This is a genomic window from Alteromonas portus, from assembly GCF_005117025.1.
GTDB classification, from domain to species: Bacteria; Pseudomonadota; Gammaproteobacteria; order Enterobacterales; family Alteromonadaceae; genus Alteromonas; species Alteromonas portus.
Genome location: NZ_SWCO01000011.1, coordinates 1 through 57671 on the forward strand (window position 1 = coordinate 1; position 57671 = coordinate 57671).

At 43.6% G+C, this 57671-nt stretch carries 60 protein-coding genes and 1 tRNA gene (1 of these 61 running past the window's edge); 32 read left to right on the top strand and 29 right to left on the bottom strand.

The genetic code is table 11. The features are described 5' to 3' along the window. The first annotated feature begins 82 nt into the window (after window positions 1-82). Window positions 83-661: a flavodoxin family protein gene (locus tag E5672_RS17705; RefSeq protein ID WP_136783441.1), complete on the top strand. Its 579-nt coding sequence runs from the start codon at window positions 83-85 to the stop codon at window positions 659-661. A gap of 18 nt (window positions 662-679) precedes the next feature. Here E5672_RS17705 and E5672_RS17710 read toward each other — a convergent pair whose 3' ends face one another. Both E5672_RS17710 and E5672_RS17715 read right to left on the bottom strand, forming a co-directional pair. Then, window positions 680-970: a type II toxin-antitoxin system RelE/ParE family toxin gene (locus tag E5672_RS17710; RefSeq protein ID WP_136783443.1), complete on the bottom strand. Its 291-nt coding sequence runs from the start codon at window positions 968-970 to the stop codon at window positions 680-682. Continuing rightward, a complete protein-coding gene (locus E5672_RS17715; RefSeq protein WP_012518669.1) occupies window positions 963-1184 on the bottom strand; it encodes a TA system antitoxin ParD family protein in 222 nt (73 codons plus the stop codon). The genes E5672_RS17710 and E5672_RS17715 overlap by 8 nt, the downstream gene beginning before the upstream one ends. A gap of 752 nt (window positions 1185-1936) precedes the next feature. Here E5672_RS17715 and E5672_RS17720 point away from each other — a divergent pair. Then, window positions 1937-2578, top strand: coding sequence for an NAD(P)H-dependent oxidoreductase (locus tag E5672_RS17720; protein WP_136783445.1), 642 nt, complete (start codon window positions 1937-1939; stop codon window positions 2576-2578). Window positions 2579-2665: 87 nt separating this feature from the next. Here E5672_RS17720 and E5672_RS17725 read toward each other — a convergent pair whose 3' ends face one another. Then, the gene (locus tag E5672_RS17725; protein WP_136783446.1) at window positions 2666-2968 is read right to left on the bottom strand and encodes a type II toxin-antitoxin system RelE/ParE family toxin; all 303 of its coding nucleotides are present in this window, start codon (window positions 2966-2968) and stop codon (window positions 2666-2668) included. Next, window positions 2965-3207: a type II toxin-antitoxin system ParD family antitoxin gene (locus E5672_RS17730; RefSeq protein ID WP_014978218.1), complete on the bottom strand. Its 243-nt coding sequence runs from the start codon at window positions 3205-3207 to the stop codon at window positions 2965-2967. The genes E5672_RS17725 and E5672_RS17730 overlap by 4 nt, the downstream gene beginning before the upstream one ends. Window positions 3208-3389: 182 nt before the next feature. Here E5672_RS17730 and E5672_RS17735 point away from each other — a divergent pair, with 182 nt between their 5' ends. The 14 genes from E5672_RS17735 to E5672_RS17805 all read left to right on the top strand — a co-directional run bounded on the left by E5672_RS17735 (window position 3390) and on the right by E5672_RS17805 (window position 12045). Next, a complete protein-coding gene (locus E5672_RS17735; protein ID WP_136783447.1) occupies window positions 3390-3731 on the top strand; it encodes a hypothetical protein in 342 nt (113 codons plus the stop codon). Window positions 3732-4046: 315 nt separating this feature from the next. Further along, window positions 4047-4610 (top strand): helix-turn-helix transcriptional regulator, encoded by a 564-nt coding sequence (locus E5672_RS17740; protein ID WP_136783449.1) that lies wholly within the window; start codon window positions 4047-4049, stop codon window positions 4608-4610. A 128-nt stretch (window positions 4611-4738) separates the two neighbouring features. After that, a complete protein-coding gene (locus E5672_RS17745; RefSeq protein ID WP_136783451.1) occupies window positions 4739-5104 on the top strand; it encodes a hypothetical protein in 366 nt (121 codons plus the stop codon). A gap of 508 nt (window positions 5105-5612) precedes the next feature. Then, window positions 5613-5849: a hypothetical protein gene (locus E5672_RS17750; protein ID WP_136783452.1), complete on the top strand. Its 237-nt coding sequence runs from the start codon at window positions 5613-5615 to the stop codon at window positions 5847-5849. Between the two features lie 94 nt (window positions 5850-5943). Then, a complete protein-coding gene (locus tag E5672_RS17755) occupies window positions 5944-6399 on the top strand; it encodes a hypothetical protein (RefSeq protein ID WP_136783454.1) in 456 nt (151 codons plus the stop codon). A gap of 522 nt (window positions 6400-6921) precedes the next feature. Further along, window positions 6922-7239: a hypothetical protein gene (locus tag E5672_RS17765; RefSeq protein WP_136783457.1), complete on the top strand. Its 318-nt coding sequence runs from the start codon at window positions 6922-6924 to the stop codon at window positions 7237-7239. A 520-nt stretch (window positions 7240-7759) separates the two neighbouring features. Then, the gene (locus tag E5672_RS17770; RefSeq protein ID WP_136783458.1) at window positions 7760-8104 is read left to right on the top strand and encodes a hypothetical protein; all 345 of its coding nucleotides are present in this window, start codon (window positions 7760-7762) and stop codon (window positions 8102-8104) included. Between the two features lie 556 nt (window positions 8105-8660). Next, entirely contained in the window at window positions 8661-8987 is a 327-nt protein-coding gene (locus E5672_RS17775) for an antibiotic biosynthesis monooxygenase family protein (protein ID WP_136783459.1), read from the top strand. A gap of 336 nt (window positions 8988-9323) precedes the next feature. Further along, window positions 9324-9863 carry a TlpA family protein disulfide reductase gene (locus E5672_RS17780; RefSeq protein WP_136783461.1) on the top strand — a complete coding sequence of 180 codons (540 nt, stop codon included), beginning with the start codon at window positions 9324-9326 and terminating at the stop codon, window positions 9861-9863. A gap of 38 nt (window positions 9864-9901) precedes the next feature. Then, the gene (locus E5672_RS17785) at window positions 9902-10159 is read left to right on the top strand and encodes a PspC domain-containing protein (RefSeq protein WP_136783463.1); all 258 of its coding nucleotides are present in this window, start codon (window positions 9902-9904) and stop codon (window positions 10157-10159) included. Window positions 10160-10230: 71 nt separating this feature from the next. Further along, on the top strand, window positions 10231-10665 hold the full coding sequence (locus E5672_RS17790) for an energy transducer TonB (protein WP_136783464.1): 435 nt from the start codon (window positions 10231-10233) through the stop codon (window positions 10663-10665). Between the two features lie 106 nt (window positions 10666-10771). Continuing rightward, window positions 10772-11203, top strand: coding sequence for a GNAT family N-acetyltransferase (locus E5672_RS17795; protein ID WP_136783466.1), 432 nt, complete (start codon window positions 10772-10774; stop codon window positions 11201-11203). 32 nt (window positions 11204-11235) lie between these two features. After that, the gene (locus E5672_RS17800) at window positions 11236-11691 is read left to right on the top strand and encodes a GNAT family N-acetyltransferase (protein ID WP_136783468.1); all 456 of its coding nucleotides are present in this window, start codon (window positions 11236-11238) and stop codon (window positions 11689-11691) included. A 24-nt stretch (window positions 11692-11715) separates the two neighbouring features. After that, the gene (locus tag E5672_RS17805; RefSeq protein WP_136783469.1) at window positions 11716-12045 is read left to right on the top strand and encodes a zinc ribbon domain-containing protein YjdM; all 330 of its coding nucleotides are present in this window, start codon (window positions 11716-11718) and stop codon (window positions 12043-12045) included. A gap of 88 nt (window positions 12046-12133) precedes the next feature. On the opposite strand, the gene E5672_RS17810 is transcribed toward E5672_RS17805, so the two are convergent. Beyond that, on the bottom strand, window positions 12134-12991 hold the full coding sequence (locus E5672_RS17810) for a LysR family transcriptional regulator (protein ID WP_136783471.1): 858 nt from the start codon (window positions 12989-12991) through the stop codon (window positions 12134-12136). Window positions 12992-13201: 210 nt separating this feature from the next. On the opposite strand from E5672_RS17810, the gene glyA reads away from it, so the two are divergent. After that, entirely contained in the window at window positions 13202-14458 is a 1257-nt protein-coding gene (glyA, locus tag E5672_RS17815) for a serine hydroxymethyltransferase (protein ID WP_136783473.1), read from the top strand. A gap of 11 nt (window positions 14459-14469) precedes the next feature. Here glyA and E5672_RS17820 read toward each other — a convergent pair whose 3' ends face one another. The 4 genes from E5672_RS17820 to E5672_RS17835 all read right to left on the bottom strand — a co-directional run bounded on the left by E5672_RS17820 (window position 14470) and on the right by E5672_RS17835 (window position 18551). Then, a complete protein-coding gene (locus E5672_RS17820; RefSeq protein WP_136783475.1) occupies window positions 14470-14937 on the bottom strand; it encodes a hypothetical protein in 468 nt (155 codons plus the stop codon). Between the two features lie 224 nt (window positions 14938-15161). Then, the gene (locus tag E5672_RS17825) at window positions 15162-16433 is read right to left on the bottom strand and encodes an NRAMP family divalent metal transporter (RefSeq protein ID WP_136783476.1); all 1272 of its coding nucleotides are present in this window, start codon (window positions 16431-16433) and stop codon (window positions 15162-15164) included. A gap of 182 nt (window positions 16434-16615) precedes the next feature. After that, window positions 16616-17413: a substrate-binding periplasmic protein gene (locus E5672_RS17830; RefSeq protein ID WP_136783478.1), complete on the bottom strand. Its 798-nt coding sequence runs from the start codon at window positions 17411-17413 to the stop codon at window positions 16616-16618. Between the two features lie 19 nt (window positions 17414-17432). Next, window positions 17433-18551, bottom strand: coding sequence for a porin family protein (locus E5672_RS17835; RefSeq protein WP_136783479.1), 1119 nt, complete (start codon window positions 18549-18551; stop codon window positions 17433-17435). Between the two features lie 356 nt (window positions 18552-18907). Here E5672_RS17835 and E5672_RS17840 point away from each other — a divergent pair, with 356 nt between their 5' ends. From E5672_RS17840 to E5672_RS17855, 4 genes are all read left to right on the top strand, one after another. After that, window positions 18908-19162: a Rho-binding antiterminator gene (locus E5672_RS17840; protein WP_136783481.1), complete on the top strand. Its 255-nt coding sequence runs from the start codon at window positions 18908-18910 to the stop codon at window positions 19160-19162. Window positions 19163-19211: 49 nt separating this feature from the next. Beyond that, the gene (locus E5672_RS17845) at window positions 19212-19598 is read left to right on the top strand and encodes a VOC family protein (RefSeq protein WP_136783483.1); all 387 of its coding nucleotides are present in this window, start codon (window positions 19212-19214) and stop codon (window positions 19596-19598) included. A 91-nt stretch (window positions 19599-19689) separates the two neighbouring features. After that, a complete protein-coding gene (locus tag E5672_RS17850) occupies window positions 19690-20001 on the top strand; it encodes a hypothetical protein (RefSeq protein WP_136783485.1) in 312 nt (103 codons plus the stop codon). Between the two features lie 222 nt (window positions 20002-20223). After that, window positions 20224-20970 (top strand): YitT family protein, encoded by a 747-nt coding sequence (locus tag E5672_RS17855; protein WP_136783487.1) that lies wholly within the window; start codon window positions 20224-20226, stop codon window positions 20968-20970. 428 nt (window positions 20971-21398) lie between these two features. Here E5672_RS17855 and alr read toward each other — a convergent pair whose 3' ends face one another. Next, the gene (gene alr, locus E5672_RS17860; protein WP_136783488.1) at window positions 21399-22475 is read right to left on the bottom strand and encodes an alanine racemase; all 1077 of its coding nucleotides are present in this window, start codon (window positions 22473-22475) and stop codon (window positions 21399-21401) included. 190 nt (window positions 22476-22665) lie between these two features. Here alr and murQ point away from each other — a divergent pair, with 190 nt between their 5' ends. Both murQ and E5672_RS17870 read left to right on the top strand, forming a co-directional pair. Beyond that, complete coding sequence (gene murQ / locus E5672_RS17865) at window positions 22666-23679, top strand: N-acetylmuramic acid 6-phosphate etherase (protein WP_136783490.1); 1014 nt, start codon at window positions 22666-22668, stop codon at window positions 23677-23679. A gap of 43 nt (window positions 23680-23722) precedes the next feature. Continuing rightward, window positions 23723-25264 (top strand): exo-beta-N-acetylmuramidase NamZ family protein, encoded by a 1542-nt coding sequence (locus tag E5672_RS17870; RefSeq protein ID WP_136783491.1) that lies wholly within the window; start codon window positions 23723-23725, stop codon window positions 25262-25264. Window positions 25265-25423: 159 nt separating this feature from the next. On the opposite strand, the gene E5672_RS17875 is transcribed toward E5672_RS17870, so the two are convergent. Next, on the bottom strand, window positions 25424-26494 hold the full coding sequence (locus tag E5672_RS17875) for a mechanosensitive ion channel family protein (protein ID WP_136783493.1): 1071 nt from the start codon (window positions 26492-26494) through the stop codon (window positions 25424-25426). A gap of 82 nt (window positions 26495-26576) precedes the next feature. Then, the gene (locus tag E5672_RS17880) at window positions 26577-28550 is read right to left on the bottom strand and encodes a glycoside hydrolase family 3 N-terminal domain-containing protein (protein WP_136783494.1); all 1974 of its coding nucleotides are present in this window, start codon (window positions 28548-28550) and stop codon (window positions 26577-26579) included. A 220-nt stretch (window positions 28551-28770) separates the two neighbouring features. Between E5672_RS17880 and E5672_RS17885 the strand changes: the two genes are divergently transcribed. Continuing rightward, window positions 28771-30147 carry a Na+/H+ antiporter NhaC family protein gene (locus E5672_RS17885; RefSeq protein ID WP_136783496.1) on the top strand — a complete coding sequence of 459 codons (1377 nt, stop codon included), beginning with the start codon at window positions 28771-28773 and terminating at the stop codon, window positions 30145-30147. A gap of 88 nt (window positions 30148-30235) precedes the next feature. Continuing rightward, on the top strand, window positions 30236-31954 hold the full coding sequence (gene ggt, locus E5672_RS17890; RefSeq protein ID WP_136783498.1) for a gamma-glutamyltransferase: 1719 nt from the start codon (window positions 30236-30238) through the stop codon (window positions 31952-31954). Window positions 31955-32096: 142 nt separating this feature from the next. On the opposite strand, the gene E5672_RS17895 is transcribed toward ggt, so the two are convergent. Further along, a complete protein-coding gene (locus E5672_RS17895; RefSeq protein WP_136783500.1) occupies window positions 32097-32567 on the bottom strand; it encodes a LabA-like NYN domain-containing protein in 471 nt (156 codons plus the stop codon). A gap of 89 nt (window positions 32568-32656) precedes the next feature. On the opposite strand from E5672_RS17895, the gene E5672_RS17900 reads away from it, so the two are divergent. Further along, a complete protein-coding gene (locus tag E5672_RS17900; RefSeq protein ID WP_240692276.1) occupies window positions 32657-33364 on the top strand; it encodes a PepSY domain-containing protein in 708 nt (235 codons plus the stop codon). A gap of 126 nt (window positions 33365-33490) precedes the next feature. Here the strand turns inward: E5672_RS17900 and E5672_RS17905 are convergent, their stop codons facing one another. The 5 genes from E5672_RS17905 to E5672_RS17925 all read right to left on the bottom strand — a co-directional run bounded on the left by E5672_RS17905 (window position 33491) and on the right by E5672_RS17925 (window position 38876). Continuing rightward, complete coding sequence (locus E5672_RS17905) at window positions 33491-33907, bottom strand: VOC family protein (RefSeq protein WP_136783501.1); 417 nt, start codon at window positions 33905-33907, stop codon at window positions 33491-33493. 11 nt (window positions 33908-33918) lie between these two features. Then, window positions 33919-35325, bottom strand: coding sequence for an aldehyde dehydrogenase family protein (locus E5672_RS17910; protein ID WP_136783503.1), 1407 nt, complete (start codon window positions 35323-35325; stop codon window positions 33919-33921). Between the two features lie 313 nt (window positions 35326-35638). Then, window positions 35639-36937, bottom strand: a complete 1299-nt coding sequence (locus E5672_RS17915) for an adenylosuccinate synthase (RefSeq protein WP_014997180.1) — start codon at window positions 36935-36937, stop codon at window positions 35639-35641. 521 nt (window positions 36938-37458) lie between these two features. After that, window positions 37459-37641: a DUF2065 domain-containing protein gene (locus E5672_RS17920; protein WP_136783505.1), complete on the bottom strand. Its 183-nt coding sequence runs from the start codon at window positions 37639-37641 to the stop codon at window positions 37459-37461. A gap of 56 nt (window positions 37642-37697) precedes the next feature. Beyond that, entirely contained in the window at window positions 37698-38876 is a 1179-nt protein-coding gene (locus E5672_RS17925) for an aminotransferase class V-fold PLP-dependent enzyme (protein ID WP_136783506.1), read from the bottom strand. A 263-nt stretch (window positions 38877-39139) separates the two neighbouring features. Between E5672_RS17925 and E5672_RS17930 the strand changes: the two genes are divergently transcribed. Continuing rightward, the gene (locus E5672_RS17930; protein WP_136783508.1) at window positions 39140-39565 is read left to right on the top strand and encodes a hypothetical protein; all 426 of its coding nucleotides are present in this window, start codon (window positions 39140-39142) and stop codon (window positions 39563-39565) included. Between the two features lie 144 nt (window positions 39566-39709). On the opposite strand, the gene trxA (E5672_RS17935) is transcribed toward E5672_RS17930, so the two are convergent. Beyond that, entirely contained in the window at window positions 39710-40579 is an 870-nt protein-coding gene (trxA, locus tag E5672_RS17935) for a thioredoxin (RefSeq protein WP_136783509.1), read from the bottom strand. 283 nt (window positions 40580-40862) lie between these two features. Between trxA (E5672_RS17935) and E5672_RS17940 the strand changes: the two genes are divergently transcribed. Together E5672_RS17940 and E5672_RS17945 are read left to right on the top strand one after the other, a co-directional pair. Further along, complete coding sequence (locus E5672_RS17940; RefSeq protein ID WP_136783511.1) at window positions 40863-41195, top strand: Mpo1-like protein; 333 nt, start codon at window positions 40863-40865, stop codon at window positions 41193-41195. 309 nt (window positions 41196-41504) lie between these two features. Next, window positions 41505-43613, top strand: a complete 2109-nt coding sequence (locus E5672_RS17945) for a S9 family peptidase (protein ID WP_136783513.1) — start codon at window positions 41505-41507, stop codon at window positions 43611-43613. Window positions 43614-43703: 90 nt separating this feature from the next. Here E5672_RS17945 and E5672_RS17950 read toward each other — a convergent pair whose 3' ends face one another. The 6 genes from E5672_RS17950 to purE all read right to left on the bottom strand — a co-directional run bounded on the left by E5672_RS17950 (window position 43704) and on the right by purE (window position 48106). Next, on the bottom strand, window positions 43704-44897 hold the full coding sequence (locus E5672_RS17950) for a PQQ-dependent sugar dehydrogenase (protein WP_136783515.1): 1194 nt from the start codon (window positions 44895-44897) through the stop codon (window positions 43704-43706). Between the two features lie 192 nt (window positions 44898-45089). Beyond that, a complete protein-coding gene (locus E5672_RS17955; protein WP_136783517.1) occupies window positions 45090-45563 on the bottom strand; it encodes a Dps family protein in 474 nt (157 codons plus the stop codon). Between the two features lie 185 nt (window positions 45564-45748). Beyond that, a complete protein-coding gene (locus E5672_RS17960) occupies window positions 45749-46276 on the bottom strand; it encodes a copper chaperone PCu(A)C (RefSeq protein WP_136783519.1) in 528 nt (175 codons plus the stop codon). Window positions 46277-46342: 66 nt separating this feature from the next. After that, window positions 46343-46418: transfer RNA gene (locus tag E5672_RS17965), tRNA-Thr, on the bottom strand. A 60-nt stretch (window positions 46419-46478) separates the two neighbouring features. Then, a complete protein-coding gene (locus E5672_RS17970) occupies window positions 46479-47615 on the bottom strand; it encodes a 5-(carboxyamino)imidazole ribonucleotide synthase (protein WP_136783521.1) in 1137 nt (378 codons plus the stop codon). Then, window positions 47612-48106, bottom strand: coding sequence for a 5-(carboxyamino)imidazole ribonucleotide mutase (gene purE, locus E5672_RS17975; protein ID WP_136783522.1), 495 nt, complete (start codon window positions 48104-48106; stop codon window positions 47612-47614). The genes E5672_RS17970 and purE overlap by 4 nt, the downstream gene beginning before the upstream one ends. Before the next feature lie 274 nt (window positions 48107-48380). Between purE and nhaA the strand changes: the two genes are divergently transcribed. Further along, on the top strand, window positions 48381-49655 hold the full coding sequence (gene nhaA / locus E5672_RS17980) for a Na+/H+ antiporter NhaA (RefSeq protein ID WP_136783524.1): 1275 nt from the start codon (window positions 48381-48383) through the stop codon (window positions 49653-49655). Here the strand turns inward: nhaA and E5672_RS17985 are convergent. The 4 genes from E5672_RS17985 to trxA (E5672_RS18000) all read right to left on the bottom strand — a co-directional run bounded on the left by E5672_RS17985 (window position 49617) and on the right by trxA (E5672_RS18000) (window position 55847). Continuing rightward, window positions 49617-52433 carry a hybrid sensor histidine kinase/response regulator gene (locus tag E5672_RS17985; protein WP_136783526.1) on the bottom strand — a complete coding sequence of 939 codons (2817 nt, stop codon included), beginning with the start codon at window positions 52431-52433 and terminating at the stop codon, window positions 49617-49619. The genes nhaA and E5672_RS17985 overlap by 39 nt on opposite strands. Window positions 52434-52455: 22 nt before the next feature. Then, on the bottom strand, window positions 52456-53754 hold the full coding sequence (locus E5672_RS17990; protein WP_136783528.1) for an amidohydrolase: 1299 nt from the start codon (window positions 53752-53754) through the stop codon (window positions 52456-52458). Between the two features lie 228 nt (window positions 53755-53982). Further along, window positions 53983-55248 (bottom strand): transcription termination factor Rho, encoded by a 1266-nt coding sequence (rho, locus tag E5672_RS17995; RefSeq protein ID WP_014948094.1) that lies wholly within the window; start codon window positions 55246-55248, stop codon window positions 53983-53985. Between the two features lie 272 nt (window positions 55249-55520). Next, window positions 55521-55847, bottom strand: coding sequence for a thioredoxin TrxA (trxA, locus tag E5672_RS18000; protein ID WP_012517074.1), 327 nt, complete (start codon window positions 55845-55847; stop codon window positions 55521-55523). Between the two features lie 100 nt (window positions 55848-55947). On the opposite strand from trxA (E5672_RS18000), the gene rhlB reads away from it, so the two are divergent. Both rhlB and E5672_RS18010 read left to right on the top strand, forming a co-directional pair. Next, complete coding sequence (gene rhlB / locus E5672_RS18005; protein ID WP_136783530.1) at window positions 55948-57237, top strand: ATP-dependent RNA helicase RhlB; 1290 nt, start codon at window positions 55948-55950, stop codon at window positions 57235-57237. Window positions 57238-57273: 36 nt separating this feature from the next. Further along, on the top strand, window positions 57274-57671 hold the 5' portion of the coding sequence (locus E5672_RS18010) for a Ppx/GppA phosphatase family protein (protein WP_136783531.1). The gene runs 1114 nt beyond the window's last position; 398 of the gene's 1512 nt are visible here — the first part of the coding sequence; its start codon is at window positions 57274-57276; its stop codon lies off the right edge, out of view.

Genomic DNA, 57671 nt, shown 5'->3' on the forward strand with positions numbered 1-57671 from the left:
TATAAAAGTTCATTGAGTTTTCTCCCTTGGTTTGGTCGCCTATTAGGATTAACTCAGTTTATGCTGATAGGGAGGAGGCTCAATGATTATCAACCCAATCAACACACTCACTACGTTCGCTGGTTTGAAGGCGTCGGGTGAAGTCAACGTAATCGAGCATATAATTCGAGGCCATGAAATTGTCGAGGGTCGATTTGTAAACCATGACATATTGTCAAAGCTAAACGACTGCGAAGCTATTGTATTTGGCACACCAACATACATGGGCGGAGTCTCGGCACAGTTCAAGTCATTCGCTGACGCAACAAGTGAATTATGGTGCCATCAGGAGTGGTCAGGAAAGTTTGCGGCAGGATTCACCTGCGGAAGTGCAATGAATGGCGACCAAACTAGTACGCTTCAATATCTTGTTACTTTGTCCAATCAACAAGGTATGCTTTGGGTTGGTTTAGATTCGGCACATGGCTACAAAGATCATGGTGTTAATCGCTTAGGTTGCCAGTTGGGAGTTGTTGCACATTCACCAAATGGTGACGCTCACGAAGCAGATCTTGCGTCAGCAAAATACCTAGGGCAGCGTGTTGCTAAGCAAGCCTTGCGCGTGAATTTGAAATCTAACAAGTCAAGCAAGAAGGACGCGCTAACGCGCCCCTCTTCTTGAAGCGTTATACGCAATTGGTCAGAATAAGTTTTTAACATCGCGGTAAAAGTTTTCATGAGAACCAAGAGCTATTAATTCAAGTATTACAGTGCCGTCCTCGTAGCTGTAACCTAATAAGGTTAACTGCTTAACCATCTTGAACTTGTACACGCGAAGAAAAGCAAGGTCGCCTTTTTTCTGTTCACCTAGAAGAGGATCAACCATCAGTTCCTTTACAGCTTTATCTAAGTCTTTTTTCTGATTCTTATGTAACTTCTTTACTGCTCTCTTAAAATTAGCTGTCTGTAAAACACTCGTAATCTTAGCCAAAATCGTAAGGCTCCAATTTTCCAGCCTCTTTTTCCGCTTTGGAAATAATTGCCTGTTTCACGAATTCGTATGGTAAATCAGGATTATCTTCCATCATTTCACCTATTTTTGCCCAGTGCTCAATCTGTTTTGGCATAGTTCGGTTAAGTGCTTTGCCCATAATGGTAGCTTTCTCAACTAGATCTTGGTCTAGTCTTACGCTCGCGGTTGCCATAATATGTCTCCTAATAGTTCATTACCACATTGTAGCAATGCGCTACAGGTGTGGCAAATTGCGTATAACAATCGCATCAACACTCGCTGCGCTCGCTAGGGACAAAAATACGTAGGCTCCCAGCGCTTCGCTTGGTATTGTAGCCTACATATTTTTGCCCGTTATGCGGGTGTTAGACACTTGTCATGGATATCACATTAACAGATCCCGCTATACCTCTCTTTCATTTTGAGGTCATCAGAAATGTCTCCATTGCAGCGGCATTTTTAAGTGTCGTTGTTGGCCTAATTTATAAGGTTAAATACGATACAGCTTTGAGCTTATATAAAATAATTTTGTTTTCTCCTGTGGTACCAATATTGTGTACATACTATGGTTACAAACAATATCTTGACGTTTTTTACGCCCTAGATAACAAAGGGAGTGGGACTATCGAATTACACTATGTATACCCTGCAAATAAGCACATAGTATTGAATAATCCAAAATCAACTTTCGACCCGGATGGCAGAAGCCAAAGCTGTAGGCTAGTTTTCAGAAAAAATGGAGAAAAATATAGTAGCGCTAGGGCTAGTGACGTATCTATATGCAAACAAATTTCGAGATCGCTTTAAGTACGTGTCTAACAAACAACTGTTGGCACTCACTGCGTTCGCTGGGACACAAACACATGGGCTTCCTCGCTTCGCTCGTTATTTTAGCCCATTCATTATCGCCCCTTAGTGGGATATTAGGTAGCCTAAGGAAGTACATTGGAAGTTCATCTTGTTGTAGCTCATCCAGAGCAGCACTCTTTTAATTTAGCGTTACATAAAGTCGCTCTAGATACGTTCAGAAAAGAAAAATTCAAAGTAAACGTTTCAGATTTATACGAGCAAAACTTTGATCCTGTTGCTGGCAAAGACGATACAACGTCATTCCCAAGCGATGAATATTTTCAATTAGCCAAAGCCCAACGGTTAGCATTAGCTAACAATACATTTATTAAAACTATCGCTGATGAACAGAACAAATTGCTTTCTTCTGATTTATTAATTTTTCAGTTCCCTTTATGGTGGTGGTCGTTTCCGAGCATGCTGAAAGGCTGGGTAGATAGGGTTTTATCTTCAGGCTTTGCTTATGGCAAAGATGCAAAACTAAAGCCTAAAAAAGTTATGTATTCAATCACAACGGGCGGCGCTAATTCAAAAGAAGAATCAGCTTATTATCAAAATAAAATTGATGGATTGTATCAAGATATATTTGGCTTCATGGGGTGGGAAATTTTGCCTGCTTTTATAGCTCATGGTGTACAACGAAAAACTAACGAAGAACGGCAGCAGGTACTTGCAAATTATCGTAAGCATTTGCTTGAAAAAGTTCTTGCGGATAGTTTAGAGCTGTCGAATACCTAACAAGCGCATTAACAGGGACAAAAACAGTTGGCTTTTGCCCCTTCGTCGCTGATTTTAGCCAACAATTTTTTGCCCATTATGGGGGCGTTATACGCCAAAGCGTACAGGATTTACATCCATACTTTTATGAAGGATTCTTATGATCAAAATTTCCTGACTGCCCGTTTGTTTGTAGAAAATAACATGGCTACCTTGAGGAAATTTTTTGTATCCATCTCTTATTTCATCGCAGCTTTTACCAATATCAGGATTTTCAGACAACATCCAAAATGAATCGTCGAATTGTTTAAGATATACATTTCGTTGTTCTCGACCCCATTTCCGTTGCGTAAACAATGCAATATCTTTTAGATCTGATTTTGCTAGTACGGTTAACTTAAATGGTTTCACTCTTTTAATTCACCGTCTAACTCTGATATCAGATGCTCAAGGTCGTATTCAGCCTCGCCGCTTTCTTCACCTGCTACAAGTAATTGACGCAGAGTGTTTAATTTGGTTTCCTGTGTTTCTAGCAAGCGAAGAGCTGAACGAATCACCTCACTTGCTGAACCATACCGACCAGTTTGAATTTGGCTAGCAATAAAGCCATCAAAATGGTCTCCAAGGGTAATGCTGGTGTTTTTAGCCATCTGGTTTCTCCAAATACCAATATATACCTAATTATGGTACTTGCGCGTTGTAAGTCAATAGCGCATAGCAATCACATCAAGCCCCTCGCAGGCTTGCTGAGACAGCAACACATGGGCTCTGTCGCTTCGCTCGGATTTTAGCCCATGTATTTGTGCCCCAAAGTTGGGCGTAAGGTACTTCAATGATTGTCAAAGGCTTACAATTTATCGGCTTACTATTTCCTATCTTTGTAGTCGCGCTAGGTAAGTACTTTTTTAGAGATATATCTGCCGATACGCCTCTTTATACTGGTGCTGCGGCAACTATGGGATTTTTCGGTATGCTTGTTATGGTTTTTGCGGTGTACTCCATTACCGTAATTCCTACTTCATTAATATTGCTAAAAAAGCAGAATAGAGAGCACTTTAGGTTTAAATCTGTCGGTTGGCGGGCAGTACTGTATTTTAATTGGGCCGTTATAGCTATTTGTGGTCTTTGTGTTTTTTTAGTTGCAGTGCTTAGTTTCATTAAAACTCTCATGTAGTTTTATTGATGGACTCTCAGTCTCCGATTTAGCCAAAACAAGTATGCCTCTTTTAGACACGTACCTCACAAAAAAATTATGTCGCCCGCAGGCGGGCTGGGACACCAAACAGGCAAAAACCAGTAGAAAGCCCAGTGAAAAAGGTGAACCAAAGGCCTAAGAAACAACTGTTGGCATTCACTACGTTCGCTGAGACACAAAGATGGGCGTTAGCTGCTTGGCGTACTACTGACGTCGCACTGGCGTGTGTTTGTCGTAACAAAAATGAGGACTATTCCCTTACGATAGAGCTTTGTTAAATAAAGGAATAGTAATATGGGAATGAAAATAAACTCAAAATTAATCGTTAAACTCAGAAAAGAGAAAGGGTGGAGCCAGCAGCATCTTTCTCTTGTTTCAGGTGTAAGTCTACGCACTATTCAGAGAGTAGAGAACGAAGGAAACACATCTATAGAAACGCTGAAATCTCTAGCATCAGCATTTGAAACTGACTTTAACAGTCTAATTTTTAGATCCCCACAACCAAACAAGGTGCTTAAGAAAACAATAACCTCTTTTGCTCTACTTTTCAGTTTAGCCACGAGTGTTTTTCTTACATCAACAACCACTGCTTCACCAGGCATAGAAGTTCAAGCGGAAAAAATGATTGTCTCTCAGGATAAAAGAGATACCACGTTCTTAGGCAATGTGATTATGGTTATTCCCGCTACAGTTCCGTTTGAGATTTCAACGATTGAAAATCACTCGAGCAAGGGCTATCAACTCACAATCACTTCGGATGGATCGTCATTTTTAGTTTCGGGCGCTCGAATTACGAGAGTAGATACTGGGTTAGAGGTTAGAGCAGCAGAAGTGCAAGCAAGCAACGCGACAGAATAGTGATTGCAGCTAACAACCCATCCAACATACTCACTACGTTCGCTGGGACGCATACACGCGGGGCGGCTGCGCCATTATGCCCCAAATGTCTGCGCTCCTTATTTAAAAGTTAGCTACCAGAGGAAATTATGGAAGAATCGTTCTCTTTTTTAATGCAAAATCTATCTTTAATTCTATTGATTGCATTAGCGTCCAATTTTTTTATTTTACACTTAAGGAATCAAAACAGAGAACTTTTTGAGATTATTGGAAACGAGGTACTGATTAATCGAACTCATAAGCTTCAGTTCATTCTAGCAAGCAAAAAAACTATTCCAATTGAGAGCGTTGTAAAAATTGAGGTTCACGGTAATAGATTAAGCCTCTTTCAAAACACCAACAACGCAACTGATGTTTGGGTGCATCCTAAGCATCTAGAGAGTGAGATTGATAAAGCAAAAAACGTATTTAGCCATGCAGTTTTTTTAACTGTGGTAGCTAATCTAGCCCGGTAATTCAATTAAAGAAGAACAAATAAAAAATGGAACTTTGGTGATGTATGAGTAAGTTTTTTAAAAAAGAGTATCTCCGTATAAAAGAAAGCAAGTTTATTTATCCGATTAGGTTATTTTTGCAATGTATCGGCTTGTTGCTAGTTTGCCAGTGGTTCTATTCTGCTGGAGATTCTGTTTATAAAACTGGTGAGTTAAACGTTGTTTGGCGAGCAAATTGGATATTTGAGATAGCTCCAATAGTGTGGATATTGTATTTGAGTTCTATAATTCTTATTAGCAAAATTCTTCCAAATATAAACAAGCACCCTTAATAAGTTTGCAATAGCACGGACTGCTTGTAAGCTGCTAACAAAGCCGTTATGCCCTGCGTTCCTGCGCCCCTTATTTTAGAGTTATGTTCTAGGAGGGCATATTGAGATTTTACCTCATTATATTTTATGTATCGATTGCTGCATTGTCCGTTTTTTCATGTGCAAATAATTATAAAAGGGTCACAGAGGATAGCCACTTGATATCAAGTATCGAACAGTTTTCAGTTCAAGCCAACACTTGCTTAGCCACCGAATTAAAAACATCAAATGCATGTGTAAATTTTTTTAAATTATATAGAACTGGCGGTGCAGATGCAGTAAAACAATTAAGTGCTAATGCTGCGAGTTATTTAGAAAAGGATCTAGATGCAGCTTTAAACACAACGGAACAGATAATTATAATTTCAAATGCAGTGCTATTTTTGGCGCAATGAACATAACAAGGCGCTTGAAACGCAATGCCGCTGCGCGCTCATAGCATTGTGTTTTTGCCCTTTAGCTAAAAGTTATGCACTTGATAGGAAATTTATGAAAAGTTTTTTTTGGTTTACTCTGGTTTTGCTTTGTTTACTGGCCAACGAATACCTCTCTAAATTTTTGCTTGCTGTTTTTGTCGGACACCTAGATTTTAATTCAGCTGTCGAGCGAACGTTTCAATATTCGACAATTGATAGTTATCTATTTTCTGCTGGCTTTAGAGCTATTCCATTTATCGTCTTAGGTCTTTTTGCTGCTATATCAAAGTTGAGCCTTACCGCATTTGGCCGAGTGGGCATTTGGATTATAATGCTACTCAACACTTCATTTATTCTGCACGGCTATTGGGGAATGCAGCACTCGTTATTCACTGATGCACATACTTCTTCAACATCTGCTTTAGCTCTGATTTGGATTCCAATCTGGGCATCTTTTCTCACTATTATCGGATGCATGGTTTTGGTTGTTATAAGTAAAATATCTAGGTCATTTCACACACGTGTCTAACAAAAAATAAGCCACTCCCTCCGTTCGCTTGCACGCATACACGCAAGGCGGCTTCGCCATTATGCCCCACGCAACTGCGCCGCTTAGCTTAATGTTATGTTCTTCTATGAAAAGTCATCTCTTAATCATTTTAACTAAATATCAGAATCTTATGGCACCTCATGAGAAAATATTGGCTAGGTGGTTAACGGAAGAGTGGGATGGAGAAGGTACAGAGTTACCAAGTTGGTTACTAAACAAGATCTGGAATAATTACCCTTCAAACTGCTTAAATGAGCCATCGGCTCTAGCAAGAAAACTGTTCCTCAAAATTATGGAGAACAACAGGGGTGAAATATCTCTTCGAGAAAAACGAACATAACAAACGCATTAACTCAGTCGCTGACGCTCCATAGAACAAAAACACGTAGTCTCCCTGTGCTATGCTTGGTATTGTAGCCTACGTATTTTTACCCCTTAACGGGGTGTTATGTGCCAAAATAAGTTAATCAAAACGTCCAAACATCAGTAAAAGGAATTATTATGAGTTTGATACCGTTCCCAAATATTAAGCCTAGAAACCTAGGCTTATTGTTATTCGTGGCTCGTATGCTCACTTATTTCGGGGTTGTATTAATTGGTATAGCAGTAGCATTAATTGCTGCCACGCTCTTCAATTATTTATTTCCCCCACCACCAATAAGCGGCAGTACAGAAACTTATAGTGTAGGCCTTAGTGGGATTAAAGGCGGTATTTTTATTATTGCTGCAGGCTTTTTTGTCATTGTGCTGTCAAACATCTTCGCAGCAATTGTGTCTTGGGAAAGTTCGCTTTCAAGCGCGGGGCATAATGGCACATAACAAAAAAATTAAGTCGAGCGCTGAAGCACACTTAGGCGCTAATACGCAGTGCCGCTTCGCTATTATGCCTACGTGCTATCGCTCCTTATTTGAAGTTTAGGGCTAAAGAGAATGCTTAGATGGATCTATTATTTGCAAATCTGGTAACAATTGTATTCTTCATTGCAGGGTATAAGCTCGTTGAAAGAGCAATTTTTCCAATGCCCTCCACTCTGTTGAAAATTGCACTCTTCTCCCTTTTGATCTTCTGCTGTTTAGGCATTACTTCGATTCTTTTTGCTATTGCTATCGGACTATGGTTACCAGACACATACCCAATAACTTTTTCATACAAAGCGCTGTTTATTTGTCCTATTATTACCATCTACTTTTTATTTAAAATGATGCAAAACAAAAGACTTCTTTCTGCACGAATATTATAAGCGCATTAACACTCGCTGGGACGCTAACACATGGGCGCGTCACTTCGTTCCTAATTTTAGCCCATGTGTTAGCGGGTGTTATATTTCAAGGAATGAATATGAGTCAAAAGTTTTTATGGGCATCCTTTGTACTCCTAGTAGTATTTTGTATTTTTTTCCTTTTAGCTCCATCAAAAATGGCAGATGCATTATCTTTAGGAACGCAACTAAAAATGATTGAGGAAAGATCACAAGCACTTGAACAGATGGTTGTAAAACCAAACTATCGTATGGATAGTCAAGTGGTTGCTGGTTTACTGAGGTTTGAATTAGAACAATCAAAACAATATTTTGAGGACACTAAATCCGTTCTTAGGATTCAATTCTGGCTTGGCTTAGTTTTAGGGGGCTTGCTATTGGTTCACCTTTCAGCACTTTTGCATACAAGGAAGTATAAGCAATGAAACATATCAAAACGCTTAAGCCACTCCCTTCGGTCACTGAGGTGCTAATACGCATGGTCGCTTCGCCCTTATGCCCACATGCCTACCCTCCTTATTTAAAAGTTAGGTAAACCGTGTTTTTGAAGCTAGAGCAGAAGAAAAAGAATATCGCCTGTTGCCTAACTTGCTACAACGAAGCTAGGTATGTGTATTCTTACGACATTCGAAATGTATTTCTTACTATTCTGTCTATAGCAAACATTCTGCTCTTTATATGTTTCGTAATGTTCGCACCTTCAACCATTTATGTTCTCGCCGCAGCAATGGCATCAACAGTTGTCTCGGTAATTATAAAGGGTTTTAAGCATATAGAGCTGCGATGCGCACAATGCCAAAAGTCATTAATTATTGGAAAGGAACATCAGTGGTAGTATCAGCTAGCCATTAACTCATTCACTACGAAAATTAAGTTCGCTCGCTGTGCGGGTCGCTGAGAAAAAACACAGGGCTGCTACGCGATTTTTACCCATATATATGCGCCCGTTATTTAAATGTTATACATCAAGGAGGATATTTTATGTTTATCGTCATGTTTGAATTTGTAGTCAAGGATGGCTGTAAAGACCAGTTTCTAGCCGCTTGGCCAAAAGTTACACAGGGCATTTACCTTTTTAAAGGCAGCTTGGGTTCACGCCTACATCGCGACAAAAATGGTGCTTTCATTGCTTATGCACAGTGGCCTAACGAAGATACGTACCGAAAAGCATCTGACATAAAAATGAGTGAAAACTACGAAAAACAACGACAGTTGATGCATGACAGTCTGAATTTAGAATCTACTAGAACAATTCATGAAATGGAGGTAGAGATAGATTACTTACACCGTAGAGGCTTTGATATATAACGGCTTATTTCGCTTGCTAATTAAAAAATAAGGGGCGGCTGCTATAACATGGAAGTATATAAAAATAATTTATCCGAGAACTACTGTAACTATTTGTTAACCCCCTAACAAACCGCTTATTCTTGGTTGTAGTGAAAGAAGTTTAGTTATTTTTCGGGCCTCTCTTTTGGTTCTTTATAGTAGTCATTAAAATCAACAGTACTAGAGTAGTTATTACTAAACAAGTTACTGAAAAAAGCGAAAAACGCTTAGCTTGCGTTCTTCGCTGTTAATATTAACCCACGTATTATCTCTCCCTAGTGGAGAGCTATATTCTTTGACAATTAGGAGGTCACTGTGAAGAAAGTTTCGATATTGCTATTTCTTATTTTCTCATGCGGTTCTTGGAGTCAAACATATGAAGAGAAAGTCGTAGCATCCAGGGCATTCATAGGAAAGCCTGTTCAAGAGCACATGTTTTACACTATAGATAAACAGCCCATCACCTTTCAAAGCCTTGAAGGTGAAAATGTTGTTGCTTACTTTTTCGCATCGTGGTGCTCGCCTTGTTATGAAGCATTAGAAAACTTAAACAAAGTAATCGAAACTGCTCCCCCATCCGTTCGTGTGGTTGCTATTTCTTTAGATGAAGACTGGACTGACCTTGAGGGAATGTTAGCAAGAACAGGTTTCAGTGGAGAGGTATGGAAATCGGCAGACGCAAAGTTAGCATTTCGAGAGCGCTTATTTGCTAATTTTAGCGGTTCTCTACCACACATCGCTCGTATAGATTCTCAGGGGATTCTAGTGGAAGGAGGCTCCAGAGTGAAAACTACTGAGCAATGGTCAGCGGTGATCAATAACAATGTTTCGTTAGCTGAGGCGAGCGAAATATAACACCGTATTTAGTTTTCAGTTAAATCAAAGGATCTGATATGAAAAATAGAACATATACTCTTACGCGCGGTAGTACAGGAGTCATTGCTGGCGTTTGCTCAGGCATCGCTGAATACTACAGTCTACGAAAAAATGGGCTTCGTTTAGCATTTCTAATTACCAGTTGTCTCTCTGGAATTCCAGTTCTCGTCTACATTATTCTGTGGATGATTTTACCGAGATACCCCACATCACAAGCTATGGCTCGCGAATTAAAACGTAAATCGGAACAACGGCGTGGCATACCGGCTAAGTGATGTCTACTTAACACATAAATCGTGATAGCGTAGAACTTAGGAAATACACTAAACAAAATAAGGAATGTTATATGCTCTATAGAGCCTCGCTTTTGTTAATTAGCTTACTATCTGCTGACTCCTTTGCCACTACCCTATATGGAACAGTAGAGCTTACGCACTTATCCCCCACTCAAGCAGAAAGCACGTGGCTAAGAGAAAAACAGGTTGTGCCTCGCTATCCAATGAAGCTTGCACAAAAAGGCATTGCTGGATGCGGGATTTTTAAAGTTAACGTCGATGCTAAAGGTACCACTAAGCGCATTACGCTAGTTAACTCGGTACCTAAAAAGGTTATAGAAAAACCTGCTGCTGAAGTCATAAAGGAATGGGACTGGACACTTGTAGAAGGAAAGTTGCCTGCAAATGAAGAAAAGCTGATTCGACTAGACTTTTGTTTGGGCGCAAGCTCTGAAGAAGAAGCTAATCAACGGTGCAAACAACAAGCTAGCATTGCGTGCGAGTAGCACTCTAGTGCCCCTTTCACGGGGCGTTTCCTGGTAAGGTGATAATTATGTGTGATCTAAGAGAGACCTAACTAAGCGTAATAATTTTAAAAACAACTAAAACATTATGAAAATTACTTTTGTACCGTGTTTAGACTTACAGCGTGCCGCTGAATTTACCTTTAATAACATGCGCGATTATTACGCTCAGTTTGCGCCTGATTGGAACACCGAAAAAGTGCTTGGGGTCACGGCTGAGCTCGTTAATTACGACATTCAATTCAATAGCGAAACCGTGGGGGTTATGCGCCTTCAATTTGAACAGGGCGACTGCATTTTGCGCGATCTCCAAGTTATACCAAGTGCACAAAATAAAGGCATAGGTAGCGCTGCTATTGAAGAAGCAGAAAAACTTGCACTTAAAGCTAACGCCAGCGCGCTCACATTGCGTGTTTTCAAAATTAGCCCTGCAGTTTCACTTTATAAAAAAGTAGGCTTTGTTATTAGAAGTGAAAACGACCGCTTTTATAACATGGCTAAATCCATAAGCTCTTTCTAGCCACCTATTTAAAAAACTAAGGGACAAAGCACATGAAGATTATAATTGATGATCTTACTGGGGGAGAGGTGCTAGCGCTTTTAGAGGAGCATTTGTCAGACATGTATGCTACGTCACCGCCAGAGTGCGTACACGCATTAGATGTTAATGCACTAAAAGCCCCTAACATAACTTTTTTTAGTGGATGGAAGCAGCACCAACTTGCAGGGTGTGTTGCTATTAAAGCCCTTGATAAACAACGCGCCGAGCTAAAATCTATGCGCACAGCTAAACCCTTTAGAGGATGTGGTGTGGCTTCTCAGTTGTTACTTTTTGCCTTGGAACATGCGAAAATGAAGGGGTTTAGTTCGGTAAGTTTAGAAACGGGAACGCAAGACTACTTTTTAGCGGCAAGAGCGCTTTATAAAAAATTTGGTTTTGTCGACTGCGGCCCTTTTGGCAGTTATTCACTCGATCCCAACAGCCACTTTATGACCCGAGCGCTTTAATTAAGTATTTTAAGAGAATTCCACATGTCGTTACCCCCTTGCCCGCACTGCCAATCAGAATATGTATACGAAGACCAGTCTTTACTCATTTGTCCTGAATGTGGTCACGAGTGGAATCCTAATGAAGTAGAAGAAGAAGTCTCTGCAAAAGATTTCAACGGTACACCGTTAGTGGCTGGCGACAAAATTACGCTGGCAAAAGATTTGAAAGTGAAAGGCAGCTCGCTAGTACTTAAAATTGGCACCAAAGCGGTTATCCGTCATGTGAAAGATGCCAAAGACCACCAGCTAGATTGTAAAGTAGATGGTGCTGGCGAAATGATGCTAACTGCACAATTTGTTAAAAAGGCATAAGCGGCTTTTTATTGAAAAGCCTCATTTCCTTTTAGCGCGCTTACTTTTTTATCAACTAGGCGCGCTAGCTATTCCAATCCATCCCTTCTTAAAAATTTGCGACTTCGTTAGTAATAGTTTCCGTAAGTAAGCTAATTGCCTTTGATGTCACCTTTTGAGGGTTAACTAGGCAAACGCCAACATGCCCGAGTTCGGGCAAACTCTCAGAATTAGACAAAACATGTAGCCCCGGCGGCACTGAACTTTTTGCAAGAACAGTTATGCCCAGCCCTTCATTAATGGCTGTTTGTATGCCGTTTAAGTCAGCGATGGTATACACCACCTGCCACGGTTTTTTGATAGCCGATAAAAGATTGGTTGCTCGCTTGCGATAAATACACGGCGACGGTGCGGCAATAATAGGAAGTTTTGCAGGTACGCTGTTTACAAAGCGTTGACTACCCACCCATACCAACTGATCTGAAATGATATAACCATCTTGCTGTGGATCAGGTGTTTCTTGCAGAGAAAGAATTAAATCGAACTGGCTTTTAAGCGGTTCGCTAAGCAGGTCTTTGCTTAGGGCGCAATGTACCTCTAGCGAAATTTCAGGGTAGGTTTGGGTAAACCGCCGAATGATTTTGGGCATAAGCGTGGTGCTAAATTCGCTGGGAATGCCTAACCGAATATTCCCTGTAACCTGCGGCTTTCCAAATTCGGCCATAGCCTGATCATTAAGCGCTACAATTTTCTCCCCATACGACAATAAACGGCTGCCAGCGCCAGTCAATGCCAAGCGATTTTTATCGCGAGAAAATAGTTTTTCACCAATCATTTCCTCTAGCTTTTTTATCTGCAAACTAATGGCTGGTTGCGTACGCTGAAGTTGCTCGGCGCATTGGGTGTAGCTTCCCGTTTGTGCAATAAGCACAAACGAGCGCAGAAAATCTATCGACAGGTTCTTCATTACTTTCTTTTACACCTTATTTTTAGCTACAACGAAACACAAGCCTTTCACTAGCACAACTCTAAGCCTTAACCTTTAATCGCGCCAAGCCATGCCAAAAGTACACACCTTTCATTTAATAAAATTATAGCGCTATATTTTTTATTAATTTTATTTATTCATTTTGCACTTCTAGTATCGAATACACAACAACGACAATTAGGAGCCAGCATGAATACGCTTAATCAACGCCTTGACCAACAAGACCCAGATATCGCCAAATTTATTGCGCAGGAAGATACGCGCCAAGAACACCACATTGAACTGATTGCATCGGAAAATTACACCAGCAAAGCCGTCATGCAGGCGCAAGGTAGTCAGTTAACCAACAAGTATGCTGAAGGGTATCCGAGCAAGCGCTACTACGGTGGTTGTGAAGCGGTAGATAAGATAGAGCAACTAGCCATCGATAGAGCCAAAGCGCTTTTTGAAGCTGACTACGTGAACGTGCAGCCTCATTCCGGCTCTCAAGCCAACACTGCCGTTTATATGGCGCTATTGAACCCTGGCGATACCATTCTTGGATTAAGTCTTGATCACGGCGGTCATCTTACTCATGGCGCAAAACCTAATTTCTCAGGCAAACTTTACAACGCTGTACAATATGGCTTGAACACTGAAACTGGTGAAATCGACTACAGCCAAGTAAAAGCGATGGCGCACGAATATAAGCCCAAAATGATTGTAGCTGGCTTTTCTGCTTATTCTCGCGTGGTCGACTGGCAGAAGTTTAGAGACATCGCTGATAGCGTAGGCGCGTATTTACTTGTGGATATGGCCCACGTTGCAGGCCTAGTGGCAGCGGGAGTTTATCCCTCGCCAATTAACGCGGCACACGTGGTGACGACTACTACTCATAAAACACTACGCGGCCCTCGTGGCGGCCTTATTATGTGCAAGTCTAACCCTGAGCTTGAAAAGAAATTTAATTCACTCATTTTCCCAGGCATTCAGGGCGGCCCGCTTATGCACGTTATCGCGGCTAAAGCTGTGGCGTTTAAAGAAGCCATGACGGCAGAATTTAAAACGTATCAAAAGCAGGTAGTTACTAACGCAAGAGCTATGGCTGATGTGTTTATGAAACGTGGCTTTGATGTGGTGTCTAGTGGTACCGACAATCATATGTTTCTACTAAGTTTGGTAAGTAAAGGAATGACGGGAAAAGAAGCTGACGCTATTTTAAATAGTGTGAACATTACTGTTAACAAGAATACTGTGCCTAACGACCCTCAATCGCCATTTGTAACAAGTGGTATTCGAATTGGTACGCCTGCGGTAACGTCGCGTAACTTTAGTGAAGACGATTGCACACAACTAGCCCACTGGATTTGCGATGTGTTAACTGCACCTGAAGATAGTGCACTGATTCAGCAGATTAAAGATAATGTGGCAACGCTAACGGCTGCGCGCCCGGTTTACATTAAGTAAAACTTATTGCGTTATAAAGAGCGAACTCGTGCGTTGCAGGTAGCCACCATTACTCGCCACACGAGTTTAGCTCGCTCGTTAAAATTTGTTATTTTAACTCCCCACGCCTCTTCCATGGCGCTTTGCCATACATTACACGTTTCAATTGAGTTGCCGTAAAGCGGAGCTAAGGACAAGCTTATTCGCAACGACTCCAGCCACTCAATAAATAGCGGGTCGTGTCGCCCTGTTTGGCGAAGTTGAGATAATTGCAGCGATGCTTGCTGCTTCATACTTTGCAAACGCCTGTAAATCTCTCGCGGATCTTCCTGCTGACCTAAAAGATGAAGTTCCCGTTCAATATCGTAAGCATTGTTCCATTGTATAACTCGCGGCGAATCTTTTGCGCACCCCCACATCACTATACACATTGCTACAAGCACTAAATAACGTGTGAATTTATAAGAATGTTTTAATGGGAACAGATTTACTTTACGCACTTACCCGCGCACTCCTTAACAGCATCGCGATAAGTATAGATGAGTCTTACCTGATTACATGGTTAAGTATGCGTAATTCAACTAATTTACTAGTCTAATGGTGCGCTGTATTAGCTAATTCATCTGTACTAGATAACTATTGTGAGCAGGCATTGTTTTTTCGTAAAAAACTAGCGAACAATCCAATGCCCCTTGCTACTTAAAACTTTTTACAAATGAAGCCGTTAGCTAAACCACTTCCACCAAATGAACACTATTAAAAAGCCAAATAAATAGACTAGCCCTAAATAACTAAGCAGTTTTACCGCCATATTGGGCGCTGCATCTTGATGCAATTCAGTTTGCGCCACCAGCTTATGGTTAAGCCATGCGAACATTGGGGTGGTTACAAAAGCTAAGGTCATCGCAAAGCCTAGCATGGCTAATAAGGCTGACTTAAAAAAGAGCACGATGGTAAAGCTCAATACCGCCATGAGCAGAAGAACCGGCGTAACCAGTGTATTACGAGCATCTTTGTTTTTATTAAACAGTAACGCTATCGCTTCAGCGACTACCCGGGCATAGCCGTCATATACAGTTAACGCCGAGCCGAATATACATAAAAACGCCACTATCGCGATTAGCAAGTGTGCCCATTGCCCAATGGTTGAGGAGTACATACTGATGAGTTGATGTGAAAAGCCTATGCCGCTTGTGCTTAGCTCGGTACCACTACCATACAAGATTAATGCACCTAACCCTAAAAACAATAGCGCAAGGATGACAGTAACCGCATAACCAAGATTAAAGTCAAACAGCGCTGATCTTGGCGTAACCGATTGGTCTTTGCACTGACGCTTTAGCCAAAGCGAGGTGATGGAAGAGATTTCAATGGGTGCCGGCATCCACCCCATTGTTACCACTAAAAAGCCTAATGTGGCCATTGTCCATGGTGACGGCTGAGCCTCAATTGGCACCGCTGGTGCGGTATATTTACTAAGGGCAACAATAAATACTGCAACTGTTGCTACTACAAGCACACCCATTATACCTTTAGCAATATTGTCTAGCCCTTCAAAATGCCCAGCCAACAATATAAGTAATATCAGAGCCAACACTACTGACGCAGACAGCGATATGGCAATATCAAAAGGAATAAAGTATGACAATAAGCTTGCCGCAAAAAGTAGTAGAGCCGCTGCGTTGACTACTGATGCAATGCTATTAAGACCTAACGCAATGGCTAGGTATCGTTTACCCATACCCAAATAGCCTTGCTGCAGCGTTTGTTTAGTGCTGATAGTGTAGCTAACACCTGCCCTGAAAAACGGATATTTAAGAAGGTTTACCAACAGTATAAGCACCGCTAGTTGCCAGCCAAATTTTGCTCCTGCTTGGGTAGATGCCACTAAGTGGCTTCCTCCTACTGCTGCCGTTGCCATAAGCACACCCGGGCCAAGCAGTTTTAACAGGGCTATAAAGCGAGCAAAGAACGATGTTTCAGCTGTGTACAACAAGGCAACCTCTTAGTAAGCACTTCAAAATAGCCGCTAACCATATCAGGTAAATAAACGGCAGGAAAGGCACTAAGCGGTAGGAAAATAGAAAGGTGGCTAGGTTGCAAACCGCTGCTGGTTCGCAACCTAGTTTTCGATTTAAAACAACGTGAATTGACTTGCGTTTAGCGCAAAGCTTTATGTTAGCGTCGGTCGTAATTCACTTTTTTCTGTGGATGCTGGTAATAACCTTCTTTCAGCAGACGCTTGAAGCGCGTTAATTTTCCTTCCAGCGTTAGCTCTTCTAAACCTTTATTGAATAAAGACAAAATAAGCTGACTGTCACCTTGCCCTTTAGGCACCAGTAAGTGTGTGGTGACGGTAGAAATAAATGGCTTAATAGGCATTACCTCTCGACGGTCGCCGCTATTGAAATCACGCTGCAGCAAATACCAACCGGTAAGCTCATCAATGGGAAAGATATCAATCTTACCGTCTATCAGCGCCTCAAGATTTGCTTTGTCGGTAGCACTTTCCACAACGTTATCGTTGCCCTCAATATACGCAGCAAGCTCATCGTTGTATAAATACCCTTCCGTTATACCCATCTTTAAGTCTTTTAAGTCGCTCAATTCAGCCCAAGTATCAGGGCCTTTTTCAGCGTTAACATAAAACACCAAACTTTCTGCACTAATTGGGTTACTGTGATAGAACTCGCTTTCTCTAGCACGTACAAAATTGCCGTATGAAATAGCGTCGTATTCACCTTTCAGTGTGGCTTCTAACGCTTCCTCCCAAGGTAAGGACACAAATTCAACCACAACGCCGGTTTCTAAAAACGCATCGGCAATGATGTGATTTATGTAACCGTCATGCTGCATATCAGTAGACGTAAAAGGGGCATATTCTGTGGTGGCTATGCGTAGTTTCATCCATGAATGGGCAAAACTTTGCATCGGAATTAGCGCTAATAAAAATGTCGCTATAAGTAATGTTCGCATGTCAAAGTCCTGTGAGTGATTAGAAGTAAATACCAAGGTTGATGTTCAAACGGTGAGTAGTTTCTTGTCTGCCACCTAAATCTAGCCCAACGCCCGGGCCACCTGAAAACCACATGTTCTTGCCTTGGATACTATCTACATATACAAACAGTTTATCCCAGCCAAAGCTACAGCCGTTTATCCACTGCGAAGAGTTCTTTCCTTCGCTCCCCTCGCCTTTCGCTACGCTATATTCTGAGTAGCAGGTTAGCGATTCAATGTGCGTGAACTTATAGGGCACTGAATATACAAGGTTCGCTGAATAGGTTTGGCCGTCGGCAGCGGCTAAGAACGGAAAGGTGAAAGAAGATAGCGCTATGCGATCGTCGGCCTGTCCCTCTGGTGCGGCTAGGTTGTATTCATAGTCGATATACTGCAACTCTACCTTCACGTCGCCCTGAGTATGACGCATATGAACAGCATAGGCGTTCATGTCACCATCATCTAAGGTATCTAGGTTTAAGATGTTGCCGTATTGATACGACACACCAATATCGGTAGTAGCACCACGAATAAAGTTCGCCGAATAGTTAGCACGCAAATTATATTGGCCATCTTCTTTATTTCGATATTCACCGTCGTCTGCTACGTCAAACGAATAACGCCCAAATTCAGCGGCATCATTGTATTCGTCATTCATAAAGTAAGCGGCTTGAAAATCCCAGTTGCCCCAATTGTGGTTTATTTTTACCCCTGCATCGTAATCATCTTCGAAACCAAGATAATAATTTACCGAAAACCAAAAGTTGTTACTGGCAAAGGGTTGAAGACCAAATGGGGTTTGGGTGATACCTGCGGTTATCTCGGTTTGATCATTGAAGTGATAGGTCAAATCTGCAAAACGAACGGTATCGAAATCGGTATTTTCGTACCAACGGTATTCCGCTTTATAGCTAAACTGGTCTGACTCACCCGATACGCCAAGTTTGAATGATTCGAACTCAAAACCACCTCTAAACTCAGGAATTTGCCAGTCTTGATGCCCATAGTTCACCCTGACGTGACCGCTTAAATTGAAAGGAAGTTCGTCGGCATTAGCGAAGCCAGAATTACACACGGCTATTGAAACTAAAGAAAATGCGGATAGTAGCTTGTTCATTACTGTTCCTGTATTGAATATTTGGCGGGAACCCTTTGCTAAATTTTGCCTCTAATAAGGTAAAGGGGCGTTTAAACGCTTAGGTGTATCGCGCACCAAAATAAATCCTTCAGTACTAACAATACTGGGCAAACCTTAAAAAAAGATCATTTGTTAAGGTCTGACGTCTGTGTTTTTCCTTGCATAAATAGCAGCCCCCCCGGCAGGCGACGGCATTTAAACATCCGCTGTGTTATGTGAAAAGCGAAGTGTGATGTATGCACGATAGATGCAGAAATTTTTGCTGTGAACTTCGGGTCTTACCTAAAAATTAAGCAGTGTTTTAGTCTCATTACAGTGAAAAATTGGAGGATTGTATGAATATTTCGTGTCAGCTTTACGACTACATCGAAATTGCCTGTATGTATAACCTTGAAGTGAGCGCAAAGTTAAAAGATGGCGAAACGAAAAGCGGCAGAGCATTGACTACAATAATTGATAAACGTAGTAGAACGCCAACAGAGTGTGTTCAGATGCTCATTAACGGTGCTGTTCAAAATATTGCGCTAAATGAAATCGCCCAGCTTCACGCAATAACTGACAACCCGCATTTCAGCTCAGTCAGCTTTTAGGTAGTATGCGCAGCTAATTTAGCTTAATTTTTCAAAGTGATCTTGATTTATGACACAAAATCTCTCGGCCATTACCTTCTTTGTAGATAACTACGATAGCGCAATTGAATACTTCACCACCGTTTTAAAATTCACCTTAACCGAAGACAAAGTCACTGGCGAAGATTCTCGTTTTGTTTTGGTAACACCACCAAACAGCGCAACAAGCTTGTTGTTAGCACAGGCTAAAAACGAGGTCGAATCAGCACTGATTGGTAACCAAGCGGCAGACAAAGTCTTCTTAATTCTGAATACTGACGACTTCTGGCGCGACTTCAACGATATGCAAGCCGAGGGCGTGGTGTTTTTGGAAGCCCCGCGCGAAGAGGTGTATGGTACGGTAGCCATTTTTAAAGACAAGTTTGGCAATAAATGGGATTTGATCCAAACCACTTAATCACACTTTATATAAAAGCGCCTAATTGCCGCGACATTTCCTGCTGCAGCAATTAGGCGATAATGATAAAGAAGTAGAGGAGAAGTAACACGTGCAGGCCATGAAGCGTTCCATTATTGCTGATGTTGTTGCAATAGCGGCGATAGCACTGTTGATCACTACGACGTTTTATTGGATTGAGGCAAGACGAGAGGTCATTATTCTTTGTGACAACTTTACGCCTGGAGTCTCGAAGAAAAGTGTTGAACGTCAGCTAGATACTGCCAATTTATTGCTATGGGATACCGAGTTTGTTGCAAATGGCAGCAAAATCGAAGCATATAGCCCGCTACACCTCGGCATTATGAAATGTAGTGTAGAATTTAATAAACAAGATATTGTGGTGTTTTCCATTGTTGAGTAATCAAACGCCTTAATTACTTCTTCTACATTTTGCAGTTTCTCTGAACCAGCTTGGTGCAACGTTTACATTGGCGCAACACCCTATTCACCGCTGTGCTAAAAGTCGTAAAGGCAAACTTACCTTCCGCCATTTATCGCATGGAGTTAACTTCTTATCTCGCTGTAACCTATTGTGCTGTAAACGTATAATTACGCAGTGTCTTCTTAACGCAAATTTTCTCTTATGCAAAAAACAAAACACAGTTTCATCGAGGATGTTTTCGCCCTGATAAGCGCCGGCTTGTTTGTTGCTTTTGGCGTCTATTTATTTCAGTCTCAAGATTTAATGGTTGGTGGAGCCGCAGGTTTAGCGCTATTGGGTACCTATGCGTTCGACATGGATTTCGGCTTGTTATTCTTCTTAATTAACTTACCGTTTTATACGCTAGCATGGACGCAAATTAGCAAACGTTTCACCATTAACACTTTCATATCGGTTACCACGGTTTCTGTGTTAACCGAGCAAATTCCAGCGTTTGTGGATATTAGCCACGTGAACCCATTTTTCGCTGCGGTATTTGGGGGCATTTTAATTGGTGTAGGTATGCTGATGATGTTTCGTCATAGCTCAAGTCTTGGCGGCATTGGTATTATGGCGTTTTATTTACAACAGCGTTTCAATATCAGAGCTGGTACATTCCAGCTAACTGTAGATAGCTGTATATTGCTTAGCGCGTTGTTTTTCATAGCTTGGCCTTTGGTGCTTATCTCAATTTTAGCGGCATTTTGTTTAAATATGGTTATTTCGCTTAACCATAGACCCGAACGTTACTTCCCAGTACAAGGCGAAGCGGGTTCCGATAAAAGTGAAGCAGGCTCAAGTAAAGGCGAACCAGAATCAAAAAAAGCGCAAGCGAAGCGCGTGAAAGATAATGAAGAAAGCGACTTAAATAGCAGTATGAATAGCGAACTTCGCGCACAAAATGGCTAAGCTAGCCAAGTCTGTATTTGTTGTTCAGTAATGAAAGTATAAAGGCTATACCGACCAACAGAAAATAGACTGCTGCTCATATAAGCTATAAATAAAAAGCCCGGTTAGGCACAACCTAACCGGGCTTTCTTGTATCTTTTATTTGTATTACTAGACGCCTACTACAAACCTATTGCTTCTTCTGAACAGGTCTTGACGGTCGACTTACTACTCCACGATTCACTCTTGGACGAGAAAACGAAGTACGCATACAAACCTCACTTATGAGTTGTTGCTCAGCACAGTTGGAGGCGAAACATTCACCGCAATCCCGAAACCAAGCCTTCACAGTATAGGCTTAAAATGGGGGTAAAAGTCTCATTCTTTTAATGAATAGTGCTTTATTAAAATTTATATGAAGTCTAGCCAAACTGGCACTGCTTTGAAAGTTAAAGGTATTTTACAATGCGCGGTACCCGCTGAGAAACGCGGGTCATTAATTCGTAGTCAATTGTGTCTGCATTAGCCGCAACTTCCTGAATTGGCACATTCTGTCCCCAAAGCTCAACTTCATCGCCCACCGCGACGTTGTCGATATGGGTTACGTCAATAGTGATCATGTCCATAGACACGCGGCCAGCTAAATAAGCGCGCTTACCTCGAATCATTACTGGCGTACCATTTTTGCAATGCCTTGGATAGCCATCGGCGTAACCAATGCCTACCGTTGCAATTTTGCTAGGCTTGTCTGCCACCCAAGTCTGACCGTAGCCAATGCCCTCGCCTGCCGGTATGGTTCGTACTGCGAGTACACTTGAGCGAAGTGTCATGGCAGGGTAGATTTCAACGTCTATATTTTGCGAAGTAGAGACGGCACCACCGTATACCCCCACACCTAAACGATTCCAAGCATTTCGACTTGCAGGCCAGTTTACCGTAGCAGGGGAATTAGCCACGCTGGTTGGCAAGCCCAGTTTGTTCGCCGCTTGAGTAAACGCATCGATTTGCGTGGTGGTAAAGTTATTATCTACATCGTCAGCGCACGCAAAGTGCGTCGCAATTACCGTTTGCTCACTAAGTAAATGATGGTACTTAGCAGCAATATTCTCGATATCGGAAAGGGCAAAACCCAATCGGTGCATGCCGCTATCCACTTTCAGCCAAATATGCGGGCGCTGCTGTTCGGGGCATCTTTCTAACCAGGCTAGTTGCTCTTCGCAGTGCATAACTAATATACAGTTATGCTGAAACGCCATTTGGCACTCTTTCGCCTGATGAGCCCCTTCTAACACCACGATAGGCGCAGTAATTCCCGCGTCGCGAAGCGCAATGGCTTCTTCGATTATTGCAACAGCAAAACGCGACGAAACATGCTGAAGAATGCGCGCTACATTTACGGCTCCATGACCATACGCATCGGCTTTTATCACCGCCATAGATTGGCTTGATGGTGCTAAAGCAGCTAGCGCTTTGAAGTTATGTAAAAGGGCATCAGCATGAATGATAGCTTGCGTTTGTCGGCTCACAGAAAAACACGTTCCTTAAATGTTTAATGAGAAAGAATATCGAAAGTCAGAGTGTACCACGAGAAGCTTATTAGCAGCGTAGGATTAATAATGAAAAAAGCACCATCTACCGCAAGGTTTCTTATGCCTTAAAATACCGTTATGCTTTGCGCTAGCCTATTATCACAAACTCGTTGCCTCAAGGTTTTAAATGTCTTCGCACACTCCCTCTAGTTCAAAATCGTCCACAAGCGCCAGTATTGAAAATAAAGTTATTTCTGAAAAACAAGCGGCAGGTAATAAACCCACCGTTAACGAATTAGCCCAGTCACTGAATAAAATTGTGTCAGAGGGCAGAAATCCAGACACCCTCGATATAGACACACTCAGCACGGAAGGCATTCTTACCTGCATTAACAACGAAGACGCGAAAGTGGCCAACGCAGTAAACTCGGAAATTCCGCAAATAGTTAAAGTGGTGGATGCTGCAACAATAAGCATTAAGAATGGTGGCAGACTAATTTACATAGGCGCGGGAACAAGTGGCAGATTGGGCATACTCGATGCTGTAGAGTGCAGGCCCACGTTTAGCGTGCCTGATGAACTGGTTGTTGGCGTAATAGCTGGCGGAGAAAAAGCCATTCAGCACGCCGTTGAAGGTGCTGAAGACAACTTCAGCGCGGGACGTGCTGATCTTGAAGCGCTGTCTTTAAACCAAAACGATACGGTTATTGGTATTTCAGCAAGCGGGCGCACGCCCTACGTAAGTGGTGCATTGGAATATGCCCGTTCGCTTGGCTGTTTTACCGGCGCTATTGCATGTAGCCCTAACGCCGCTATTTTTACTAAAGCTGATGTAGCTATATGCCCCATTGTTGGCCCCGAGGCGCTTACTGGCAGTACCCGCATGAAGTCAGGTACGGCGCAAAAACTCATACTCAATATGATAAGTACCAGCACCATGATCAAGCTAGGGAAGACTTATCAAAACTTAATGGTAGATGTGAATGCCACCAACGAAAAACTAAAGGCCCGTGCGCTTCGCATTGTTATGCAGGCTACAGACTGCAGTGAGGAAGCCGCTTTAGTAGCGCTTAATGCCTGCAATAACAAAGCTAAGGTCGCCATCTTGATGGTATTAACAGGGCAAACTGCCGAACAGGCTGCTGCTCAGTTAGATGCTAACGGTGGGTATTTGCGTGCCGCTGCAAATAAAAGCGAATAACCTCGGTAAATTAATGCTATGAAGGGTTTAATTACGGACAAAAATGAACAAGATTGTTAAGCGTTTGACCTCGAACGCATTCATTACAGTACTCTCTCTAGCTCTAATTAGCTTATCGCTTAACGGCTGTGCACAGGAAAGCTTATCTACACATGTATACACAAGTGATACGGATGGCAAAGCGAAGCATCCTACATTGATAGAAAAGCAGTCTACGTTAATAGCAAAGCAGACTAGATTAACAGAAAAGCAGCCTGTGCCAGGGGCTAAGCAGTCCGTATCAAGCACCAAACAGATTTCCGTAGGCGCGGAACGCTATTCGAAATACCTGCACTTGCTAGCAGGTAAACGAGTTAGTTTAGTGGTAAACCAAAGCGCTTTGGTTTCGACTCGCAACACTTCGCCTTCCAGCACGGTTGAGCTTGAAGAGCGCCAATCAAGCAACAGCTTGGCTACACAACTAAATACGATAAAGACAAGCCAGCGCAATCAGCATTTGCTTGATGCCTTACTACAGCGCAGCATTAACGTTGTTAGTATTATGTCACCGGAGCACGGATTTAGAGGTGATAAAGGCGCGGGCGAAAAGGTAGATAGCAATATTGATGCTAAAACCGGTTTACCTATTCACTCCCTTTACGGCGCAACTAAAAAACCTACCACCGAGATGTTAGAAGGCATCGATGTGATTGTTTTCGACATTCAGGATGTTGGCGTACGCTTTTACACCTATTTAAGCACCTTGCACTATGTGTTGGAGGCGGCCTTTGCGCGTAATATCGACGTTATCGTGTTAGATAGGCCAAATCCTAACGGCCGCTATGTTGACGGGCCGGTACTACAATCTGAATTTTCGTCCTTCATTGGCATGCATCCTATCCCCGTCTTACACGGTATGACCTTAGGCGAGCTTGCTCAAATGATTGTAGGAGAAGGTTGGTTAGGTATTGACGCAAGCAGTTATGACAAAGCTAAGCTTACCGTTGTCCCAGTGGGAGATTATAAACGCACTGCGCATTATTCGCTGCCCGTGGCACCGAGCCCTAACCTGCCAAACGATTTATCGATACGCCTTTACCCAACGCTGTGCTTTTTTGAGGGCACCGACGTGAGCATAGGTCGCGGTACTGACTTTCCCTTTCAACTTATTGGCCACCCGTTTGTTGAGTTTGGTAAAACCAAGATACTGGTAAATGCAAATAGTGCAGCGCCCCACCCTAAACATGAAAATACTCTGGTTAATGCACACGTATTTAATTACGCGGATTCTATCAACTCGGAAGCATTTAGCCCTAAGCCTGCCATTCAAGAATACACACCTATTAATGGTTTACATATCGATACCTTGATAGATGCCTATTCTCGTTTCTCTGAATATAACAAAGGAGTCAACACTAGTGGTGGCTCTGAGGAAACCTTCTTTACTCGCCCAGATTTCTTCGACAAATTGGCGGGTACTGATGCTCTACGAATTCAAATTCAGGCTGGCAAAACGCCTGCAGAAATTCGCCAAAGTTGGCAGAAAGATTTAGAGAAATTTAGAGAAAAACGAAAGGCCTATTTGCTTTATGAGGACACGGATTGAAGTACAGATAAACACCTTTAGCTTTGAGAATTTGAGGTGTCTTATTCAGGTAAATGTGGAGAAAGCGTTAGCGATGCTAAACTTTCCGCATAATATGTAAGTGAATACTCACACCCTCGCAAATCCCTATTTAATCTAAGATAAAAAAGTTAGTAAAAACTAACCTTCTTCATTTTTTGTTTTTACTAAAGTTGCAAGCTGAGCTTCAGCGGTGGCTTTTTGATGTTTAAGCTCATCTCTATTTTCACCGTCACTATCTGCAATTTTTGCATCAATATCGGCGATCGTCTGCAACAGCGTTTCTTTACTTTTTTCTTTTTGCTCGGCCTCTTCAGCCTTGTCAAAAATAACGTCTTCAGGAGATGCTTCTTCTTGTTTAGTGTGTCCAGGCGATTTAGCTATCATTTTCAAACCGTCAGGCTGGGGGCGTTGATTCATAAAGCTAGGAGAAACAATTTCAATATCGGCATTATGCAAAGCGTCGAGTACGGCTTTGTGAAGCCGTGAACGCGCACTCAGCAAACTCTTTACTTCGGTTAGTAGACCTGAAATGCGATAACTTACTGAAAAGTCGCCTAATCCAACCACTTGCACAAATGGCTCTGACAGCTGAGCATTTTCAGCAGCAACAAGTAAGTGCTTTTCAATAATGCTGTGATGAATATCGTAACCTAAACTGATATCCACACTAACGATTGCGCCAGACGCTCTGGTCACGGAAACGGGTGAATTAACCATTAGCGTATTGGCAAAGGCAATCAGCTCTCTGCTTTCGGTTTGAAGTTCAACATCAAGCAAGCCCATTTCGGTAACACGACCGCTATAGCCTTCTACCTTAATGAAGTCTCCCACTCTAAATGGCCGGTTAACACGAAGTACGATCCCCGCCATCAAATTCCCCACCATTGTGGTAGAAGAAAAGGCAATCACCCCTGAAATAAGTACGCCAATAAGCGCGATAACTTGGTTTCTAGTGCTTTCACTTACCGGAAGTGTCATCGCTATTACAACCGCCCCAATGATAGTAAGTACCAACATTCCTACTTGGCGAGGTAACTTCTGCTCACTGGTAAGGTGGCTCTGCTTGGCTAGCAGAAGGTAGTGCAGTGCGATGAGCGTGCCTATAACCAATACAATAGCGATAAGAAGTGGCACAAATGGAAATAGCAAGTTTAATACTGTATCAACTAATGAGGCTTGCGTAGTGCCTAGTGTGTTTTTTGTATCCACGATGCTTCCTTTTTATATGGCTTTTAGCTCGCACTTAAATGGGTAAGACCTTTGGCTTTGGTCTTTGCTTTAGTCTGGTAACCTATTTCAACGAAACCGGCGAACGTCCCTCAGCAACCGTGCTCCCCAGTAACACATCAACCAATGCATTAAGACTATAACTTGTAAGTGGCTGTTCTTCTTTTTCACTTTCTGGCGTGGTAACTACAGCATAACTAAATGTAGCAATAGCAACATCAGCTAGCTCTTTAACGCCTTGCGCGTTGTATGGCATACGCATTGGAGCGAAGACCACGGTTTTACCCTGTGTTTTAGCAGCAACCATTATCTTTTTACTAAATGCCATTACTTCAGTTTCACTTGCGCGTTGCTTTACATGTTCAGGTAAATCGAACCCGCCTAACTCATAATTAGCGTGGAGTGGGCTAATATTGCCAACCACCAACACATCTGCTTGTTTTAATAGACTCATTGCTAACTGGGTTTTAGGTAACGCAGTCAACGGTAAACACGCAAACTCTAAAGGCTTATTACTAACGTTGGAACGAGCGTGTGTAAGCGCCGCTTCAAATGCTAAACATCGTGCCGCGTCAGGCATAAGTGCCAACCACCGATTTGAGGTTATAGGCAACTCATCTTTCCCAAAGAGTACAGATACCGACGACTTAGAAAGCGCTTTCTCAATTTGAATTCCACGGTTTTTCAGACTGTTAGGGTTATTCATTGAAGCATTTTCTTTCGCCTCATCTAGCCACCATGACGTGGACTTAGAAATAAAGTTTTGCAGAGCAAAGCGTTGTTTTGCCTTAATAATACGGTTATGTGACGCTTTCAAGAAAGCGCTTTCCTGAATTCGATTTGCCGCGTTATCCAAAAGTAACGCGAACTTTTTTATGTCGCCTTGGTTTCTTATGGTAAAGGGCATAAGCGCTATGTCAGCGCCTGCACTAAATGCATTTACTAACGCTTCTTCATGGGAGAAAAACTGAGTAATGCCAGCCATGTCTAACGCGTCGGTAACGATAAGGCCTTGGTATCCTAATTGGTTGCGAAGCAAATTGGTTAGAATCTTCTTCGACAAAGTAGCAGGAACAATTTGCGACTTACCATGCTTATCGATAATTGTCGTATCGTCTAAAGACGGGTATTGGATGTGTGCGCTCATTACCATTGCTGGGGGCGTTGCACTATTAATGATATTCGCAAAAGGAAGAATATCGCCCGCCATAGCCTGCGCTTTGGTATGCATTACTTGCGGTAGGCCGCTGTGGCTATCTACATGGGTATCACCATGGCCTGGAAAATGTTTGATAGCACTCATTACACCTGTACTTTGCATAGCACTAACGAATGCCTGTCCAAGTGCGGCTACCTGCTCTGGGTTTTCAGAAAAACTGCGTACGTTTATAACAGGGTTCTTTGGCTCGCTATTCACATCAACCGATGGCGCAAAATTGGTATTAATTCCAAGCGGTAGAAGCGTATGCCCAATATGCGATGCCACACTTTGCGCAAATGCGCTGCCTCGCTGATGAAAAGTGGCGCCAATGGCCATGTTACCCGCAAAGGGCGAGAGCATGTCAGAAGGCAACCTTGCTACTCTGCCCCCTTCTTGGTCAACAGCAATGAACAAGGGCTGGCGACCTGCTTTTACCATGTGCAGCTGCATGGTGTAATTAAGCGTAATTAACTGCTCGGTATTTTCGATGTTCTCTGAAAACAAAATAACACCGCCGATGTTGTGTGTGCTGAGCAGATTTAAAAGCGATGGCGGAATTACGGTCATGGGCGTACGGCAGCGCGAAGACGGCGTATTGTCTTCACAGAAATAACGAAAATCCAAAATGATTTTCTGCCCGAGCATGTCTTTTACAGCGCGAATTTTTTCAGCATTAGCACTGGGTTTAGCATTGTTCGATGCGTTAGCACTTACAGATTGTGCGGTTACGCTTGAAGTAAATAGGGCGGCACTTAAGAAAATGAGTACGCCTGACAAAATATCGCCAAGGCCCATAACTGAAGCACGTTTTTTACAAATAACTTGCTGGAATAACAATGTTTATCTAATCCTTGGTAACACGAAGCACAATACGGTACGCTAGCATAAATGAGAGAAGCATGTTCGCCAACTTTGAACTGCAATCATACATTCTCTTATGCGTTAATTTACGCATTCTGTTACGCAAATAGACATACCTATAGGGCAGTTAGCGCTGAGTTTACTAACAAAGGTCAACAGGCCCTAGGCACACATAAATTTAAGTTTGGAAAGAAGTATGGATTGGATGTCAGTCATCCCCCCTCTTGTGGCTATTGCCGTCGTTTTTTGGAAAAAAGAAGTCATACTAGCTCTGGCACTGGCTGTTCTGTGCGCGGAGGCATTAATTCTGGTCAATGCAGATGTCGCTACAAGCTACATGGCGCCCATTAATGCCATAGAGCGAGTGGTCGATACCGCCGCCAGCCCTGGCAATACAAGGGTACTTATTTTTTCTGTTCTAGTGGGCGCGTTGCTCGCATTTATACGTGACTCTGGCGGAGTAACAGCTACCGTCAATTTTCTTGTAAACAAAGGGGTGGCGAAAAGTCGCAAGCAAGTGGGCAGCTTGACCATGTTCACGGGTATCGCTGTATTCATAGAATCAAACTTAAGTGTGCTAACTGCTGGTATTTTCGCCCGAGGCCTGTTTGATCGCTTCGGCATGAGCCGCGCCCGATTAGCCTATATCATCGACTCCACCAGCGCGCCCGTTTGTATTTTGATTTTATTGAACGGCTGGGGGGCATTTATTCTCAGCCTTCTAGATGCATACGAGCTACCTGCTTCGTCGGCCTCAATTTTATGGGGCAGCGTCTTTTTTAACTTTTACGCGATCTTCACCTTACTCATTGTGGCCTATACAATTTCTGCCGACAAAGTGCACGGCCCCATGGCTGAAGAAGAAAAAGCACTCACGCATGTAGAAGTTAACCAAACTACTGAACCTGCCACCAAGGCTCGTTTCATGTTAGTACCGCTAATAATAATGGTGCTAAGCATGATTGGCTTTATGTTCTGGACGGGTAATGGCGTATTGTCTGAAGGCAGCGGCAGCAAGTCTGTACTTTACGCTACGGCTCTAGCCACTGCCATTGCCTATGGTCTGCTCTTAATCCACAAACGGTTCACCCACAAGGAAGCGGTAGAAATTGGTTTTAAAGGGATGGGTGAACTACTTCCATTAGTCACCATAGTGCTATTGTCGTTAACCTTAGGTAATAGTCTTAAGGTGCTTGGAACAGGTGTTTTTGTCGCGGGCATAGTGGGAGAGTATCTTCCTTTAGTGCTCATTGTTCCCATGCTATTTATTGCCGGAGCGATCATGTCGTTTACCACAGGCACGTCATGGGGCACATTCGCCATTCTTATACCCATCGGTGTACCGCTGATCCAAAGTTTAGGGTTACCTCCTTCACTGGTTATTGGCGCTATTTTGGGTGGCGGTATATTTGGCGATCATTGTTCGCCTATCTCCGACACAACTGCCGTTTCTTCATTAGCAGCGGGCACTGACGTATTAACCCACGTGAAAACCCAGTTCCCTTACGCATTGTTTGCGGGCGCACTTACGCTTATTGCCTATTTTGTAGCAAGCTTGGTCATGCTTGGCTAAATTCCTGGCTAAACATTTGATTAAAGCTTATTGGTAGCCGGTTGCTAATTGCGAAGGTTTAGCAACTTTTGTAGCAAGGAGTTTTACAATGAAAAAGCGGATAGCTAATGCCGGAGTTTTCTCGGCGATAGTGGCATTTATTTTAGTGGTGACGGCGTGCTCTCATGCGCCAAATACTTCTGTCGATAATGCTACCCACAGTACCGTAGGCCTTAGCCAACAGGCCGTTGCCATGCCTGACAGCTACAGTGCCGATGCCGCTATGCAGGTACTTCAAGAAGGCGGTAACGCTATTGATGCAGCCATTACAGCACAATTCGTGTTGGCCGTGACACTGCCAGAGGCGGGTAATGTGGGTGGTGGTGGCTTTATGACAATAAAGTTCGAAGATAACACCGACTTTCTTGATTACAGAGAAATGGCACCTGAAAATGCGCATCGCGATATGTATCTTGACGAGCAAGGTGACGTAAAACCGTATGAGTCCTTGTTTGGCGCTAAAGCGTCTGGCATTCCCGGTACCGTTGCAGGTATGTGGGCCGCGCACAAAAAATACGGCACATTAGACTGGGAACGTCTTCTTGCACCGGCAGTACACTTAGCCGAGCAGGGTTTTGTGGTACATGAAAAATTAGCAAATAACATTGCCCGTTATATTTCGCGCACCCAAGAAAAAGGCATTAACAACAACTTCAGTGAGTATTTTGCACAAGCGAAAGCGGGCACTACTTTCAAACAGCCAGAACTGGCGAAAACGCTTAAAGCTATTCAGCAACAGGGCAAAGACGGCTTTTACAAGGGTGATGTAGCAAAGCACATTGTTGATTTTATGCAGCAAAACGGCGGTCTTATTACCTATGAAGACTTACTGGCTTACAAAGCAGTGTGGCGCAAACCTCTTCACCTAAACTGGCAAGGTTATGAGCTGGTGACCGCACCTCCTCCAAGCTCTGGTGGTGTTGCCGTTGCCCAGTGGATTGGCATGCTAGAGGCCTATGACGCAACGCACGATTTGCCAGCGCAAAACAGCACTGAATACATTCACGTTATGTCAGAAATTGGTAAGCGCGTGTTTGCCGATCGCGCTGAATACATGGGCGATCCTGATTTTGTTAGTGTTCCGGTAGAAGCGCTCACTGACGCTAACTATATTACTCAACGCGCAGCAGATATTCAGCCTACCAGCATTTCTGATACCCCAAGCGTTAAGCCTGGTTTAAAAGAAAGCGAAGATACAACACACTTCTCTATTATAGACAGATGGGGTAACGCGGTTGCCAACACAACGACCATCAACCTTACGTTTGGCAGTGGCGTTGTTGTAACCGGCGCAGGCTTTTTATTGAATGATGAAATGGACGATTTTAGTGCTAAGCCTGGCGTGCCTAACTTCTTTGGCGCAGTGGGTGGTGAGGCAAATGCTATTGAACCTTACAAGCGCATGCTGTCTTCGATGACGCCAACGCTTGTCACTAAAGACGACCAAGTGGTGTTGGTAACTGGCTCTCCTGGCGGTACTACCATTATTTCGTCTGTAACTCAGTCGCTATTGAATGCCCTGCTTTACGATATGAGCGCTGAAGAAGCCGTGAACTCACCACGTTTTCATCACCAGCTATTGCCAAAAGACACCATTCGTATGCACGACGGGTTTACAGAGGCAACCGTAAATGAGCTTAAAGCAATGGGCTACACCATTGATAACCGTCGCTTCGGTGATGTACATTTAATTAAGCGCACTAAAGAGGGTGTAGAAGCCGCATCTGAAAAAAGCGGTCGGGGTAAAAGCCTAGTACAACCATATTAGTACAGCCTTATTAGGACAGCCGCCTTAGTACAACCGTATTAGCACAGGGCTGTTAGCTGAGCTACATTAGCTGAGCACCATTAGTGGAGCTATAGGGGCTCAGCGTTATTAGTTCAGCCTTGAACAAAGTACAAGCTGAAAACTACAGCAACAGCGTGGCGTCGATAGGCACGTACTTAGACGCCACTTTTTGAATACTTTCAGCCGTTAATGCAGGAACACCGTACACAGTTACGGTTTTCCCTTTTCCTTTAAGGGCGTTTACAAGAATATCGAAATCGCCGTCGCCCGACACCAGAATAATCTCATCAACATCGTCGGCGTGTTCAAGTGCATCTACTGTTATACCTACATCCCAGTCACCTTTTGCCGAGCCGTCAGCGCGTTGAATGAAAGGCTTTAACTTTACTTCAAACCCAATAGCACGAAGAATATTTTGAAATTCACGCTGCTTGCTGTCACCCCTGTCTATAGCGTATGCAAAAGCATGTGCTATATCCAAGTTGTAGGTAAGTTCACGCCAAAACTGGTTGTAATTAAAGTTACGTTTGTACGCCTGACGACAGGTGTAATACACGTTTTGTACGTCTACCAGCACTAATGCTTTATTCAAAACCACCCTCTTCTTCGGTTTACTCGGTTATTGTTTTCTGATGTTATAGCCTTTTGATAATAAAACCAAAAAACCTAATGATGAAATTTATGCGCAAAGCGCACAACTACCTGGGCTTAATACTGTTCATTCAAATAGGTCTATGGTTTTTAAGCGGCTTAGTTATGGCCTGGTTGCCCATAGATGAAGTAAGAGGCAATCACTTAAAACATGCCGTCACTACGTCGTGGCACGATGTTACGGTTACCCCTTCCGACATTTTGCGCCACCACAGTAGCGCTGCCGTACTTTCACTTACTCATCGTATAAATGAAGTTGGCCAAGCTGATCCAAACACGCTTCATGCTATTCCTGTTTATCATGTCGTAGATGACAACATTGCCTATCGCTACAGCGCATTAACAGGTGAAGCTTTGCAAACCATGCAAGAGAGCGCTATTCGCAAAGCAGCAAAAGGGCAATACGCAGGTACTGGCGATATTGGCAAGACCCAGTTATTGAGCGTGCTACCTCAAGAAGTGCAGAACCTGTCTGCACCATTATGGCAGGTAAACTTCAATGATGACCTTAATTCGCGGTTTTATATCGACCCAAACACAGGCAGTGTTCTGCGCGTGCGTACCGACACATGGCGTCTGTTTGATTTTATGTGGATGCTGCACATTATGGATTATAAGGACAGAAGTAACTTTAACACGCCGTGGTTAATTGCTTTTTCGGGCAGCGCCTTTTTATTCACTCTTACAGGTGTTGCGCTTTTATATAAGCGCTTCAAACCGAAAAGGAAAAAGCGCTAGCCCAGGTCCTGTAATCTTTAACGTACTAATTTTGGTCTAGATGGAAGTCCTTAAAGCGGGCAACAGTGCTGCCCACAAAGAGAACTGCGCTACAGGACTCTAGCAAAGAGTAAAAGACCCTAATTATTATGAAGCGAAAAGCTGAGAAATATCGGCGAACGCTTTGAACTCTAACGCGTTGCCGAAAGGGTCTTTGAAAAACATGGTGGCTTGTTCGCCCGGCTTACCTTTAAAACGAATATAAGGTGCGATAACAAACTCAATATCAGCAGCTTCCAGTTTACTTGCCAATTCTTGCCAGTCGTCCATGGTTAGCACAACACCAAAGTGCGGCACCGGCACAGCATGATCGTCTACCCCGTTATAGGAAGGCGGCGACGGCATAGCCTCTACACAATGGGTCACTAATTGATGGCCGAAGAAGTTCCAATCTATCCACTGGGTGTCACTGCGGCCCTTTTCACAACCCAACAACTCACCGTAGAACGCTTCTGCGTCGGTTAAATTAGTGACCGGAATGGCAAGATGAAAAGGTTGAACCATGAAAACTCCTGTTATAAAAACTTCTTAAGCAACGACAGCTTAAACTTAGAAAACGGCGCATAACGGAAGAACACGTCGAGGGCGAATGAACGTTTCATTACCGTTTTAATATGGCTGAATGTATCAAAACCTGCTTGACCATGATAGCTACCCATGCCGCTATTTCCTACGCCACCAAACGGTAACTCAGGGTTAGTCATAAACAGCATAGTGTCGTTAGTACATACACTGCCTGAACTGGTTTTGCTGATAATATTGTCAAGCACATCATCCTTATCACTAAATGCATAAAGTGCGAGTGGCTTAGGCCTGCTGTTCACAAACTTAATGCCCGCCTCCATGTTGTCGACAGTGATAATAGGTAGAATAGGGCCGAAGATCTCTTCTTTCATTAGCGGGCTATCTAGCGATGGCTCCAGTACAAGGGTAGGCGCCATTGCTGGACGAGATTCATCTAGCTCGCCGCTATACACCACGTTGACATTTTCAAGGTAACTTTCAAGACGCTTTAAGTGACGATGATTAACAATATTGCCGTAATCTCGTGACGATAAAGGTGCTTTGCCGTATTGCTTTTTCAGCTCTTTTTTAACCGCATCAATAAGCTTTTGCTCAAAGCCCTTCTCTACAATGACATAGTCAGGCGCAATACAAGTTTGGCCTGCGTTCATCCATTTACCCCACACTAAACGGCGCGCGGTGACAGCGAGGTTTGTGTTTTTATCAACAAAGCACGGGCTTTTACCGCCAAGCTCAAGGGTTACTGGCGTTAAATGTTTGGCCGCGGCGCTCATGACAATTTTGCCCACCACTTCACCACCGGTGTAAAAAATATGGTCCCATTTGCAGGCAAGTAGCGCCGTCGCTTCATCTTTACCGCCTTCTATTACGGCAACGCATGAATTATCCATATATTGGGGAATGAGCTTAGCCACCAGCGACGATGTTTCTTCAGCCAATTCAGAGGGTTTCAAAACCGCACAGTTGCCCGCTGCAATAGCGGCGATATAAGGGGCAAGCAATAACTGAAGCGGATAATTCCACGCTCCGATAATAAGCACAGTGCCAAGGGGTTCAGGCTTGCGAAAGCTCTTACCTGGCCATGCCACCATGGGCGTTGATACTTTGCGTGGCTTTACCCATTTATCCAAATGCTTAAGCGTATGCTTGATATCAGAAAGCAGAAACCCTTGTTCGGCCACCATGGCTTCGGTCTTACATTTGCCTAAGTCATTTTTAAGGGCCTGTAAAATGTCGTGCTGATTGTCTTTCAATAAAGTTTCTAATGCCTTTAACTGGCTTTTACGCCATTCCAGGGACTGGGTTTTCCCTGTATCGAAACTGTCGTTAAGTTTGTGAACAACATCAACGAAACACACGCCAGTTTCCACTGCGTGAAGAGAAGGTCTATTTGGCATAAGAAGGCTCCGATAGCATAACACCCACTGCAACAATTCTATGACTCATCTTAAGATTGTTGCCGGGCAAAGCAGCGCAATAATTAACTGATACTATCTTATATTAATAGGGATGTTCGAAGACAACGCAACTAAATTGTTAATTAATGTTTAATGCGATTGCGTTTTACACCTTAAACGTGGGACCTATAAGCATAAAATGCAGGTGCTAAAAAATGGAGCGTGATAAAGGAAAATGAAAAGAGGTAAAGTTTGTGTGCAACAAAAAAGCCCAGTAAACACTGGGCTTTTAAACATATTTAATGTGAAACTATTACGCGTCGTAAGGGCTGCGTAAAACAATAGTTTCGTTTCTGTCTGGACCTGTTGAAACGATATCAACCGGCACACCTGTTAGCTCCTCAAGACGCTTAATGTAGTTTTTCGCAGCTTGTGGAAGCGCTTCAAACTCAGTTACACCAAAGGTGTTGTCTGTCCAACCCGGCATTTCTTCATAAACTGGCGTCACTTTTTCGTAACCGTCAGCCGCCATAGGTGGAACGTCTTTCACGTTGCCGTCTGCATCTTTGTAGCCTACACAAATTTGAAGGCTTTCAAGACCGTCTAGCACGTCAAGCTTGGTTAAGCAGAAACCTGTAATAGAGTTGATTTGTACTGCGCGTTTCATCGCAACTGCATCGAACCAACCTGTACGGCGCTTACGGCCTGTGGTTGCGCCAAACTCGTGACCTTTAACACCTAAGTGTTGGCCTACTTCACATTCTAGTTCAGTAGGAAAAGGACCTGAACCCACACGGGTGGTGTATGCTTTAACAATACCCAGTACGTAATCTAGCTTAAGTGGGCCGAAACCAGCACCTGTTGCTACACCACCAACGGTAGTGTTTGACGACGTCACATAAGGATAAGTACCGTGGTCGATGTCTAGAAGTGTACCTTGTGCACCTTCAAACATGATAGGTAAGCCGGCTTTGTCTGCTTTGTCTAGTTCGTCAGTTACATCAACAACCATTGCTTTTAGAATATCAGCAACTTCCATTGCACCTTTTAAGGTTTCATCGAAGTCTACTGCTTCTGCGCCATAGTATTGTGTAAGCGTGAAGTTATGCACGTCTAGCACTTCTTTAAGCTTAGCTGCGAAGTCTTCTGCATTAAACAAGTCGCCAACGCGTAATCCACGACGGGCTACTTTATCTTCATACGCTGGACCGATACCACGACCAGTTGTACCAATTGCTTTTGCGCCGCGGGCTTTTTCGCGCGCTACGTCTAATGCAATGTGATAAGGAAGAATAAGCGGACAAGCTTCACTAATCTTTAATCGCTCGCGCACTGGAACGCCACGCTCTTCAAGCATAGTCATTTCTTTCATTAGTGCGTCAGGGCTAAGCACAACACCGTTACCAATAATACAGGTAACATTTTCGCGTAGGATGCCTGATGGGATTAAGTGAAGTACGGTTTTTTCACCGTCGATTACTAGAGTGTGACCTGCATTGTGTCCGCCTTGGTAACGAACAACATATTTTGCGCGATCAGTGAGTAGGTCTACGACCTTGCCTTTACCCTCGTCACCCCATTGAGTGCCGAGTACCACAACGTTCTTTGCCATGAATCATATGTGTAAGAAAATTAGGCGGGGATTCTACAAAATTCTAGGGCAAGGATCATCTCTTTTTCGAACAAAAATACGACTATTTCATTATTATTTTTGAAATCACACAGATGCCCTGCTGCCCTTCAAGTCTTTTTGTAATAAGGCTTGGCGTAGTATTTTTCGACACGAACTTTCTAAGGCGCTAATTTTTAAAGCATTCTAAACTTCATCCAACATGAAAGCTGAACAATCGGTCTACCCCCGAGTCTACGCTAGGGCCATTTATATAACTTTTCGCTATTTATTTATCGGCATTGTAATACCTCAAAGCGAATGAGGTATTCGAAGGGCCCTAAACACTTCCCTGTAAATTGAATACGCGCTTGAACGCACACTTTTCAATCAATGGTAAAGCGGTGCACCTATTGGGAATGCTTATTTGTGTGCGGTGTAGCAATTTCTGCTGACGCCGCTTTAACATCCACTAACACCTTAAACTGACTACAACTTAAATTGGCTACACCTTAAAGTTGGCCTCAACTGAAATAAAACAGCAGTAGTGCGCCTATAATCACAAGGGTTCCGCCGACTTGGCGTAGTTGGTTACTGGGCTGCTGGCTTATCTGAAGTAAATAGTTGCGCCATTTATTGGGAAAAAGAAGCGGCCCTATTCCCTCTATAATAAGTACCAAAGCAAAAGCGGGTAATAGCCACTCCATAAAACTATCCTTAAATAAGTGTGACGTTAATGTTTACGTATGCTTAGAACAACGATTTACGTTTTCTGTTTCAGTGCGGTTAAATCAATATACTCTGGGGTGTGGTACAGACCAAACCCAAACCGTAGACGATTTCCTCTAAAATCGGTAAGGATATGGTGCTCTTTAAGCGCTGAAGCAAGGGCTTTTGTCACATCGGCATTATCTAATTCAAAGGTAAGGAAATGCCCTCGGTTTGCTTCATCACTGACTGCTAGATGTTTTTCGTTTAGCAAGGGATGGTTACAGGTAGCAAGTTTCTCTAGAAATGTGCGCTGCATGCCCATTACGTATTCGTTCACTGTGGCTACATCAATGGCATTGTTGTCGAACATACGAAGCACGGCTCTTAATCTGTAAAGCGCAGTAAAATCCATGGTGGCACCGGCAAAGCGCATTCCATCTAGACTATATTGAACGCTGTATTCGCCACCAACCTTGCGAGGCTTATCTAGCTCGCCAAACTCTGCAAACCAGCCTGTATACGCGGGTCTTAGCTCACAGCCCACTGGTACATGCGCAAAACATGCGCCCTCTCCTGCCTGGGCATATTTATAACTGCCTGAAAGGTAGAAAATACGATGTGCAATCTGCGCTAAGTCGGTGGGCTTTGCCATAAAGCCGTGGTAGCCATCAACCACAACAAGGGTATTGTCGTTAGTTACGCTGTTTACGATATCTGTAACATCGTTTACCACGTATCCAGAATTAAAAAATACCTGACTAAAGAAAACTAGCTCTGGATCATGTTCGGCGATTGCGGCTTTAAAGCGCGACGCAAACGTATTGAAAGGTTTAGTAGGTACGGTAATAAGTTCTATCGCACCCTGCTCTTGCAGCCTACTCACTTGGCGCTGAAAACTGTGAAACTCGCTATCTGTCGACACGACTTTATATGGCGCAGCGCTATCAATGCAGCTCATTATGCGATAAAGCAACTCGTGGGTATTGGGCGCAAAAACGATTTGCTGGGGCGCACCGCTGTTCAGTATGTTGCTAATGCGCTGCTGTAGTTCTGGCACCAAAGTTTGAAAAAAATATGCCCATTTTTCATCCACATACTTAGCGCTGTCATCCCAGTAGTCAAGCATTGCATCGCGTGTGCAATCGGGCCAGAAATAGTGGCTATGACACGCGTAATGCTGTTTGCCCTTGTTGGCATTAAGAAAACCTGTATAAAACTGCTGATATGACATGCTCTATTGCCCAATATAAAAACTGCGTAAACCCTAACAGACTTCTTCATTTTTCGCATGAATCTGCGCCTGCAACAAAATATTTATTTACAAATTAGGTGTAAATAGTTTTGCCCACATTACCGCGCTTAATGATATTAGTTAGACACCGACATCCACTGCAAAATTTAAGAACTCTGCTATATCATATAGAGGTGAGTTGTTTTAGTGATCGAGTTAACAAACTCAGTCTGTTTCGCACAGACAAACATTAAAGGTATTTTATGCGTTTCCCTAAATACGGAAATTATTCATTGGATGTCTCAGGTAATGTTCTTGAGGTATTCGCCACAGGGGCGTGGAACCTAAAGACAACCGAGTTTTTTATTGAAGAAATGCATGAGCTAATTGTTAGGTTCGATAATAAGCCTTGGGCCGCTCTGATGGACGGTCGCCGCTGGGTGTTATCTACCCCAGATTGCCAAACTCGGTTAGCCGAGGCAATTAAAGTGAACATTTCGCGAGGATTAACTCGCTCTGCTTATGTGCTGGAGACTGGCATGGTAAGGCGAGCCCAGTTAGAAAGAACGCACCCATCCAAACAACGGGATTTTGAATCAAGCAACTACGAACGAGAATATTTTCAAAAGTACTTTCAAGCTCTAAACTGGCTGCACAAAGAAGGTTTTTCCCCTATTGTTCAGCCTTAGTAAATGGGTTTATCAATGCGCTGGTGAAAAATAAAAGCGCATAGTTACAATTTTTTGTTCACCAGCACAAAGTCGCAAGACCCATTTATTAAAGTCGAAATGACCGTTTTCACGCTTTAACTACTTCTAAAGCGCTTTAAAAGCTTAGTACAATAAACTGTATACTTTACGGCGGTATTCCGACTTAAGTGGGTCGCCGTCGGCTAATGCATTCATCATATCCATCATTAGCTTTCTGGCATCACCAAACCCAAGTTCTTTCTTTAGTACACTATAAAGCAGTTCGAGTGCATCTTGTGCTTTGTTGGCTTGCTGCAGCTGTACCGCTAAATCCACTTTAAGCTGCAAATCATCTGGGTTCGCCTCTACCGCTGCTTGAAGCTGACGAATTTCAGGGGTGTCTGCAGCTTGTTCTGCCAATTCAACTTTGCCTACCAAACTCTTGTAACGGGAGTCTTGGTCTACCAGCTTAATTTCTTCCAGTAACGCCTTTGCCATATCGATAGAACCAGTCTCAATATAGCAATCGATAAGCATATATTTAGCGTTTACGTTATCTGGGTTGAGCGCTAATGCTTCTTTTGCCGCAGGCAGTGCCTCTGCGTACTCACCTTGCTGAATCGCTTTACCCGCTGTGGCAAGTAAATCATCTTCTGGGTTAGGTAAATATTTAGCCAGCATTTCGCGAATTTGCTGCTCTGGCTGTACACCAGCGAAACCATCAACAGGCTGACCGTTTTGCACCACCATTACCGTTGGCAGGCTTCTAATACCAAACTGTGCAGCCACTTCTTGCTGGGCTTCGCAGTCAACTTTGGCCAGGATCAAATGCTGGCTATATTCACCCGCCAGCTTTTCCAGAATAGGCATAAGGTCTTTACAGGGTTCGCACCAATCTGCCCAAAAATCGATAAGCACCAGTTTTTCTTGCGATGCTTCTACGATGATTTGCTGAAAGTTTTCTACCGTAATATCTACGATGGTTGCTTGGCTATTCGCAACGAGATTTTCCATAACGCAGGCCTTTAATTTCTTGTGTTGAGAGGAATATGGGGCAGGCGGCCTGAAATTACAAGACTAACATCGGTTATCTTCCCCCTAAGCCTAACGCTTAGACACGCCGCTTAACCTTGTTTTTTGTCTTGGTTCAGTAATCTCTGTCTTCTTGCGAAAAATTACTTTCGTTTTGTCGTATTCACGACAATCTATAATCACGCAGAATGTTAATGTGGTGTAAAATAGCCAACTGGGCTACTTTACTTCTACAAAATATAAGATTTTGGCTGAGAGGTTTTTTATGACTGCACAAACAAGCGCTGACACTCATTTTGCTTCATTCAAAGAGTTTTATCCGTTTTATTTAAATGAGCATAAAGATGGCACGTGCCGCACGCTGCACTTTATCGGTTCTTGGCTAGTACTTACCGTTATAGCCCTTGCAGTATTTATGGCCAGCTGGTCGCTATTGTGGTTTATTCCACTGGTAGGCTATGGCTTTGCTTGGGTAGGTCATTTCTTTTTTGAAAAAAACCGCCCCGCTACATTCAAACATCCCCTTTACAGCTTGATGGGCGATTGGGTCATGTTCAAAGATATTCTTGTGGGCAAAATTAGTCTTAAAGGCGAATAAAGTTCATATAGATTAAGCGAAGGCTAAATTAACGTTTAAATCGCTAACGTTCGTTGTTACCCCCGAGTTTAGTTATGCATTGCAACACGAGTTGCAATGTATGGTGAGAATATGCACTTTTAACGAACAATCCAGCCCCTTCACCGCACACCCTTTACATACAAGAAACGAAAGCGATATGGTAAGAGACAAGGTTCGCAGCTTGCTATCTTTACGTTAGAGCTTACGTTAAGCGCATGGGAGCACGCAAGAAAGCGAACACACTACCTATCGCGCTCAACGCGAAAAACAATAACAAAAGGAATAAACATGTTTGCGTCTCGTTTCGCCTTTCACCCTATACGAAAAGGCTTGTATGTTACCTCGACGGCATTATCGCTATTAGTTCTTGGCATAACTCAGGCCAATGCAATGCAGGAAACTGGCTCTAATTCGGCTAGCCTAAATCCACTGACGTACGATGACACCTTTAACTTGGAGTTTGTAGCCAACCCACAGTTTCTTGACAAGGAAACGGTAATTTATGCTCGTCAGAGCATGGATATCATGACGGACGGAAGACAAAGCCGACTGTGGCAAGTAAATATTAAATCCGGTGAGCACCGTCCGTTTATTGGTGTAGATGAAAACTTGTCACAGGCTACCTTATCGCCCAACGGTAAAATGGTGGCATATACAAAATCGGTCAACGGCCGCGCACAAATCCATCTTTATTACTTAGACACCATGCAGTCTGTGCGCTTGACCAACACCAGCGAAGCACCTCGTCAGTTAACCTGGTCTCATGACAGCAAAACTTTAGCCTTCACCCAGTTTACCGAAGAAAAGCAAAAGCCGTTGTTTACCAGCATGCCGAGCAAACCTAAAGGAGCAAAGTGGGCTGACCAAGGCACCTATATTGATGCGGTACAGTATAGAGGTGACGGAAGAGGCTACTTGCGCGAAGGCTTTGATCAGATATTTGTTCTGCCTGTTGAAGGCGGTACGCCGCGTCAGTTAACAACAGGAAAATTCCCTAGTGGTGGCACCCTTTCTTTCTCTAAAGAGAATGACTGGATTTATTTTGCCACACCACAACGAGAAGACTACGCGCTGCATCCTTTATTTAGCGACATCTATAAAGTGAATGTGAACACAGCGGTAGTTGAACAGGTTACCGATATGGAAGGCCCTGAAGGCAGGCCAACCTTGAGTCCAGACGGTAAATACTTGGCGTTTACTCAACTCAACGATAGAAAGCTTTCTTATCAGAATGGCAACCTTGTAGTACTTGAGCTTAAAAGTGGAAACATCACCCGTTTAACCACATCACTAGATAGAAGCTTAGGCAAATTTGAGTGGCGCAAAGACAGCCGAGGATTAATCTTTTCTTACCTTGATCACGGCGAGACTAAACTTGCTGCGGTGAACCTGAAAGGCGATGTGAAACCTATCGACGTTAGCATAGGTGGTCAAGCGTTTGGACGCCCATACACGTCGGGCGACTTCGCCGTTAGTGAAAAAGGCGACATTGTTTACACCACAGCAAGCCGCTCTGTGCCTGGCGACCTAGCGCTTTATAAAAAAGGCAAAGACGATACACAACTTACCGACTTAAACAGCGACGCATTAGGTCATAAAACGCTGGCTGAAGTACAAGATCTTTCAGTTGTATCAAGTGTTGACGAGCTATCGATTGACGCATGGATTGCATTGCCTCCCGGGTTCGATAGCAGCAAAAAATATCCGCTAATATTAGAAATCCACGGCGGTCCACATGCTGCTTACGGTCCTCACTTTGCCATGGAAATACAGCTGATGGCAGCGCAAGGTTATGTGGTTGTATGGTCCAATCCAAGAGGCAGCAGCTCTTACGGTGAAGACTTTGGTAATTTAATCCACCACAACTACCCATCAGAAGATTATAACGACCTAATGGACGTGGTAGACGCGGTTGTTAAACAAGGCTATGTAGATTCAGATAACCTGTTTATTACTGGCGGCTCTGGCGGCGGAACCCTTACCGCATGGTCCATCGGTAAAACTGACCGCTTTAGCGCAGCCGTTGTGGCTAAGCCGGTTATTAACTGGGTGAGCTTTTCGCTGACTGCCGACGCATATCCGTATTTTAGCAACTATTGGATGGCAGGTATGCCATGGACTATTGCGGATAAACTCTGGCAGCGCAGCCCTTTGAGCTTAGTGGGCAACGTGGTAACGCCTACTATGCTGCTAACCGGTGAAGCCGATCATCGTACGCCAATTAGCGAGACAGAGCAGTATTATCAAGCGTTGAAACTACAAGGTATAGATGCAGCGATGGTGCGCATTCCTGGAGCTTCACACGGCATCGCAAGTCGCCCTTCTCGCTTAATACAGAAAGTAGGAAATATTGTGGCGTGGTTTGAACGCTATAAGAAAGATAACGACAGCGAATAAGGCAATACGCGCCCCGATGTCTTTATAAATAAAAAAGGCGCTTACTTCATTTTACAATACCAATGAAGTGGCGCCTTTTCTCATTCTACGTTATTTGGTTAACTTTAATACTTTGCCGTTAGGTGCGTCGGTCAGTAAGTAAATAGCACCACCTGGACCCACTTCAACGTCGCGAATACGGGCGTGATTGTCGCGAACATATTCAAACTGCTCTTCGGGCTTTCCATCTTCTACCTTGATACGGCGAAGGTGAGTAAATTTCAAAGAACCCACTAATATATCGCCATTCCACTCTTTAAACATGTCGCCTTGGTAGAAGGTTAGTCCGCTTGGTGCAATAGACGGGTCCCAGTACAACCAAGGCTGCTTCATACCATCCATATGGGTTTTATCGCTGATAATGTCGCCACTATAGTCAACGCCATAGGTAATCACAGGCCAACCGTAGTTTGCACCGCGCTCAAGGATATTGATTTCATCACCACCTTTCGGGCCATGCTCCATTGCCCATACCGCACCAGTTTCAGGATGAATAGTAACGCCTTGCACGTTGCGGTGACCATAGCTGAATATTTCCGGCGCTTTGCCGTCAATGAAAGGATTATCTTCTACTGCGCTGCCGTCACCGTTTATACGCACAATTTTACCAAAGTGGTTATCGGTATTCTGCGCTTCTTTCATGTACTTGTAGCGGTCGCCCATGGTGATGTACAAGTGCTTTTTAGCATCGAACGCTAAACGACAGCCAAAGTGAAAGCCGTTATCGACAATAGAGTCGGCACTGAAGATAACATCTACATTTTCAAGGCCTGAGTCGGTTAGCTTAGCCTTTGCAACACTGCTACTGCTGCCCGGCTTGCCCTCAACCTCGCTCGCTTTACTGTAACAGAAGTAAATCGTGTTGTTGCTAGCAAAGTCTGGGTCGATAGCAATGTCCAACATACCACCTTGGTTTTGCGCAACCACTTCAGGCACATTACTAAGACGTCCTGATAATTTACCGTCTTTTGACAAGCGCTGAATGCCACCTTCACGTTCGGTTACCAGCAGATCGCCATTTGGCAAAAACGCCATTCCCCAAGGATGAACGAGTCCTTCAGCAAGCGTAGTTACGGTTATATCGCTGTCAGTAATTTCATGCGCTTCGCCATGCTTATGATCGCCATGAGCTAGAGCAAATTGACTTACCGTTAGCGCCATTGCACACGCTACTGCTCGCGCTATTGGGCGCGCTAATGTGCTTGCGGGTTTGGACGTAACTGCTGAAGTACTTGATGGTTTCATCGTTAGAGCCTTTTTTACAGAAGCTGTGTTTGGTTGCACAGACTTCTTCTATTATTTTTTACGTTATAGCAGTATACAAAAAAGGGTACAGCGCTGCTGTACCCTTTGTGATAATTTTGCTTGTTTATGCGATAAAGGTGTCTAGCTAATTAAGCCTATGTTAAACCACCATCACCGCACTTATATAGCGATTTACTTCGGTAATGTTGCGCGAAGCATCCAAGCAGTTTTTTCGTGAACGCGCATGCGATCGCCAATTAGCGCTGCAGATGACTCATCGTCTGCGTCTTGTGCTAGTTTCAACGATTCACGGCAGGTTTTGACTACTTGCTCATGACCATGAGTTAGCAATCTCACCATTTCAGTAGCTTCTGGAACACCTTCCACTTCTTCAATTGAACTTAGCTCAGCGAACGACTTATATGTGCCAGGTGCTGAAACACCAAGTGTACGAATACGCTCTGCGATTTCATCAACCGCTTCAGCAAGTTCAGTGTAGTGCTCTTCAAACATTAGGTGTAATTCACGGAACTGCGGACCTTCTACGTTCCAATGAAAGTTGTGCGTTTGAAGATACAAAGTATAAGAGTCGGCCAATAGCTTTTTAAGGCCTTCTGCTACTGCGTTACGATCGCTTTCAGAAATACCAATATCAATCTTGCTCATGTCACACTCCTTAACGTTATAACCCTTTTGGATATTTTTCTTTAACACTCAACGGCGTTAAAAGATCCAGATGTAATTAATATAACTTTATAATACTACAGAAATATTGATTTAGATTAACGGTTTAGTTGATTGTATGCATCGCATTAATCGATGACTTTATACGTCCTGCCTCAGCCACTCTATTAATGGTGGTGATGGTGGCTTTCCCCTGCCTCTTTTTTAATAGGCAGTTTTACTTTCATCTCGCTAGCATCGTCAAATTTAAGGGTTAGCGCTAAGTCGCCCCCCTCTTTTAATCCCTTAGTTAGCCCCATCAACATGATGTGACGGCCGCCTGACTCAAAAGAGACCATTTCACCCGCTTGTATTTTCACGCCGTTAGTTAGCTCTCGCATTTTCATCACGTCTTCCTCCATCACCGTTGTGTGGATTTGGGCTTCACTTGCGACATCGCTTGATACTGAAACAGACATCAACGTTTTATCGCTGTCGCTAGTATTATGCAAAGTAAAGTACACAGCGCCAGTTTTTGCCAAAGCAAAAGTCGCTCTGGCATAACCATTCATTACCATTACCTTTGTTTGCTCACTGGCATGACCGTGATGATTTTCATGCTTATGCTCGTGAACACTACTCGTGGCAGGTAAACTCAAAGAAAATAGGCCAGTAGCAATAACGAACGATTTAAGCGATTTGGAAAAAAGTGACATACAGTCTGCTCCGAATGAATACCCGTAAGCAAGTGTACGTAAGATTGGCATAGGAAAAAAGAGAAATGGTGCCGACTGCCGGAATCGAACTGGCGACCTACTGATTACAAGTCAGTTGCTCTACCAACTGAGCTAAGTCGGCACACTTTAAAAACCGCTGCCTAGACAGCGGATGCGTATTCTAGCGATAAACGCGTGGGTGTCAACCTTTTAATCGCGTTGCTTCGCCAACTAACTTCGGGAAGTACTCAAGTGGTAAATATTTGCTCAATGCCATGAGCTTTTCACCTAAGCTTTCATAGCTATTCGTGGTCACATTGATGTGCCCCATCTTGCGCTTTTCACGAACAGATTTTCCGTACCAGTGAAGATGACTGCCATCGATGCTAAGCAAATCTCGTGAAAAACTGCTGCAACCAATAATGTTGACCATAGCGCTTGGACCAATAGCTGACGTGTCGCCAAGAGGCAACCCACATACTGCACGTAAGTGGTTTTCAAACTGACTGGTTACAGCGCCCGACTGGCTCCAGTGCCCAGAGTTATGTACACGGGGAGCAAGTTCGTTTACAAGTAGCTTGTCGCCTACTTGGAATAGTTCAACAGCAAGCACACCGACGTAGTTCATCCCCTCAGCCAGTTTCACAAAAATATCGTGGGCTTGGGCCTGAAGTGCATCATCAACGTTAGTCGCTGGCGCAACCGACACGTGAAGTTGACCTTGGTGATGCAAATTTTCAGCAAGAGGATAGGTGCGTACGTCGCCATTAGCATTACGCACACCGATTAATGACAACTCTCTGTCGAAAGCGACCATTTTTTCAACCACTAAAGGCACAGTCTGCAAATCTAACCCCTGAAGTGCATTTTTTAATTCAGGTAAATCAGCTTCATCACTTAAACGCCATTGACCATAACCGTCATAGCCATCGCGGCTAGCCTTAAGAATCAGTTTGCTACCAAGTTGCTTCACGCAATCGTCTAACTGGGCAAGGTCGGTCACTATTTGGTGTTCACAGTTTGCCACCTGCATGCTTTCAAGCAGCTTTTTCTCACGTACGCGATCGGCGCCAACAAGAATGCTGTCGATATTTGGCATCAGCTTGTTTGTCTTTGCTGCTTCTTCAAGAAGCCTTTCAGGTACATGCTCAAATTCTACGGTAAGAGCATCTGCACCTTCTAGCGCCTGAGCAAGTGAGATTTCAAGAGGGGTTTTGCTAACTGGATGTACAACGGTATCGTTGTTTACGTCCACAGCCTGAACGTCAATACCTAACGGGCTTCCCGCTAGGTACATCATTTGAGCAAGTTGGCCTGCGCCGTAAACGACTACTCTCATTCATCTAGCTCCAATGTATTGCTTGAAGCAAGTACTGTATCAGTTTGCGACTTTCTAAAAGCGATAACAGCATCGCGTACGCTTTCGTCCTGCAGGGCAACAACTTGTGCCGCAAGCAGACCCGCATTAGCAGCACCAGCCTCACCGATGGCCAGTGTACCTACCGCAACGCCTTTCGGCATTTGAACGATAGAAAGCAGAGAGTCTAAACCATTGAGCGCTTTTGATTTAACCGGGCAGCCAAACACGGGTAAATGTGTGTGCGCTGCAATCATACCTGGCAGGTGAGCTGCACCGCCTGCACCAGCAATAATTGCGCTAAAACCTTCATCGGCTGCGCTTTCAGCAAACTCTACTAGCAAGTTAGGTGTACGGTGTGCCGACACCACCTTCGCTTCAAATTCAACACCAAACGACTTCAGCATTTTTGCGGCCTGCTGCATGGTAGGCCAGTCTGAAGTTGAACCCATTACAATCGCGACTTTTGCCATCTAGAGATCCTCGGGGTAGGTAAAGTGGACAACCTTGGAAAGGCCGCGATTGTAGCGTAAAACCGTTCAAAATCCCACCGTAAATGGCGTCAAATATAGCGCCACAGGCTCAGCGCTGAATTATAATGCTCTTGTTCAAGGGTGATCTATCTCTTTACCGCATGCCGTATTAACTATTATTAATTTGTGTAAAAAAACTGCCGACAGCACGGATTAACGACTGCGCATATTTCGCTTTGCGACGTTAATGGACGGCTGGTGTAAGAGGTTATTGATGACAGATAAGCATGAACCCGACGTACTTGATGAGGTGATAGAAGAAGTACACGACGTGGTCTCTGACTTCTTGAATCGCGAAGCTGCCCCAGGCATTTTGCTAATGGCCGCCACTATACTTGCGCTCATTATTGCTAACTCCCCCTTAGACACCCTTTACGACCATTTAATCAGCTTACCAGTGCAGATCTCAGCGGGCACGTGGGCTATCGATAAACCCTTATTGTTATGGATTAATGACGGATTGATGGCGGTGTTCTTTTTTCACGTAGGCCTAGAGCTGAAGCGGGAAGTTTGCGAAGGTGAACTGGCAAATCCTAAGGATATTATTTTACCCGCAGCGGGTGCTGTAGGTGGTATGGCCCTCCCCGCATTAATTTACGTTGGCATTAATTGGGATAACCCGGTAGCTATTGCTGGCTGGGCAATCCCTGCCGCGACGGACATCGCGTTTGCATTAGGCATTTTGGCGCTACTGGGCAGTCGAGTTCCTACTAGCCTTAAAGTTTTCCTAGTCACACTGGCTATCATTGACGACATCGGTGCTATCGTAATTATCGCTCTGTTTTACACCGAGCACATTACCGCAGGTGCTTTATACATTGCGGCCGGCTGTTTACTGCTGTTATGGCAAATGAATAAGCGTAATGTGGTCGATATTCCTCCCTATGTGTTTGTGGGTATTATTTTGTGGGTTGCCATGTTGAAATCTGGTGTTCACGCTACATTGGCTGGTGTCGTCCTTGCTGGCTTTATTCCTATGCGAGATGAAAAAGACGAATCTTACTCTCCTGTAACACGACTAGAGCACGGTTTGAATGGGTCAGTGAGTTTCGCAATTCTGCCTTTATTCGCTTTCGCGAATGCAGGCATTAGCTTTGGCAATATTAGCCCCGAGGGTATTTTTCACCCGGTTACCTTTGGTATTTTTCTTGGTTTGGTTGTGGGTAAACAAGTTGGTGTTTTTGGGTTTTGCTATTTAATGGTAAAACTAAAACTCGCAAAACTCCCTGACGATCTTAATTTCAAACATATTTACGGCTGTGCGCTTCTTTGCGGCGTTGGTTTTACCATGAGTTTATTCATTGGTGGCCTGGCCTTTGAACAGACAGGTATTAATCAAATTTTTGACGAGCGCGTGGGCATTTTGGCTGGCTCTCTGGTGTCGGCGTGCTTGGGCTATATTGTTCTGCGATTTGTTAGCGATACGCCAAGCGATAACACTGATGTAGCGTCAAACGCTAGCAAGTTCACGGGCAATACAGTCAAATAGCACCTGCTTGCGAATAGGCTTACTTAAGTGTGCATTCATGCCTGCTGCTAAGCAGGCATTTTTGTCTTCAATAAAAGCATTAGCCGTTAATGCGATTATTTTGATGTCATCCTTATTCCTGCCTTCTTTGCGAATAAGTGACGATGCAGTATGACCGTCCATGATAGGCATTTGGCAGTCCATTAACACAACATCGAAATCATGTTTTTTTTCTGCGTTTACGGCATCTTGCCCATTTTTAGTACGAAGACATTTAATGTTCTCTGATTTGAGCATCTCCATGACGATGTCTGCATTGATGTCATTGTCTTCTGCAAGCAGTACTCGTATGTTCCTGGGCAAGGATAACAAAGCCGACCTTCGCTCTGGAATGTCGCCCTGAGACACTGTGGCTGGGATATGGAAAGTAAATGTAGTTCCTTTACCTAACTCGCTCTCGACATAGAGTTCTCCACCAAGTAATTCAATCAGCCCTTTTGATATTGCCAAGCCCAATCCTGTTCCTCCAAAATGGCGCGTGGTAGATGCATCGGCTTGTTCGAATTTTTCAAAAATAAGGTGAAGTTTGTCTGATGCGATACCAATTCCGGTATCAATGACTGAAACTTTCAGTCCTTGATGGGCATAACTTACGTTGACCGACACTTCACCGTCATTGGTAAATTTAGTGGCGTTGCTTAGAAGATTATTAACAACTTGAGCTATTTTTCCTGCATCAATATTCAGAATTTCTGGCACATTGTTACTAATATTAAGCGCTATGTCGTAGCCTTTGATTTGCGCTGTGTAGCGATAAAGTTCACAGGACGCTTGCAGCAACTCTCTGATGTCACAACGCTGAATGTCACAGGGCATTTTTCCAGATTCAATTTTCGACCAATCTAAAATGCTATCTAAAATAATCAGTAAATTAGTCGCTGAGCGGGAAATAGTTTTCGCCCTTGCTGCAATGTGCTCAGGTAGCGCATTGTCTAGCATCAAATCACACGAGCCAATAATACCGTTCATGGGTGTTCTTATCTCGTGACTCATATTGGCAAGAAACTGAGTTTTAGCCACGTTAGCGGCTTCGGCTTCTTTCAATGCCAACGCTAGATGCTCGGTTTTTTCTTCTATGCGCTGCTCTAAAGACTGATTCAACACATTGAGTTCTTTGTTTAGTTCTTGCTCTATTTCTCTCGCCTTTTTGAGTTCGTCGAACGCGCCAAGCAGGCGAGTTTCCAAGCTCGTAAACTCGTCACTTAGTGACGAGAGTTCTTGGATGTGCAGCGCTCTTTGCGGTGCTTTGTTGCCGTTTTTTTGATTAGGTTCGAAGTCGGCAATATAACGAATTAGTCGTCGAATAGGCGCCCCTACCATTTTAGCCACTACATATCCTGTAAAGGTCCCAAATGCAGATAACGCCAACAGCAGCAACAGATCTTTTAGCAAGTAGCTGCTCATTAAGGCCTGTAAAAGACGCTTATCGAAGTAATAGCTAACCTTCCAATTGGCAAACGACAAGTTTTCGGTGAACCTTAGCCACGTCTTACCTTGGGTTTTACCGTTAACTTCTACGCCACATTTAGGCTCACAAGAGTAAAAAGGAGCTTTAGTTAGCGGTTGCATTGCTAGCGCATCTGAAGCGTAAATCACTTCACCTTTTTGATCTTCAATAAGCATGGAGAAGCCGCCAAGGCTAAGGTCATCAATGGCATTAAAACTTTTTAGAGACAAAGAGCCTTCTACAATACCCCTTGGCACTCCGTTACTATCTAGAATTGGTGCAGATAAAGCGACGATGGGGTCGTTGCCAAACCCCCTACCTTGAAAAACATTAGACAAGAATGGTGCGCCTGACTGCATTACTTCATAAAAATAGGGGCGATAAGACACATTAGGTAGCCCATTTTTTCTTGCCTTTTCTAACATACTTGGCGGATAAGCATGGGTTATGTCGCCACTTTCATTTGCCACAAGAAAGGTTAAAAACTCAGGGTTATGAGACGCAACAATTTGTAAGTTCGCGGCAGTGGTTCTTTCTACGCTATTTTCCGATACAGCGTTAGAAAGTACTTGTGCAGTGCTGATGATGGCATTTTGATGATGGCGCATAAAATTTGAAAGCTGAAATTCAAGTACCTTCACCCGCTGCTTCATGTAGCTATGAATTTGTTGTTCTTGTTGGTGTTGAAACAAACTTACTGATAAATATATTACTGCCATAGAGGCAACGAAAAAGCACCCAGCAAAGAAGTACCCCAAAAGAAAGTGCAGTGAAATTCGCTCAGATTTGTTTGAAGTTTGGCGCTTAAGACCATATATCGCTAGGTAGGCAAAATGACCAGTAACTAGCCCAAATACACCACTCACCCAAGTCACTAAAACACCTGAGAACAGCATATTTACGTTGTCACTGTCGTAAAGAGAGTGCTCTAAAAGCAAAACGGGTAAAAAGACAATAGACCAAAAGCCTGCGCCTACTTTAATGACCTGCCTTAGCGATTTGTCATAGCCAAAAAAACTCAGCACTATTGGCAGTAAAGTCAGACTTTCTTTCCCTACAATACTGCCTTCGCTCAACCACATAGGAAGACTTATTATCAGGGCAATGGGAACAGACAGAAAAGGTGAAAAACGGAGCGATGCATAAACCGCAGCGCCCACGCCAAAGGTAGCAATGCCAGAACTATCAAAAGGTGGTTCGAGGGCATTTAGCCCAGCGCCAAGTGCACATACGACTAGCGCTTGAAGGGCCGAAGACCATGAAAAAGAAAATGAAATACTACCTATTTTCAACGCATGTCTCCGGCGAATACACTTAGTGTTGAGCCATGTAATCTAAAGTAAAGTTTGTCAGAAGCTTCACGCCTAGTTTCATGCCTTCATCGTCAACATAAAATTCTGGCGTGTGGTGAGCAGGACTATCTTCTTCAGACACATCCAAAGGTTTGCCGCCTACCCAAACATACAAGCCTGGTACTTTCTCTTGGAAGAAAGAAAAGTCTTCTGCTCCCGTGACTGGTTTAGAAAGTAATGTGTTCTCAACGCCTGCTGTACGCTGCATGGTGGGCAACATAGCTTTAGTAAGCTCTGGGTCGTTGTAGGTAATGGGATAATAGTAATCAAGCGGTAGGGTAAGCTCTGCTTCTGCCCCCATACTTTCTGCAATAGCTTTCACTTTGCGCGGAAGCGATTCGTAAATGTGGTCGCGAGCAGCTTCATTGAGTGTACGGATTGTGCCAACCATTTCTACTTCATTTGGAATGATGTTTGAACGATTACCACCGTGAATAGAGCCAATAGACACCACCGCTGCGTCGTCAATTAGTTTCAACTCACGACTAACGATGGTTTGAATAGACATGATCATTTGCGCAGCTGTAACCACCGGATCTACGCTCTTCCATGGGTAAGCACCATGGGCTTGCTTACCGTGAATAACGATTTTAAACGGGTCTACTGCGGCCATAGTGCCACCAGCGTTGTAGCGTACTTTACCTACATCGGTGTTCGCATTGATATGTAAGCCAAAAATAGCGTCTACATCGGGGTTCTTTAGAACACCTTCGGCAACCATAACTTCCGCACCACCTTTTTCTCCGGCGGGTGCGCCCTCTTCAGCAGGTTGGAAGATAAACTTCACTTTACCTTTCAACTCACCTTTTATCTCGGTAAGTATTTTTGCCGCCCCCATAAGCATTGCCATGTGGGTATCGTGGCCGCAAGCGTGCATAACCGGCACTTCTTTACCGTTGTATTCACCTATTTGCTTTGAGCGATAGTCTAGGTCGTTTTGCTCTTTTACAGGAAGTCCATCCATGTCTGCACGCAGCGCAACCACAGGACCCGGCTTGCCCGAGTCTAAAATGGCAACCACACCGGTTTTTGCCACTCCAGTTTGCACTTCTAGACCTAAGCTATTGAGATAATCGGCAACATATTCAGCGGTTTTAAATTCACGATTCGATAGTTCAGGAAATTCATGAAAGTGATGACGCCATTTAATTACATCTGGCTCTACTTTATTGGCTAATTCATCTACGTTGATTTGAGTAGCATTAGCAGCAGACACAGAGGCCAGCCCTGCAAATGCAAGTGACAGCAATTTCTGGTACATAACAATTATTTCCTTTGGTGTTTTTAGACAGAGTAAATCATCTTAAGAAAGAACACACCATCGAACTAACGATTGCTGTTAAAAATCAATAAGTAGACGAAAATACATTATTCACATGCTATAGCATATTAGACGGAAGTATAAGGAAAGACACGGGTTGGCGCAGGGAATAAAAAAGGCGCCCAAAGGCGCCTTTTCTTTAAATATCAACTTATTACTAAGTTTCTATTAACTCTTTTGTCGACGCATAGCGTCAAAGAACTCGTCGTTTGTCTTAGTCATCGACAGCTTACTGATAAGGAAGTCCATTGCGTCAATTTCCGACATTTCGTGAACAATTTTGCGAAGGATCCACATTTTCTGTAGTTCGTCTTGCGCAGTAAGTAGTTCTTCACGACGGGTACCAGAGCGGTTGAAGTCGATAGCTGGGAAAACACGTTTTTCTGCAATCTTACGGTTAAGATGTAGTTCCATGTTACCCGTACCTTTAAACTCTTCGTAGATAACTTCATCCATCTTAGAGCCGGTATCGATAAGCGCTGTTGCGATAATGGTTAAGCTTCCGCCTTCTTCAACATTACGGGCAGCACCAAAGAAGCGCTTAGGCTTGTGAAGAGCATTCGCATCAACACCACCGGTAAGTACTTTACCCGATGATGGGATAACCGTGTTGTAAGCGCGGGCAAGACGGGTGATAGAGTCAAGCAAGATAACCACGTCTTTCTTGTGTTCTACAAGACGCTTTGCTTTCTCGATAACCATTTCAGCCACTTGTACGTGACGGCTTGCAGGTTCATCAAACGTTGATGCCACTACTTCACCTTGTACAAGGCGGTGCATCTCTGTAACTTCTTCTGGACGCTCATCGATAAGCAATACCATTAACTCACAATCTGGGTGGTTAGCAGCAATTGACTGAGCAATGTTTTGAAGAAGAAGGGTTTTACCGGCTTTAGGTGGTGCTACGATAAGACCACGTTGACCTTTACCAATTGGCGATGCTAAATCTAAAACACGTGCCGTGATATCTTCAGTCGAGCCATTACCACGTTCCATACGCAAGCGGTCTGCTGCGTGAAGCGGTGTAAGGTTTTCAAAAAGAATTTTATTACGTGAGTTTTCGGGCTTGTCGAAGTTAACTTCGCGAATTTTTAGCAGGGCAAAGTAGCGTTCACTGTCTTTTGGTGGACGAATTTTCCCGGCAATCGTATCGCCCGTACGCAAGTTGAAGCGTCGGATTTGGCTTGGCGATACGTAAATATCGTCTGGTCCTGCAAGATACGATGAATCAGCTGAGCGTAAGAAGCCGAAACCGTCCTGTAAAATTTCTAGTACCCCATCACCAAAGATGTCTTCACCGCTTTTTGCGTGAGTCTTTAGAATTGAGAAAATGATGTCTTGTTTTCTGGCGCGCGCCATGTTTTCCAGGCCCATTTCCTCGGCCAGGTTAACCAACTCGCTTATTGGTTTGTTCTTTAATTCAGTTAAATTCATACTGGTGGGTCTTTGTGCTTGAACTTCGCTTACAGGACTTAAAGTCACTCTGTTCTAGTTTAGATTTGATATCACCCGGATATGGGCGTAAGCAGAATGCTGCTCGGATGAGCGCTGTAGAAAAGTTAGCACTATATTTAATCAACGTCCAGCGTTTTACCGCCTAAATGTTAAATAAATTATTGCGCCCTTTTCTAATATGAAATGCAAGTACCTGTGTTTTAAATAAAAACCGGCGCAGAATTCGCACCGGTTTTTATGTATCGTATCAATTAAAGATTTTCGTTAAGAAACTCTGTTAATTGTGCTTTAGATAGCGCACCAACTTTAGTTGCGGCAACGTTACCATTTTTGAAAAGTAGCAATGTAGGAATACCACGAATACCATATTTAGGTGGAGTTTCGTTATTTTCATCGACATTCAACTTGCCAACTGTTAACTTGCCATCAAACTCGGTCGCAACTTCTTCCAAGATAGGCGCGATCATTTTACACGGGCCACACCATTCGGCCCAGAAGTCAACCAGTACAGGACCTTCAGCATTGATAACATCTGCTTCGAATTTATCGTCAGATAACTGGATAATTTTGTCGCTCATTCTTTTCTCCATTATTGGTCTGTCGCTGATTTGTCTCAGCCCGACCATAAGTGTTATATAGAAACTGTTTTTTAATGCAAGCACTGATAAGCTATAAGCTATGCCTACTCACTTAACTGATACTCACTTTTCTGACTTGCCGATTAACGGCAAGGTTGTTGACGCCTTGGCGGCAGCTAATTTTTCTCATTGTACACCAATTCAAGCACTTGCACTGCCTCCCTTATTGGAAGGTCACGACATTGCAGGTCAGGCTCAAACCGGAACCGGTAAAACCATTGCCTTCTTGGTGGCTACATTTCACTATTTGCTAAGCAAAGCAGAAAATGCCGATAACAGCAAATCAAATGGCCCTCGCGCAATTATAATGGCGCCGACCAGAGAGCTAGCCGTTCAAATTTTTAACGACGCCAAATTGCTTAGTGAGCATACTGGATTGTCGCTTGGTTTGATTTATGGGGGCGAAGGTTACCAAAGTCAACGTGAAACTTTGGAAGAAGGGGTAGATATTATAATTGGTACGACAGGACGCATTTTAGATTACTACAAGCAGAATGTGTTCACCCTGAAGAATATTCAGGTAGCCGTACTTGATGAAGCCGATCGCATGTTCGATTTAGGCTTTATTAAAGATATCCGCTTTTTATTCCGTCGCATGCCTCCTGCTAGCGAACGTTTAAGCATGCTATTTTCAGCAACGCTTAGCTATCGCGTACAGGAACTTGCCTACGAGCACATGAACAACCCGACTCATGTTCAGGTGGCACCAGAGCAAACAACCGCTACACGCGTTTCTCAAGAGCTATTCTATCCATCTGACGATGACAAGATGCTGCTTCTTCTTACACTTCTGGAAGAAGAATGGCCGGAAAAGGCAATTGTTTTTGCAAACACGAAAAACAGCTGTGAAAAAGTCACCGATTGGCTTACCGCAGATGGTCATCGCGTAGGCTTACTTAGCGGTGATGTACCGCAGAAGAAACGCTTGGGGATCTTAGAAGATTTTACTAAAGGTAACCTAGATATTCTGGTGGCAACCGATGTTGCTGCGCGTGGTCTTCATATCGACGCTGTTACCCACGTATTTAACTATGACCTACCTGACGATGCGGAAGATTACGTACATCGAATTGGCCGTACTGGCCGAGCTGGACAAAGTGGCGTTGCAATTAGTTTCGCATGCGAAAAATACGCACTAAACTTACCTGCAATCGAGCAATACATCCAAAAGGCGATACCGGTTACTGATTACGACCGCAGCGCCTTACTTGACGATGTGACGCCACCAAAGCCACGTAGAAGACGTACGCCCAACAACCGCAACTCTTCACGCCGCGGTAACGGTAGAGGCCGAGGTAAGCCCCAAAACCGAAACAACAAAGCGCAATAATAAGGCGTAAAGGTAGTTAATAAGAAACGAGATTTTATGCAGGCAGAACTCCAGCACGACGCACAAACCTACGGCGAGTATTATGCCGCCGTAGACTTAGGCTCTAACAGCTTTCACATGGTGATTGTTCACGTTGTTAACGGCAGTGTGCAAATAATAGGGAAAATTAAACAGAAAGTGCGCCTAGCAGCTGGCTTAGATGATAATTTTGCCCTTGATGACGTAAGCATGGAACGTGGCTGGCAGTGCCTACAAGTTTTTTCAGAGCGTCTGCAGGATATCCCTTCCTCAAACATAAAAATCGTTGCTACCGCTACATTACGATTAGCAACCAATGCCCATATTTTTATTCGCAAAGCAGAAGAGATACTCAACCATAAACTTGAGGTGATAAGCGGTGAAGAAGAGGCACGACAAATATATCTTGGCGTAGC

Excerpts from the sequence above, each read along its gene's own strand:
- E5672_RS17705 (WP_136783441.1), top strand. The coding sequence starts at position 83 with ATGATTATCAACCCAATCAACACACTCACTACGTTCGCTGGTTTGAAG.
- E5672_RS17715 (WP_012518669.1), bottom strand. The coding sequence starts at position 1,184 with ATGGCAACCGCGAGCGTAAGACTAGACCAAGATCTAGTTGAGAAAGCT.
- E5672_RS17730 (WP_014978218.1), bottom strand. The coding sequence starts at position 3,207 with ATGGCTAAAAACACCAGCATTACCCTTGGAGACCATTTTGATGGCTTT.
- E5672_RS17735 (WP_136783447.1), top strand. The coding sequence starts at position 3,390 with ATGATTGTCAAAGGCTTACAATTTATCGGCTTACTATTTCCTATCTTT.
- E5672_RS17740 (WP_136783449.1), top strand. The coding sequence starts at position 4,047 with ATGGGAATGAAAATAAACTCAAAATTAATCGTTAAACTCAGAAAAGAG.
- E5672_RS17745 (WP_136783451.1), top strand. The coding sequence starts at position 4,739 with ATGGAAGAATCGTTCTCTTTTTTAATGCAAAATCTATCTTTAATTCTA.
- E5672_RS17755 (WP_136783454.1), top strand. The coding sequence starts at position 5,944 with ATGAAAAGTTTTTTTTGGTTTACTCTGGTTTTGCTTTGTTTACTGGCC.
- E5672_RS17765 (WP_136783457.1), top strand. The coding sequence starts at position 6,922 with ATGAGTTTGATACCGTTCCCAAATATTAAGCCTAGAAACCTAGGCTTA.
- E5672_RS17770 (WP_136783458.1), top strand. The coding sequence starts at position 7,760 with ATGAGTCAAAAGTTTTTATGGGCATCCTTTGTACTCCTAGTAGTATTT.
- E5672_RS17775 (WP_136783459.1), top strand. The coding sequence starts at position 8,661 with ATGTTTATCGTCATGTTTGAATTTGTAGTCAAGGATGGCTGTAAAGAC.
- E5672_RS17785 (WP_136783463.1), top strand. The coding sequence starts at position 9,902 with ATGAAAAATAGAACATATACTCTTACGCGCGGTAGTACAGGAGTCATT.
- E5672_RS17790 (WP_136783464.1), top strand. The coding sequence starts at position 10,231 with ATGCTCTATAGAGCCTCGCTTTTGTTAATTAGCTTACTATCTGCTGAC.
- E5672_RS17795 (WP_136783466.1), top strand. The coding sequence starts at position 10,772 with ATGAAAATTACTTTTGTACCGTGTTTAGACTTACAGCGTGCCGCTGAA.
- E5672_RS17800 (WP_136783468.1), top strand. The coding sequence starts at position 11,236 with ATGAAGATTATAATTGATGATCTTACTGGGGGAGAGGTGCTAGCGCTT.
- E5672_RS17805 (WP_136783469.1), top strand. The coding sequence starts at position 11,716 with ATGTCGTTACCCCCTTGCCCGCACTGCCAATCAGAATATGTATACGAA.
- E5672_RS17810 (WP_136783471.1), bottom strand. The coding sequence starts at position 12,991 with ATGAAGAACCTGTCGATAGATTTTCTGCGCTCGTTTGTGCTTATTGCA.
- glyA (WP_136783473.1), top strand. The coding sequence starts at position 13,202 with ATGAATACGCTTAATCAACGCCTTGACCAACAAGACCCAGATATCGCC.
- E5672_RS17830 (WP_136783478.1), bottom strand. The coding sequence starts at position 17,413 with ATGCGAACATTACTTATAGCGACATTTTTATTAGCGCTAATTCCGATG.
- E5672_RS17835 (WP_136783479.1), bottom strand. The coding sequence starts at position 18,551 with ATGAACAAGCTACTATCCGCATTTTCTTTAGTTTCAATAGCCGTGTGT.
- E5672_RS17840 (WP_136783481.1), top strand. The coding sequence starts at position 18,908 with ATGAATATTTCGTGTCAGCTTTACGACTACATCGAAATTGCCTGTATG.
- E5672_RS17845 (WP_136783483.1), top strand. The coding sequence starts at position 19,212 with ATGACACAAAATCTCTCGGCCATTACCTTCTTTGTAGATAACTACGAT.
- E5672_RS17855 (WP_136783487.1), top strand. The coding sequence starts at position 20,224 with ATGCAAAAAACAAAACACAGTTTCATCGAGGATGTTTTCGCCCTGATA.
- murQ (WP_136783490.1), top strand. The coding sequence starts at position 22,666 with ATGTCTTCGCACACTCCCTCTAGTTCAAAATCGTCCACAAGCGCCAGT.
- E5672_RS17870 (WP_136783491.1), top strand. The coding sequence starts at position 23,723 with ATGAACAAGATTGTTAAGCGTTTGACCTCGAACGCATTCATTACAGTA.
- E5672_RS17885 (WP_136783496.1), top strand. The coding sequence starts at position 28,771 with ATGGATTGGATGTCAGTCATCCCCCCTCTTGTGGCTATTGCCGTCGTT.
- ggt (WP_136783498.1), top strand. The coding sequence starts at position 30,236 with ATGAAAAAGCGGATAGCTAATGCCGGAGTTTTCTCGGCGATAGTGGCA.
- E5672_RS17900 (WP_240692276.1), top strand. The coding sequence starts at position 32,657 with ATGCGCAAAGCGCACAACTACCTGGGCTTAATACTGTTCATTCAAATA.
- E5672_RS17905 (WP_136783501.1), bottom strand. The coding sequence starts at position 33,907 with ATGGTTCAACCTTTTCATCTTGCCATTCCGGTCACTAATTTAACCGAC.
- E5672_RS17910 (WP_136783503.1), bottom strand. The coding sequence starts at position 35,325 with ATGCCAAATAGACCTTCTCTTCACGCAGTGGAAACTGGCGTGTGTTTC.
- E5672_RS17915 (WP_014997180.1), bottom strand. The coding sequence starts at position 36,937 with ATGGCAAAGAACGTTGTGGTACTCGGCACTCAATGGGGTGACGAGGGT.
- E5672_RS17920 (WP_136783505.1), bottom strand. The coding sequence starts at position 37,641 with ATGGAGTGGCTATTACCCGCTTTTGCTTTGGTACTTATTATAGAGGGA.
- E5672_RS17925 (WP_136783506.1), bottom strand. The coding sequence starts at position 38,876 with ATGTCATATCAGCAGTTTTATACAGGTTTTCTTAATGCCAACAAGGGC.
- E5672_RS17930 (WP_136783508.1), top strand. The coding sequence starts at position 39,140 with ATGCGTTTCCCTAAATACGGAAATTATTCATTGGATGTCTCAGGTAAT.
- trxA (WP_136783509.1), bottom strand. The coding sequence starts at position 40,579 with ATGGAAAATCTCGTTGCGAATAGCCAAGCAACCATCGTAGATATTACG.
- E5672_RS17940 (WP_136783511.1), top strand. The coding sequence starts at position 40,863 with ATGACTGCACAAACAAGCGCTGACACTCATTTTGCTTCATTCAAAGAG.
- E5672_RS17945 (WP_136783513.1), top strand. The coding sequence starts at position 41,505 with ATGTTTGCGTCTCGTTTCGCCTTTCACCCTATACGAAAAGGCTTGTAT.
- E5672_RS17950 (WP_136783515.1), bottom strand. The coding sequence starts at position 44,897 with ATGAAACCATCAAGTACTTCAGCAGTTACGTCCAAACCCGCAAGCACA.
- E5672_RS17955 (WP_136783517.1), bottom strand. The coding sequence starts at position 45,563 with ATGAGCAAGATTGATATTGGTATTTCTGAAAGCGATCGTAACGCAGTA.
- E5672_RS17960 (WP_136783519.1), bottom strand. The coding sequence starts at position 46,276 with ATGTCACTTTTTTCCAAATCGCTTAAATCGTTCGTTATTGCTACTGGC.
- E5672_RS17970 (WP_136783521.1), bottom strand. The coding sequence starts at position 47,615 with ATGAGAGTAGTCGTTTACGGCGCAGGCCAACTTGCTCAAATGATGTAC.
- purE (WP_136783522.1), bottom strand. The coding sequence starts at position 48,106 with ATGGCAAAAGTCGCGATTGTAATGGGTTCAACTTCAGACTGGCCTACC.
- nhaA (WP_136783524.1), top strand. The coding sequence starts at position 48,381 with ATGACAGATAAGCATGAACCCGACGTACTTGATGAGGTGATAGAAGAA.
- E5672_RS17990 (WP_136783528.1), bottom strand. The coding sequence starts at position 53,754 with ATGTACCAGAAATTGCTGTCACTTGCATTTGCAGGGCTGGCCTCTGTG.
- rho (WP_014948094.1), bottom strand. The coding sequence starts at position 55,248 with ATGAATTTAACTGAATTAAAGAACAAACCAATAAGCGAGTTGGTTAAC.
- trxA (WP_012517074.1), bottom strand. The coding sequence starts at position 55,847 with ATGAGCGACAAAATTATCCAGTTATCTGACGATAAATTCGAAGCAGAT.
- rhlB (WP_136783530.1), top strand. The coding sequence starts at position 55,948 with ATGCCTACTCACTTAACTGATACTCACTTTTCTGACTTGCCGATTAAC.